At 44.4% G+C, this 57,099-nt stretch carries 57 protein-coding genes and 1 tRNA gene (1 of these 58 only partly in view); 24 read left to right on the top strand and 34 right to left on the bottom strand.

Annotated features, from left to right (window positions below):
* Window positions 1-334 precede the first annotated feature (334 nt).
* From ychF to lolB, 5 genes are all read right to left on the bottom strand, one after another.
* Window positions 335-1,426, bottom strand: a complete 1,092-nt coding sequence (gene ychF / locus ACED28_RS14310; protein ID WP_029223110.1) for a redox-regulated ATPase YchF — start codon at window positions 1,424-1,426, stop codon at window positions 335-337.
* Between the two features lie 10 nt (window positions 1,427-1,436).
* Window positions 1,437-2,027 carry an aminoacyl-tRNA hydrolase gene (gene pth / locus ACED28_RS14315; RefSeq protein WP_371710126.1) on the bottom strand — a complete coding sequence of 197 codons (591 nt, stop codon included), beginning with the start codon at window positions 2,025-2,027 and terminating at the stop codon, window positions 1,437-1,439.
* Between the two features lie 190 nt (window positions 2,028-2,217).
* Window positions 2,218-3,162, bottom strand: a complete 945-nt coding sequence (locus ACED28_RS14320) for a ribose-phosphate pyrophosphokinase (RefSeq protein WP_017106306.1) — start codon at window positions 3,160-3,162, stop codon at window positions 2,218-2,220.
* A 27-nt stretch (window positions 3,163-3,189) separates the two neighbouring features.
* Window positions 3,190-4,065: a 4-(cytidine 5'-diphospho)-2-C-methyl-D-erythritol kinase gene (ispE, locus tag ACED28_RS14325; protein WP_135444909.1), complete on the bottom strand. Its 876-nt coding sequence runs from the start codon at window positions 4,063-4,065 to the stop codon at window positions 3,190-3,192.
* Window positions 4,062-4,709: a lipoprotein insertase outer membrane protein LolB gene (gene lolB / locus ACED28_RS14330; protein ID WP_102327917.1), complete on the bottom strand. Its 648-nt coding sequence runs from the start codon at window positions 4,707-4,709 to the stop codon at window positions 4,062-4,064. The genes ispE and lolB overlap by 4 nt, the downstream gene beginning before the upstream one ends.
* Before the next feature lie 160 nt (window positions 4,710-4,869).
* On the opposite strand from lolB, the gene hemA reads away from it, so the two are divergent.
* From hemA to ybaK, 8 genes are all read left to right on the top strand, one after another.
* A complete protein-coding gene (gene hemA, locus ACED28_RS14335; RefSeq protein WP_009848729.1) occupies window positions 4,870-6,129 on the top strand; it encodes a glutamyl-tRNA reductase in 1,260 nt (419 codons plus the stop codon).
* A gap of 28 nt (window positions 6,130-6,157) precedes the next feature.
* Window positions 6,158-7,246: a peptide chain release factor 1 gene (gene prfA / locus ACED28_RS14340; RefSeq protein WP_009848728.1), complete on the top strand. Its 1,089-nt coding sequence runs from the start codon at window positions 6,158-6,160 to the stop codon at window positions 7,244-7,246.
* A 5-nt stretch (window positions 7,247-7,251) separates the two neighbouring features.
* Window positions 7,252-8,124, top strand: a complete 873-nt coding sequence (gene prmC, locus ACED28_RS14345; RefSeq protein WP_135444905.1) for a peptide chain release factor N(5)-glutamine methyltransferase — start codon at window positions 7,252-7,254, stop codon at window positions 8,122-8,124.
* Window positions 8,125-8,314: 190 nt separating this feature from the next.
* Window positions 8,315-8,698 carry a SirB2 family protein gene (locus ACED28_RS14350; protein WP_371710127.1) on the top strand — a complete coding sequence of 128 codons (384 nt, stop codon included), beginning with the start codon at window positions 8,315-8,317 and terminating at the stop codon, window positions 8,696-8,698.
* A gap of 27 nt (window positions 8,699-8,725) precedes the next feature.
* The gene (locus ACED28_RS14355; protein ID WP_009848725.1) at window positions 8,726-9,535 is read left to right on the top strand and encodes a SirB1 family protein; all 810 of its coding nucleotides are present in this window, start codon (window positions 8,726-8,728) and stop codon (window positions 9,533-9,535) included.
* Between the two features lie 22 nt (window positions 9,536-9,557).
* Complete coding sequence (kdsA, locus tag ACED28_RS14360; protein WP_083784152.1) at window positions 9,558-10,412, top strand: 3-deoxy-8-phosphooctulonate synthase; 855 nt, start codon at window positions 9,558-9,560, stop codon at window positions 10,410-10,412.
* Between the two features lie 549 nt (window positions 10,413-10,961).
* Window positions 10,962-12,623, top strand: a complete 1,662-nt coding sequence (gene ushA / locus ACED28_RS14365) for a bifunctional UDP-sugar hydrolase/5'-nucleotidase UshA (RefSeq protein ID WP_371710128.1) — start codon at window positions 10,962-10,964, stop codon at window positions 12,621-12,623.
* A 118-nt stretch (window positions 12,624-12,741) separates the two neighbouring features.
* Complete coding sequence (ybaK, locus tag ACED28_RS14370) at window positions 12,742-13,215, top strand: Cys-tRNA(Pro) deacylase (RefSeq protein WP_017103969.1); 474 nt, start codon at window positions 12,742-12,744, stop codon at window positions 13,213-13,215.
* Window positions 13,216-13,321: 106 nt separating this feature from the next.
* Here ybaK and rluF read toward each other — a convergent pair whose 3' ends face one another.
* The 3 genes from rluF to ACED28_RS14385 all read right to left on the bottom strand — a co-directional run bounded on the left by rluF (window position 13,322) and on the right by ACED28_RS14385 (window position 15,528).
* Window positions 13,322-14,461 carry a 23S rRNA pseudouridine(2604) synthase RluF gene (gene rluF, locus ACED28_RS14375; RefSeq protein WP_009848721.1) on the bottom strand — a complete coding sequence of 380 codons (1,140 nt, stop codon included), beginning with the start codon at window positions 14,459-14,461 and terminating at the stop codon, window positions 13,322-13,324.
* A 177-nt stretch (window positions 14,462-14,638) separates the two neighbouring features.
* Complete coding sequence (gene smrA / locus ACED28_RS14380; RefSeq protein WP_009848720.1) at window positions 14,639-15,220, bottom strand: DNA endonuclease SmrA; 582 nt, start codon at window positions 15,218-15,220, stop codon at window positions 14,639-14,641.
* 167 nt (window positions 15,221-15,387) lie between these two features.
* Window positions 15,388-15,528 carry a DUF3149 domain-containing protein gene (locus ACED28_RS14385; protein ID WP_004736246.1) on the bottom strand — a complete coding sequence of 47 codons (141 nt, stop codon included), beginning with the start codon at window positions 15,526-15,528 and terminating at the stop codon, window positions 15,388-15,390.
* 255 nt (window positions 15,529-15,783) lie between these two features.
* On the opposite strand from ACED28_RS14385, the gene ACED28_RS14390 reads away from it, so the two are divergent.
* Window positions 15,784-15,860: transfer RNA gene (locus tag ACED28_RS14390), tRNA-Pro, on the top strand.
* A gap of 402 nt (window positions 15,861-16,262) precedes the next feature.
* Here ACED28_RS14390 and ACED28_RS14395 read toward each other — a convergent pair.
* Together ACED28_RS14395 and ACED28_RS14400 are read right to left on the bottom strand one after the other, a co-directional pair.
* Window positions 16,263-16,685, bottom strand: a complete 423-nt coding sequence (locus ACED28_RS14395) for a hypothetical protein (RefSeq protein ID WP_371702713.1) — start codon at window positions 16,683-16,685, stop codon at window positions 16,263-16,265.
* A gap of 121 nt (window positions 16,686-16,806) precedes the next feature.
* On the bottom strand, window positions 16,807-17,694 hold the full coding sequence (locus ACED28_RS14400; protein ID WP_371702711.1) for a TraB/GumN family protein: 888 nt from the start codon (window positions 17,692-17,694) through the stop codon (window positions 16,807-16,809).
* A gap of 404 nt (window positions 17,695-18,098) precedes the next feature.
* On the opposite strand from ACED28_RS14400, the gene ACED28_RS14405 reads away from it, so the two are divergent.
* On the top strand, window positions 18,099-20,753 hold the full coding sequence (locus ACED28_RS14405; RefSeq protein WP_371710129.1) for a beta-N-acetylhexosaminidase: 2,655 nt from the start codon (window positions 18,099-18,101) through the stop codon (window positions 20,751-20,753).
* A 536-nt stretch (window positions 20,754-21,289) separates the two neighbouring features.
* The gene (locus ACED28_RS14410) at window positions 21,290-22,003 is read left to right on the top strand and encodes an oligogalacturonate-specific porin KdgM family protein (protein WP_009848608.1); all 714 of its coding nucleotides are present in this window, start codon (window positions 21,290-21,292) and stop codon (window positions 22,001-22,003) included.
* Between the two features lie 249 nt (window positions 22,004-22,252).
* On the opposite strand, the gene ACED28_RS14415 is transcribed toward ACED28_RS14410, so the two are convergent.
* Entirely contained in the window at window positions 22,253-22,693 is a 441-nt protein-coding gene (locus tag ACED28_RS14415) for a DUF411 domain-containing protein (RefSeq protein WP_029223113.1), read from the bottom strand.
* Window positions 22,683-25,457 carry a copper-translocating P-type ATPase gene (locus tag ACED28_RS14420; RefSeq protein ID WP_371710130.1) on the bottom strand — a complete coding sequence of 925 codons (2,775 nt, stop codon included), beginning with the start codon at window positions 25,455-25,457 and terminating at the stop codon, window positions 22,683-22,685. The genes ACED28_RS14415 and ACED28_RS14420 overlap by 11 nt, the downstream gene beginning before the upstream one ends.
* 318 nt (window positions 25,458-25,775) lie before the next feature.
* Between ACED28_RS14420 and gltX the strand changes: the two genes are divergently transcribed.
* Complete coding sequence (gene gltX / locus ACED28_RS14425; RefSeq protein ID WP_009848605.1) at window positions 25,776-27,203, top strand: glutamate--tRNA ligase; 1,428 nt, start codon at window positions 25,776-25,778, stop codon at window positions 27,201-27,203.
* Between the two features lie 83 nt (window positions 27,204-27,286).
* Here gltX and ACED28_RS14430 read toward each other — a convergent pair whose 3' ends face one another.
* The 17 genes from ACED28_RS14430 to ACED28_RS14510 all read right to left on the bottom strand — a co-directional run bounded on the left by ACED28_RS14430 (window position 27,287) and on the right by ACED28_RS14510 (window position 43,026).
* Entirely contained in the window at window positions 27,287-28,510 is a 1,224-nt protein-coding gene (locus tag ACED28_RS14430; protein ID WP_371710131.1) for a beta-ketoacyl-ACP synthase, read from the bottom strand.
* Window positions 28,507-29,232: a 3-ketoacyl-ACP reductase FabG2 gene (locus ACED28_RS14435; protein ID WP_371710132.1), complete on the bottom strand. Its 726-nt coding sequence runs from the start codon at window positions 29,230-29,232 to the stop codon at window positions 28,507-28,509. The genes ACED28_RS14430 and ACED28_RS14435 overlap by 4 nt, the downstream gene beginning before the upstream one ends.
* Window positions 29,229-29,693: a hotdog family protein gene (locus tag ACED28_RS14440; RefSeq protein ID WP_371710133.1), complete on the bottom strand. Its 465-nt coding sequence runs from the start codon at window positions 29,691-29,693 to the stop codon at window positions 29,229-29,231. The genes ACED28_RS14435 and ACED28_RS14440 overlap by 4 nt, the downstream gene beginning before the upstream one ends.
* Window positions 29,686-30,885: a beta-ketoacyl-[acyl-carrier-protein] synthase family protein gene (locus ACED28_RS14445; RefSeq protein ID WP_371710134.1), complete on the bottom strand. Its 1,200-nt coding sequence runs from the start codon at window positions 30,883-30,885 to the stop codon at window positions 29,686-29,688. Before ACED28_RS14445 ends, ACED28_RS14440 begins: the two co-directional genes overlap by 8 nt.
* A 5-nt stretch (window positions 30,886-30,890) precedes the next feature.
* Window positions 30,891-31,514 carry a DUF3261 domain-containing protein gene (locus tag ACED28_RS14450; protein ID WP_371710135.1) on the bottom strand — a complete coding sequence of 208 codons (624 nt, stop codon included), beginning with the start codon at window positions 31,512-31,514 and terminating at the stop codon, window positions 30,891-30,893.
* Window positions 31,511-33,883 carry an MMPL family transporter gene (locus ACED28_RS14455; RefSeq protein ID WP_371710136.1) on the bottom strand — a complete coding sequence of 791 codons (2,373 nt, stop codon included), beginning with the start codon at window positions 33,881-33,883 and terminating at the stop codon, window positions 31,511-31,513. Before ACED28_RS14455 ends, ACED28_RS14450 begins: the two co-directional genes overlap by 4 nt.
* Window positions 33,855-34,553 carry an outer membrane lipoprotein carrier protein LolA gene (locus tag ACED28_RS14460; protein ID WP_371710137.1) on the bottom strand — a complete coding sequence of 233 codons (699 nt, stop codon included), beginning with the start codon at window positions 34,551-34,553 and terminating at the stop codon, window positions 33,855-33,857. Before ACED28_RS14460 ends, ACED28_RS14455 begins: the two co-directional genes overlap by 29 nt.
* Window positions 34,540-35,070, bottom strand: a complete 531-nt coding sequence (locus ACED28_RS14465; RefSeq protein ID WP_371710138.1) for an acyl-CoA thioesterase — start codon at window positions 35,068-35,070, stop codon at window positions 34,540-34,542. Before ACED28_RS14465 ends, ACED28_RS14460 begins: the two co-directional genes overlap by 14 nt.
* 39 nt (window positions 35,071-35,109) lie before the next feature.
* Window positions 35,110-36,657: a histidine ammonia-lyase gene (gene hutH, locus ACED28_RS14470; RefSeq protein ID WP_065678578.1), complete on the bottom strand. Its 1,548-nt coding sequence runs from the start codon at window positions 36,655-36,657 to the stop codon at window positions 35,110-35,112.
* The gene (locus tag ACED28_RS14475) at window positions 36,635-38,455 is read right to left on the bottom strand and encodes a glycosyltransferase (RefSeq protein ID WP_371710139.1); all 1,821 of its coding nucleotides are present in this window, start codon (window positions 38,453-38,455) and stop codon (window positions 36,635-36,637) included. The genes hutH and ACED28_RS14475 overlap by 23 nt, the downstream gene beginning before the upstream one ends.
* The gene (locus ACED28_RS14480) at window positions 38,448-38,810 is read right to left on the bottom strand and encodes a 3-hydroxyacyl-ACP dehydratase (RefSeq protein WP_065678580.1); all 363 of its coding nucleotides are present in this window, start codon (window positions 38,808-38,810) and stop codon (window positions 38,448-38,450) included. Before ACED28_RS14480 ends, ACED28_RS14475 begins: the two co-directional genes overlap by 8 nt.
* Before the next feature lie 88 nt (window positions 38,811-38,898).
* The gene (locus ACED28_RS14485; protein WP_371710140.1) at window positions 38,899-40,281 is read right to left on the bottom strand and encodes an AMP-binding protein; all 1,383 of its coding nucleotides are present in this window, start codon (window positions 40,279-40,281) and stop codon (window positions 38,899-38,901) included.
* A gap of 6 nt (window positions 40,282-40,287) precedes the next feature.
* Window positions 40,288-40,845, bottom strand: coding sequence for a septation protein IspZ (locus ACED28_RS14490; RefSeq protein ID WP_012603416.1), 558 nt, complete (start codon window positions 40,843-40,845; stop codon window positions 40,288-40,290).
* Window positions 40,845-41,102: an acyl carrier protein gene (locus tag ACED28_RS14495; protein ID WP_009848591.1), complete on the bottom strand. Its 258-nt coding sequence runs from the start codon at window positions 41,100-41,102 to the stop codon at window positions 40,845-40,847. Before ACED28_RS14495 ends, ACED28_RS14490 begins: the two co-directional genes overlap by 1 nt.
* Before the next feature lie 10 nt (window positions 41,103-41,112).
* Window positions 41,113-41,373 (bottom strand): phosphopantetheine-binding protein, encoded by a 261-nt coding sequence (locus ACED28_RS14500; RefSeq protein ID WP_009848590.1) that lies wholly within the window; start codon window positions 41,371-41,373, stop codon window positions 41,113-41,115.
* A 106-nt stretch (window positions 41,374-41,479) separates the two neighbouring features.
* On the bottom strand, window positions 41,480-42,250 hold the full coding sequence (locus ACED28_RS14505) for a 1-acyl-sn-glycerol-3-phosphate acyltransferase (RefSeq protein ID WP_012603417.1): 771 nt from the start codon (window positions 42,248-42,250) through the stop codon (window positions 41,480-41,482).
* Complete coding sequence (locus ACED28_RS14510) at window positions 42,247-43,026, bottom strand: beta-ketoacyl synthase chain length factor (RefSeq protein WP_371707866.1); 780 nt, start codon at window positions 43,024-43,026, stop codon at window positions 42,247-42,249. The genes ACED28_RS14505 and ACED28_RS14510 overlap by 4 nt, the downstream gene beginning before the upstream one ends.
* Before the next feature lie 71 nt (window positions 43,027-43,097).
* Here ACED28_RS14510 and ACED28_RS14515 point away from each other — a divergent pair, with 71 nt between their 5' ends.
* Genes ACED28_RS14515 through ACED28_RS14525 form a run of 3 tightly spaced genes read left to right on the top strand, consistent with a single transcriptional unit; the run spans window position 43,098 to window position 45,856 of the window.
* On the top strand, window positions 43,098-43,487 hold the full coding sequence (locus ACED28_RS14515) for a hypothetical protein (RefSeq protein ID WP_017103990.1): 390 nt from the start codon (window positions 43,098-43,100) through the stop codon (window positions 43,485-43,487).
* 29 nt (window positions 43,488-43,516) lie between these two features.
* Window positions 43,517-44,590, top strand: coding sequence for a methyltransferase (locus tag ACED28_RS14520; RefSeq protein WP_009848586.1), 1,074 nt, complete (start codon window positions 43,517-43,519; stop codon window positions 44,588-44,590).
* Window positions 44,591-44,614: 24 nt separating this feature from the next.
* Entirely contained in the window at window positions 44,615-45,856 is a 1,242-nt protein-coding gene (locus tag ACED28_RS14525; RefSeq protein ID WP_371710141.1) for an NAD(P)/FAD-dependent oxidoreductase, read from the top strand.
* Between the two features lie 170 nt (window positions 45,857-46,026).
* Here ACED28_RS14525 and ACED28_RS14530 read toward each other — a convergent pair whose 3' ends face one another.
* Both ACED28_RS14530 and ACED28_RS14535 read right to left on the bottom strand, forming a co-directional pair.
* Window positions 46,027-46,533 (bottom strand): hypothetical protein, encoded by a 507-nt coding sequence (locus ACED28_RS14530; protein ID WP_009848584.1) that lies wholly within the window; start codon window positions 46,531-46,533, stop codon window positions 46,027-46,029.
* 139 nt (window positions 46,534-46,672) lie between these two features.
* Window positions 46,673-47,806, bottom strand: coding sequence for a flagellar assembly protein FlgT (locus ACED28_RS14535; protein WP_017099160.1), 1,134 nt, complete (start codon window positions 47,804-47,806; stop codon window positions 46,673-46,675).
* A gap of 192 nt (window positions 47,807-47,998) precedes the next feature.
* Between ACED28_RS14535 and ACED28_RS14540 the strand changes: the two genes are divergently transcribed.
* Window positions 47,999-48,634 (top strand): FlgO family outer membrane protein, encoded by a 636-nt coding sequence (locus ACED28_RS14540; protein WP_012603422.1) that lies wholly within the window; start codon window positions 47,999-48,001, stop codon window positions 48,632-48,634.
* Window positions 48,635-48,643: 9 nt separating this feature from the next.
* Window positions 48,644-49,075, top strand: coding sequence for a flagellar assembly lipoprotein FlgP (gene flgP, locus ACED28_RS14545; RefSeq protein ID WP_012603423.1), 432 nt, complete (start codon window positions 48,644-48,646; stop codon window positions 49,073-49,075).
* Window positions 49,076-49,359: 284 nt separating this feature from the next.
* Here flgP and ACED28_RS14550 read toward each other — a convergent pair whose 3' ends face one another.
* The 3 genes from ACED28_RS14550 to flgA form a co-directional block, all read right to left on the bottom strand.
* Window positions 49,360-49,785: a flagella synthesis protein FlgN gene (locus tag ACED28_RS14550; protein WP_086048932.1), complete on the bottom strand. Its 426-nt coding sequence runs from the start codon at window positions 49,783-49,785 to the stop codon at window positions 49,360-49,362.
* 65 nt (window positions 49,786-49,850) lie between these two features.
* Window positions 49,851-50,168: a flagellar biosynthesis anti-sigma factor FlgM gene (gene flgM / locus ACED28_RS14555; RefSeq protein WP_029223115.1), complete on the bottom strand. Its 318-nt coding sequence runs from the start codon at window positions 50,166-50,168 to the stop codon at window positions 49,851-49,853.
* 177 nt (window positions 50,169-50,345) lie between these two features.
* A complete protein-coding gene (flgA, locus tag ACED28_RS14560; RefSeq protein ID WP_371707868.1) occupies window positions 50,346-51,092 on the bottom strand; it encodes a flagellar basal body P-ring formation chaperone FlgA in 747 nt (248 codons plus the stop codon).
* A gap of 76 nt (window positions 51,093-51,168) precedes the next feature.
* Between flgA and ACED28_RS14565 the strand changes: the two genes are divergently transcribed.
* The 7 genes from ACED28_RS14565 to flgF all read left to right on the top strand — a co-directional run.
* Window positions 51,169-52,095 carry a chemotaxis protein CheV gene (locus ACED28_RS14565; protein WP_009848577.1) on the top strand — a complete coding sequence of 309 codons (927 nt, stop codon included), beginning with the start codon at window positions 51,169-51,171 and terminating at the stop codon, window positions 52,093-52,095.
* 11 nt (window positions 52,096-52,106) lie between these two features.
* The gene (locus ACED28_RS14570) at window positions 52,107-52,934 is read left to right on the top strand and encodes a protein-glutamate O-methyltransferase (protein ID WP_009848576.1); all 828 of its coding nucleotides are present in this window, start codon (window positions 52,107-52,109) and stop codon (window positions 52,932-52,934) included.
* 255 nt (window positions 52,935-53,189) lie between these two features.
* Window positions 53,190-53,585 carry a flagellar basal body rod protein FlgB gene (flgB, locus tag ACED28_RS14575; protein ID WP_009848575.1) on the top strand — a complete coding sequence of 132 codons (396 nt, stop codon included), beginning with the start codon at window positions 53,190-53,192 and terminating at the stop codon, window positions 53,583-53,585.
* 4 nt (window positions 53,586-53,589) lie between these two features.
* Window positions 53,590-54,003: a flagellar basal body rod protein FlgC gene (gene flgC / locus ACED28_RS14580; protein ID WP_009848574.1), complete on the top strand. Its 414-nt coding sequence runs from the start codon at window positions 53,590-53,592 to the stop codon at window positions 54,001-54,003.
* A gap of 17 nt (window positions 54,004-54,020) precedes the next feature.
* Window positions 54,021-54,731 (top strand): flagellar hook assembly protein FlgD, encoded by a 711-nt coding sequence (gene flgD / locus ACED28_RS14585; RefSeq protein ID WP_009848573.1) that lies wholly within the window; start codon window positions 54,021-54,023, stop codon window positions 54,729-54,731.
* A 45-nt stretch (window positions 54,732-54,776) separates the two neighbouring features.
* A complete protein-coding gene (gene flgE / locus ACED28_RS14590; protein WP_017100669.1) occupies window positions 54,777-56,081 on the top strand; it encodes a flagellar hook protein FlgE in 1,305 nt (434 codons plus the stop codon).
* Window positions 56,082-56,351: 270 nt separating this feature from the next.
* Window positions 56,352-57,099, top strand: the 5' portion of a protein-coding gene (flgF, locus tag ACED28_RS14595; RefSeq protein WP_371710142.1) for a flagellar basal-body rod protein FlgF. 2 nt of this gene lie beyond the right edge of the window; the window shows 748 of its 750 coding nt (coding positions 1-748); it begins with the start codon at window positions 56,352-56,354; only part of the stop codon is in view: it crosses the right edge, with 1 base visible at window position 57,099.

Consider the following 57,099-nt stretch of genomic DNA (forward strand, 5'->3'; position numbering starts at 1 on the left):
CTGCGACCCCATCATTATGAGTGATGTGCTCTAACCAACTGAGCTAAGTAGCCATTTCCAAATTGTTGCTCATTTCGAGACGTTGCCGCTTCGTTGTGAACGGGGCGCATTATGCGGAGTTGAGTGAAACCCGTCAACTTTTTTTTTGAATAAATCACGAATAAACATCTGTTCGGTTTCTTTTTAGTCAAAGAGGCGTATTTGTCAGCAAGAAATAGGTTCAAATGCCGATATATATAGGAAGTTAAGTTTTGGATAAGAAGCTCTTTAGCAAAGAGCGAAAACGAAAAAGGCCAGTGAATTCACTGGCCTTTTATTAGATGTTTATCGGTAATTAAACGTTGAAACGGAAGTGAACAACATCACCGTCTTTAACGATGTATTCTTTGCCTTCAAGACGCCATTTACCTGCATCTTTTGCTCCGCTTTCACCGCCAAATTCGATGAAATGTTCGTAACCAACTACTTCTGCACGGATGAACCCTTTTTCGAAGTCGGTGTGGATCTTGCCTGCAGCTTGTGGCGCAGTCGCACCGACAGGGATCGTCCAAGCGCGAACTTCTTTAACACCTGCAGTGAAGTAAGTCTGAAGAGTAAGCAGTTCGTAACCAGAGCGGATCACTCGGTTAAGGCCTGGTTCTTCGATACCCATGTCTGCAAGGAACTCTTCACGATCTTCATCGTCAAGTTCAGAAAGCTCAGATTCGATTGCAGCACAAACAGCAACAACAACGTTGTTCTCTTTTTCTGCGTACTCACGAACTGCGTCTAGGTAAGGGTTGTTTTCAAAACCATCTTCAGCAACGTTTGCGATGTACATTGTTGGCTTAAGCGTTAGGAAGTTAAGGTAGTCGATCGCCGCTACTTCTTCTTTAGCAAGTTCAACAGTACGAGCCATACCACCTTCTGTCAGGATAGGTAGTAGCTTTTCAAGAACCGTAGTTTCGAATTTAGCGTCTTTATCGCCGCCTTTTGCTTTTTTAGCATTGCGGAATATTGCACGTTCACAGCTATCTAGATCGGCAAGAGCAAGCTCAAGGTTGATCACTTCGATATCTTCGATAGGTGATACTTTGCCTGAAACGTGAACGATGTTTTCGTTTTCAAAGCAGCGTACAACGTGACCGATAGCATCAGTTTCGCGGATGTTAGCTAGGAACTTGTTACCTAGACCTTCGCCTTTAGATGCGCCAGCAACTAGGCCTGCGATATCTACGAATTCCATTGTCGTTGGAAGGATCTTCTGTGGATTAACAATTTTTGCTAATGCATCTAAGCGTAGATCTGGAACCGGAACGATACCTGTGTTTGGTTCGATCGTACAAAATGGAAAGTTTGCTGCTTCGATGCCTGCTTTAGTCAGTGCGTTAAACAGAGTTGACTTACCAACGTTTGGTAGACCAACGATGCCACATTTAAAACCCATGATATAAACCTTATTCTGCTTTGAACGTATGTAAGCGATTTTGTGCTTTTGGTAGGCCATCTTTCAATAAGATGTCTAGGCTACGAACCGATTCGTCAACGACAGCCTCGATACACTCTTGCTCTTTCGCAGGAGCTTTGCCTAATACATAACCTGCAACTTTATCTTTGTGTCCTGGATGGCCAATGCCTAATCTAAGACGATAGAATTCTTTATTGTTACCCTGCTTGCTGATGATGTCTTTCAGACCATTATGTCCACCATGACCACCACCTTTTTTAAACTTACCAATACCTGAAGGGAGGTCTAACTCATCGTGAGCGACCATGATCTCTTCTGGTTTAATTTGGTAGAACTTTGCCAGTGCTGCAACTGCTTTGCCGGATAAGTTCATAAAAGTCGTTGGGATCAGCAAACGAAGATCTTCACCATGAACCATGATACGACCCGTTAGGCCAAAGAACTTTGGTTCGTTCTTCAGTGTCACGTTGTGTACACGTGCTAATTCTTCAACTACCCAAGCACCCGCATTGTGGCGAGTTTTGGCGTATTCTGGACCTGGATTAGCCAGTCCAACGAGAAGTTTTATTTGTTGGCTCAAGGTATGGATCTCTCTTGGGATTTCAAAAAGCGCCGTATGATATCACAGTTTATGAAAAAGGTGCGAGCTAGCTGATAGCAACTCAATGTTTCAAACTGTGGTCGTTAGATATAAAAAAAGCACTTCATCGAATGAAGTGCTTAATATCTTTTTCAGATTGTTCTGCTAAAGCAAAGCTATAGAGCTTTGATTAGTTGAACATCGCAGAGATAGACTCTTCGTTGCTGATACGACGAATCGCTTCAGCAAGCATGCGAGAAAGGCTTAGTTCAGTTACTTTACCTGTCGCGGCCATTTCCGGAGAAAGCTTGATTGAATCGGTAACAATAACTTGGTCTAGAACTGAATTGCGGATATTGTCTGCAGCAGTACCTGAGAATACAGCGTGAGTTGCGTAAGCGAATACACGCTTAGCACCGCGCTCTTTAAGCGCTTCAGCTGCTTTACATAGTGTGCCACCAGTATCGATCATGTCATCAACGATAACACAGTCACGACCTTCAACATCACCGATTAGGTTCATTACTTCAGAAACGTTAGCACGTGGACGACGCTTATCAACGATAGCGATGTCAACATCACCTAGCGCTTTAGCTGTAGCACGAGCACGTACAACACCACCAAGGTCTGGAGAAACCACAACTGGGTTTTCTAGGCCACGGTTAGCCATGTCTTCTAGAAGAACTGGAGTGCCGAAAATGTTATCAACAGGTACATCGAAGAAGCCTTGGATTTGCTCCGCGTGTAGGTCGATAGTAAGAACGCGGTCAACGCCAACGTTAGAAAGGAAATCTGCAACAACTTTTGCAGTAATAGGCACACGAGCAGAACGTACACGACGATCTTGACGGGCATAACCGAAGTAAGGGATTACAGCAGTAATACGGCCAGCAGAAGCACGGCGCATTGCGTCAATCATTACCACCAACTCCATAAGGTTGTCATTGGTTGGTGCACAAGTTGATTGAATCAGGAATACATCGCTACCACGAACGTTTTCATTGATTTGAACAGCGACTTCGCCATCAGAAAAACGGTCTACAGTAGCATCGCCAAGAGAGATGTATAGACGATCAGCAATACGTTGGGCTAGTTCAGGTGTTGCGTTACCAGCAAATAGCTTCATATCAGGCACGGTGGAAACCTCGGGTTGCGTCCAGTTTTAAATAGATTGTGGGTGGGCTGATTGGTATTCAGCCAAAGTTTCTTTCAAAGGCGAAATGTTTCGTCCTTTCGCGACAAACGCGGAAACTGTGTCAGGTAGTTGCTCTAGCACCAGTTCGGCTTCTTTTTTGCTGCTAAATTCAGCAAAAACGCACGAACCTGTACCAGTCAATCTCGACGGCGCGTATTGTAGCAGCCATGAAAGTTGCTTATCAACCTCTGGGTACAGCATTCGCACAATTTTTTCGCAATCGTTTACGTATTCTTGCTCTAGAAGCGTTGATAGTGCTCGCTTCGGCGTATTTCGAGTTAATTCTGAATGTGTGAATATGTCTACAGTTGCTATGCTCACTTGAGGTTTAACAACGAGATACCATTTCTCATCCGGATTAGCGGGTTGTAATTGTTCACCAACACCTTCAGCAAAGGCGGCGTGGCCTCGAACGAAGACCGGAACGTCTGCACCAAGCTTTAAGCCAATCTCAGCTAACTGGTCATCAGACAGGTTGAGTTGCCATAAATGGTTGAGCGCGACCAACACGGTTGCGGCATTTGAAGAGCCTCCGCCAATGCCACCTCCCATAGGAAGCACTTTCTTTAACTGAATATCCGTACCGAAAGTTGTCGATGTATATTGTTGAAGGGCAGTTGCGGCTTTCCAAATCAGGTTATCTTCTGTCGCAACGCCTGGAATTTCAGGTGTGATTGTTATCGAGCTTGTTTCTCGGTTTGCGGTAACCGTAAGTTCATCGCCAAAGTCGACAAACTGAAATAGGGTCTGAAGTTCGTGATAGCCATTATCGCGTCGGCCAGTGATATAGAGAAATAAATTCAGCTTAGCTGGCGAAGGCCAGTGCGTTGGCGTTGTTATCATTTTTTCAGTGTCCACTTCGAAACTACAATGTTGATTTTGTTCTCGTCTTGCTTGAATGACAATCGAGTAGGGAGGGGAATTGTCTCTACCTTTGCGTTGTCTTCATCTGATAGTTGTTTACTCGGCATCTCTGTATTGCGATAGTTAGCAAAATTCAGGGTCCACAATTGACTGCTGACTTGTTTAGACAGAGATTCAAGCGTGTTAGTGCTGTTGAGTTGGTAGCTGTCTGCTTGGTCGGGAATGCCAAGGAACCATTGTGGTAGGTGATCAATGGGGATCTGCAATCCAGTAAGTTGCTCTACCAATACAGATGCACTTGCATGGGTGAATACTTGATCATCGTAAGTCACGACTTTTGCACCCAAACTGTCGATTGTAAGGTTCAAAGCGGTTTGACCAAGGAAAGTGGTCAGTCTTAATTGGCTTTGATTTGGGGAGTGCTTCCATATGAAGTTTAGGCTTTGGCGTTGCTCTGGAGAAATGTAAGCGAGCTTGCCTGAAGCTTGATAGTTTTCTATCTGTAAAAGCCTGTTTTGGTGACTTTGCCACTCAACGCTGGTCGGTTGTTCTGGGATAGACGAGCAACCCACCATAATGATGGTCAAAAAAATAAGAGACGTGATTTTTCGAAGCTTGCTCATATTTGCTCACAACTTGTTCAAATTTATCTAAAAAACGTCTCAATTATAGCATTGAATTCACGAACTCAGGAAAACAAATCCCGCTTGCTCTTTAAATAGAGCCATGCATCAAGTAAAATTCGCCCCTTGTTTCCATTCCCTGATCGAGAACTTCTGATACATGTCTTTGCTTGCCGTAGGTATCAATCACAATACAGCGTCGGTTGAATTGCGAGAAAAAGTCGCTTTTGGTCCAGATAAATTATCTGAGGCACTTAAGCAACTTAACGCAAATGCACACGTAAATGGAAGTGTCATACTTTCTACCTGTAATCGAACTGAAGTGTATTGTGACGTCAAAGGCGTGGCAAAAAACAAGTTGATCGATTGGCTGTCTGTATTTCATCAAGTTAGCCCTGAAGAATTAAAACCGAGTATCTACATCCATGAAGAACAAGCCGCGATTAAGCACTTAATGCGCGTTGCCTGTGGTTTGGACTCTCTGGTGTTGGGTGAACCACAGATTTTAGGTCAGGTGAAGCAAGCTTATACAGATTCCCGAGATAACAAATCTGTTGATGCTTCAATGGAAAAACTGTTTCAGAAATCATTTTCTGTCGCTAAGCGTGTTCGAACTGAAACCGAAATTGGTGGCAGTGCGGTTTCAGTTGCTTACGCAGCTTGCACATTAGCCAAACACATCTTTGAGTCGATTGCTGAATCAACGGTGTTATTGGTAGGTGCGGGTGAGACGATTGAATTGGTGGCAAAACACCTTTCAGCGAATGGTTGCACCAAGATGATTGTGGCCAACCGAACTCGTGAGCGTGCTTTAGGGCTAGCAGAAGAGTTTGGTGCTGAAGTGATTAGCCTCAATGAAATCCCCGATCACCTGCATCGAGCGGATATCGTGATCAGCTCAACCGCTAGTCCACTGCCTATTATTGGGAAGGGCATGGTTGAGACCGCACTTAAGACAAGAAAACATCAACCGATGTTGTTGGTTGATATTGCAGTGCCTCGAGACGTTGAGTCTCAGGTAGGCGATCTGAATGATGCTTACCTGTATTCCGTTGATGATCTGCAGTCGATTGTTGATGGCAACATTGAACAACGTAAAGTGGAAGCTATCCAAGCGGAAGCTATTGTTAGTGAAGAAAGTGCGGCCTTCATGAGTTGGATGCGCTCACTGCAAGCGGTAGACAGTATTCGTGACTATCGAAAATCGGCCAATGAAATCCGAGAAGAATTATTAAGTAAGAGTTTACAATCACTTGCCGCTGGCGGTGACCCTGAAAAAGTTTTACTTGAGCTAAGTAACAAGCTCACAAACAAATTGATCCATGCTCCAACGCGTGCACTCCAAAGTGCAGCAGAGCAAGGAGAACCTGCAAAATTAACGGTCATTAGACAGAGTTTGGGCTTAGAAAACCCTCAATAATATTCGACCTCCAACAGAATAAGACATTATGAAAGCCTCGATTCTAATAAAGCTTGAAACACTTGTTGAACGCTATGAAGAAGTTCAACATCTACTTGGTGATCCCGATGTACTTGGGAATCAAGACAAATTCCGTGCCTTGTCAAAAGAGTATTCTCAATTAGAAGAGGTGACGGGGTGCTTTAAATCATACCAGCAAGCTCAAGAAGATTTAGAAGCTGCTGAAGAGATGGCAAATGAAGACGACGCAGAAATGCGTGAAATGGCTCAAGAAGAAATCAAAGATGCGAAAGCGAATATTGAACGTCTGACTGATGAGCTGCAAATTCTTCTGATTCCAAAAGATCCAAACGATGAGCGTAACTGTTTCTTAGAGATTCGTGCCGGCGCAGGTGGTGATGAAGCGGGTATCTTTGCGGGTAACCTTTTCCGTATGTACTCTAAGTTTGCCGAGAAAAAAGGCTGGCGCGTCGAAGTGATGAGCAGCAATGTTTCAGAGCAGGGCGGCTTTAAAGAGATGATCGCTAAAATCAGTGGCGATGCTGTTTACGGCACAATGAAGTTTGAGTCTGGTGGTCACCGTGTACAACGTGTACCTGAGACGGAATCTCAAGGTCGTGTTCATACATCAGCATGTACCGTTGCGGTTATGCCTGAGATCCCAGAAGCGGATCTTCCAGAGATCAAAGCTGGCGATCTTAAGATTGATACTTTCCGTGCATCTGGCGCGGGTGGTCAGCACGTTAACACCACGGATTCAGCAATCCGTATTACTCACTTACCAACAGGTACAGTTGTAGAGTGTCAAGACGAGCGTTCTCAGCATAAAAACAAAGCGAAAGCGATGGCTGTTCTTGCGGCTCGTATCGTTCAAGCTGAAGAAGAGCGTCGTGCTGCCGCGATTTCAGATACACGTCGTAACCTATTAGGTTCTGGTGACCGTAGTGACCGTATTCGTACGTACAACTACCCTCAAGGCCGTGTTTCTGATCACCGCATTAACTTAACTATCTACCGCCTGAACGAAGTTCTAGAGGGTGATATGCAAAGCCTGCTTGATCCTGTTCTACAAGAGCACCAAGCCGATCAACTAGCAGCACTTGCTGAGCACAACTAATTACTATGCAGTCAGCATATACGGTTGAAAGTGCTTTAAAGTCAGCAATCGTACAGCTTCAAGAGGGCGATAACACGTCGCCCTCGATTGATGCTGCGGTACTGCTTTGTCACGCCTTAGATAAACCTAGATCTTACCTACTGACTTGGCCTGAGAAGCATCTCACTTCAGAACAAGAATCCGAATTCCATATCCTTCTAAAACGTCGCTTAATCGGTGAGCCTGTGGCTTATATTGTTGGTGAACGTGAGTTTTGGTCGCTACCGTTAAAAGTCTCTCCTTCTACTTTAATCCCGCGTCCAGATACGGAACGTTTGGTTGAAGTGGCGTTAGACAAAACGTATGGCAAGCAAGGTGCGATTCTCGATTTAGGAACTGGTACAGGTGCGATTGCTTTGGCATTGGCGTCTGAGATGCCGAACCGACCAGTGACGGGAATTGATCTTCGTCCGGAAGCGCAACAACTTGCGACAGAAAACGCTCAGCGATTAAATATCACTAACGCCACTTTTTTACATGGCAGTTGGTTTGAGCCTTTGAACCTGGCTAACTCTGAAAAAGAAGCGGTGAAGTTCTCGTTGATTGTCTCTAACCCACCTTACATTGAGAAGAATGACCCTCATTTATCTCAAGGTGATGTGCGTTTTGAACCGATCACAGCGTTAGTGGCTGAAGATAAAGGTTTAGCTGATATTCGATACATCTCTGAAAACGCACGAAGCTTTTTAGAAAACGAAGGTTGGTTAGCGTTTGAACACGGTTACGACCAAGGTTTAGCTGTACGTGAGATTATGCAGGCGCTCGGATATCTCGATGTTGTGACAGAGAAAGATTACGGTGGTAATGACCGAGTGACATTGGGTCGTTACTGTTCATAGGCTGCTGTTAATCATCTTGTGAGCAATAGATGATTAACTTGCTAAATTGATACCTTTAACTCGAAAATACACTTAGCTCGATAATGCATTTAACGCAGAAATACAGAGATTTTACGCAGAACTACAGAGCATTAACGGGTATTGTGTGGCTCGTGTTAACGAAAGACATATAAAAATATAAAGGAATACCATGTACGAAGGTCTAAAACATTTTCACCTATTAACGATTGCTATAAGCGCACTGCTTCTTTCGATTCGTTTCGTTCTTATGATGGCTAACTCACCGAAGCTTAAGCATCCTTTCTTACAGCGTTTCCCTCATATCAATGACTCATTGCTGTTGCTTTCGGGTATTGGTTTGATTTTTATCACTGGCTTTATTCCATTTACACCAGCAGCACCCTGGTTAACCGAAAAACTAACCTGTGTTATGGCTTACATCGCATTGGGTTTCTTTGCGCTTAAGCTAGGTAAAAACAAGCTACTGAGAGTGTTCTCTTTCTTTGGTGCGCTTGGCTGGTTAGCGATGGCAGGTAAAATTGCAATGACGAAGACACCAACATTTTTCGGTTAATTATCTCCTTATTTCGGTTAACTACCTATGTACGAATTTTTTGATGAAGACTTTGACCAGCTAGAGTTAGCTGAAGGTGCATTGATCTTAAATAAAGCGATTAACCCAGAAACTCAAGACAGTTGGGCAGAACAAGAGTTGGCGAGATTGTTGAAAGACGCCGAGTTTGCTTTGGTTAACGAAACGGATGAACAGCAGAAATTTGAATCCTTTATTCGACTATTCTTTTATGAGTGGGGTTTTGCTGGGGATAAAGATGCGTATTTTTCTTCGGAAAACGCATTTATCGATAAAGTACTTGAGAGAAAAAAAGGCATTCCAGTGAGTCTTGGTGCGATCTTTCTGTATCTAGGTCGCAAGTTAGGCTTCCCTGTTGAAGGCGTATCTTTCCCAACTCAATTCTTACTTAAAGTGAGTTGGTTCGGGCAAGCTGCTGTATACATTAACCCGTACAACGGCGAGTACGTTGGCGTGCAAACTTTACGAGCATGGCTTATTGGGCATGATGGCCCACTAGCTAAGGTAAAAGCTGAACACTTAGAAGTTGCTGACCACCCAACGATTATTGGTAAGTGGCTAGCGTTACTTAAGAGTGCATTGCTGCGAGAAGAGCGTTATACGCTTGCATTGAAGTGTACTGACCTTGCGTTAACGTTTGTGCCGGATGATCCGTATGAAATCCGCGACCGCGGCTTTATTTATCAGCAGCTAGACTGTCATCAAGTCGCTGCTACGGATTATCAATATTTTATCGACCAATGCCCAGATGACCCTGCATCTGAGCTACTAAAATCTCAAGTGAACGTCATGAACGAAAAGACAGTGGTTGTTCACTAATTAATAATTATTTAGAGAGAATATGATGGAACAGAAAACAGTTCACATTGGCAATATGCCAATTGCTAATGACAAGCCATTTACGCTATTTGCAGGTATGAACGTTCTTGAATCTCGCGATCTCGCTATGCAGATCTGTGAGCACTACGTGAAAGTAACAGAGAAGCTGGGTATCCCTTATGTATTTAAGGCGTCTTTCGACAAAGCAAACCGTAGCTCAGTTCACTCATACCGTGGTCCTGGCATGGAAGAAGGTCTTAAAATTTTCCAAGAGCTGAAAGATACTTTTGGCGTGAAGATCATTACTGATATTCACACAGAAGCACAAGCTCAGCCTGTTGCTGATGTGGTTGATGTAATCCAACTTCCGGCGTTCCTAGCTCGTCAAACCGACCTTGTTGAAGCGATGGCTAAGACTGGCGCGGTAATCAACGTGAAGAAACCTCAATTCATGAGCCCAGATCAAGTGGGTAACATCGTTGATAAGTTTGCTGAATGCGGCAACGACAACATCATTCTTTGTGAACGTGGTTCTTGCATGGGGTATGACAACTTAGTTGTTGATATGCTTGGCTTCGGTGTAATGAAAAAATCATCAAACGGCAGCCCAATCATCTTTGACGTGACTCACGCGCTTCAAATGCGTGATCCATCAGGTGCTGCATCTGGCGGTCGTCGTGAGCAAACGGTTGAACTAGCTAAAGCGGGCATTGCGACGGGTATTGCTGGTCTATTTCTTGAGGCTCACCCGAACCCGGATCAAGCACGCTGTGATGGCCCATCGGCGCTACCGCTAGATAAACTAGAACCGTTCTTGAAGCAGATGAAAGCACTTGATGACCTTATCAAAGGCTTCGAGCACATCGAAATTAAATAGTTTTATCTGATGTTAAGTCACTAGTATTAACTAGAGAATGTTAACTCGTTATTTGATTGCAATAGACAAACGCCCAACTCTTAGAGTTGGGCGTTTTTTAATGGAACATCCGTTGAGTTCACCGAAGCCTCGGCCTATTTGGGCTATGACTAAGCTGTCTGAATGGCTGTTCACGAACTTGTTTTTCAGTGCGTCAATCTACGATAGGCGATTAAATTCTTGTTAACAGAGCCTCTGATTCCCTAAGAAAGGGGTATAGGTGTGTGAGGTCTGTCCTGTTTGTAGTGAATTACTGACATTCATCACACTTTATAAGTAAACGATTGCCTGTGATGCAGGGGAAGTTTGAGTGTAATCTCATAATTTTGTTACACTTAACTGTTGATCTATGCGTGACCAATTCGACATAAATATGAAATCGTCGTGTTACATTTAGAATGTTAATTTAAGATTAGTCATGTTGAAGTCTTATTGTTCGAACTCCAGACAAGGAGTCGCAATGGATTATAGAAAGCAGTGGATTCCCCTAAAAAGTTCAAAGGTATGACAATGAAGCAACGCCTTATTCTAAAAACAGCACTAAGTGCTGCAATCCTAGCTACTTTGGCAGGATGTGCGTCTCAATCAGCTCATGATTGGAACCAAGACGAAACTTATAAGCTAACTATCCTGCATACGAACGACAACCATGGTCGTTTTTGGCAGAACAAATACGGCGAATACGGCATGTCTGCACGTAAAACGCTTGTTGACCAACTTCGTGCAGAAGTTGAAGCAGAAGGCGGTAGCGTGTTGCTTCTATCTGGCGGTGACATCAACACTGGTGTACCAGAGTCAGACCTTCAGGATGCAGAACCTGATTTTAAAGGTATGAATAAAATTGGTTACGATGCAATGGCATTAGGTAACCACGAGTTCGATAACTCACTAGACGTACTGCAAAAACAGATCGACTGGGCAAACTTCCCAATGCTATCTGCAAACATCTACGACAAAGCGACAGGCGAGCGTAAATTCCAAGCTTACGAGATGTTTGAAAAGCAAGATATCAAGATTGCTGTTATCGGTCTAACGACTGAAGATACTGCGAAAATTGGTAACCCAGAATTTATTGCTGGTATCGATTTCCGTGACCCTAAAGAAGAAGCGAAGAAACTGATCGCTGAACTTAAAGAAACAGAAAAACCCGATCTTATCTTCGCTGTGACTCACATGGGTCACTACGAAAATGGTCAGCGTGGTGTTAATGCTCCGGGTGATGTAGCACTAGCTCGTTACCTAAATGAAGGCGATCTAGATATGATCGTTGGTGGTCACTCTCAAGAGCCTGTATGTATGGAAGGCCCTAACGTTGCGAAGCAAAACTTCAAGCCGGGTGATGAGTGTAAACCAGACGTTCAAAACGGTACTTACATCGTTCAAGCTCACGAGTGGGGCAAGTACGTAGGCCGTGCTGATTACGAATTCCGTAACGGCGAACTAGAGATGGTGAGCTACGACTTGGTTCCCGTTAACCTTAAGAAGAAAGTTAAGATTGACGGCAAGAAGCAACGAGTTCTTATTCAAGATGAAATCGCACAAGATCCAGAGCTGCTTGAATTCCTACGTCCTTTCCAAGAACAGGGCCAAGCTCAGTTAGAAGTTCAAATCGCTGAGACAAATGGCAAGCTTGAAGGTGACCGTAACGTAGTTCGCTTCCAACAAACTAATCTGGGTCGTTTGATTGCTACTTCTCACATGGAGCGTGCAAAAGCAGACTTCGCTGTGATGAACTCTGGTGGCGTTCGTGACTCAATTGAAGCCGGCGATGTGACTTATAAAGATGTACTAACAGTACAGCCTTTTGCAAACATCCTGACTTACACTGATATGACAGGTAAAGAAGTTCTAGATTACCTAAACGTAGTGGCGACTAAACCTGTTGATTCAGGTGCTTATGCACAGTTTGCAGGTATTTCTATGACTGTTGCTGACGGTGAAGTATCGAATGTCTTCATCGGTGGCAAGCAGCTTCGTTTAGACGAAACATACCGCTTTACGGTACCAAGCTTTAACGCTGCTGGCGGTGACGGTTACCCTAAACTGTCTGATCACCCAGGCTTTGTGAACACAGGTTTTGTTGACGCTGAAGTACTAAAAGAGTACCTAGAAGCAAACAGCCCTGTTGATGTGAACAAGTACGCGCCTTCAGGTCAAATGGTTTACAAGTAATTGAATCCAGTTAATTGAATCATTAGGTGCTAAATTAGATTGACTCTAGCACCATGATAAATTTAACTAAAGCGACGCCTCGGCGTCGCTTTTTGTTTATCTATCGTTTGGATTTGTTATGACCCCTGCAATCAATCTCGCCAAGAAAAAGAAAATCGCTCACAGTGTGCATCAGTATCATCATGATACAAATAACACGAATTATGGATTAGAGGCTGTCGAAGCGCTTGGTCAAGATCCCAAACGTGTATTCAAAACGCTTTTGTTCAGCTTGAATGGTGTGGCGAAAGATTTGGCGGTTGCCGTTATTCCCGTCGATAAGAAGCTAAATCTAAAGTTTGCAGCAAAAGCGGCGAAAGGTAAAAAAGCAGAGATGGCTGATCCAGATATTGCTCAGAAAACGACAGGTTATGTGGTGGGAGGAATCAGTCCTCTTGGTCAGAAAAAAGCATTGCCTACCTTTGTTCATTTCAGTGCTACCGATTTTGAAACGATATGTGTGAGTGCAGGGAAGAGAGGGTTAGAGATCGAGCTAGATCCGAAAGACTTAGTACTACTTACGCGTGGTCAGTTTGCTGAACTATGCCTGTAGCTTGTGCTTTCCATAACGATAAACGTACATGATCATAAATAAAACGCCCGCTAGACTAATCTAGCGGGCGTTTCTTTATCGACAGTCCCGTTTGAAAGGGTTCTGACTACTTTTTCAAACCTAAAGTACCACCAACACGTTTCGTTACAGGCTTGTTCGGTCTGTTTGAATCTGGACTGCGGTTTGTCGGTTTACCGCTTCTACGTTCGTTATTGTCGCGATCTGTGCGATTGCGATCCGAACGGTTTTTATCTGAATTAGAACGCTCTGAACGAGAGTTTGATTTCCAGTTCTCGGTATTGCCACCGCCACCGCTTTCACCGTTCGATGAGTTACGGCCACGCTTTGAGTTAGGCGCATGACGGAATTCATCCGCATTGTTACCGCGATAAGTGCGAGTACGGTTCTCGTTTTGATTACGGCGCGCTGTTGAAGTTTGGTTCTCTTCACGGCTATCAAAAAGTTTCGCGTCAGTCGCTTTACGAATGCGTTGACCCTTCGCGTTCATTTTTGACGCATCTTCAGTACTTACTGAGCCTTCACACATCGCCAAGATTTCAGTAATCTCTTCGTCGCTCAGGTAGCGCCATTTTCCGTTAGGAATGCCGTCTAATGAGATGTTCATAATACGAACACGGCGAAGCTTAAATACTTCATATCCGAGAGCTTCACACATACGGCGAATCTGACGGTTAAGGCCTTGCGTTAATGTGATGCGAAACGAGAACTTGGTCTCTTTCTCTACCTTACATGGCAAGGTAACAGTATCGAGAATATGAACGCCAGCGCCCATTTGCTTCAAGAACTCAGTCGTAATAGGTTTATCTACACGAACCACGTATTCTTTTTCGTGGTTGTTACCTGCACGTAGGATTTTGTTTACGATATCGCCATCGTTGGTCAAGAAGATAAGACCATCAGAAGGCTTATCTAGACGACCAATAGGGAATATACGCTTGTGGTGACCTATAAAGTCGACGATGTTGCCTGGAATATCACGCTCAGTAGTACAGGTGATACCTGTTGGTTTATTAAGAGCAATGTAGATCGGCTTTTCTCTTGAACGAACAGGTTTATTGTCGATCTCAACATCATCACCAGGCAAGACTTTAGTGCCCATTTCAGGGATCTTACCGTTAATAGTAACTCGGCCAGCATCAATGAGTTTGTCGGCTTCGCGGCGTGAGCAAAAACCAGTTTCACTGATGTATTTATTAAGGCGTTTAGCTTGGGATTCTTGTGACATGATATTCTCTTAGCGTTTCACAACGGAAATATAGATAAACAAAAAGCAACCTCTGAATAGTTGCTTTGAGTTGGGATTCGTTAACTGAGGACAATTTTAGCACTTGGTGTGAGTCTAGGCACGAAATATCGCTCTTGATGCAAGACCGCTATTAGCTTACTTATCTATCTCAACTTATCAACTGCTGCGCTTTTGATGGCGCTCTCTGTTCTCTAGCTTTTTGTCATTACTCTTTCTGAGCATGACATAGACCGCACCTGTACCACCGTGAAATTGCTGAGCTGAATGAACACATTGAACATCGTTAATTTGTGTTAGCCAATTTGCCACGTAGCTTTTCATCATTGCTGGTGGATTCGAACGCTCACCTTTACCGTGGACAATGATAACGGTGCGAACATCCATTCTTAAACACTGGCGTAAAAATGAGAGTACTTCGTTACGAGCGTCTTTCAGTGTTTTCCTGTGAAGGTCGAGTTTGGCTTGAATTGGATACTTGCCCAAGCGCAGCTTTTTGTATACGCCTTCTTGTACGCCATCTTTTTTATAAGCAATGACATCGTCAGGTTTGATCATTGGAGAGTAGTCTAATGATAAGTAGTCTTTCTCGTCGTCAGACAGCCACATAGCGGCTTCACGCTTAGCAAGGTGAGATTCTGTGACTCGGTGTACTTTCTGGTGTTCGGCGGTGTCATGGTCGATACGTTTAACATCGCCCATCATTTCTTGGAATAGATCTAAGTCGTCATCATGAGACATAGTGTGTATCTCAAGTTGGATAAGGATAGGGTAAGTATACCTAAGTTGAGGCCGGGTTTAAAAATGAAAAAACCGGAGAAGACAATAAGTCTGCTCCGGTGCAAAGCGTTTTTACATCCACCCAAAGAAAATGATACTTAAAAGTAGATGACTTAGGCTGAGCGATTCTAGTGAGGAGATTTTTCAGTCATAACTTTGTAGATGAAGAAGCCTCCATAGAACATCATGAGACCCAGAGCCCCGAATATTACTATCATTGAAGATAGCCCCACCGCATTACCAAATAGGAGTTCTAGCCAAAAGTCCATGTGTATACCTCAAAGTTATATGACACGAGTTAGTGTATTAACTGGTGTTATCAATTCACTGATCTGGATCAATCCTGTTTCATAAGTTAAATACTTGTTGGTAACTGTGTGTTTTTCGTCACATTGGCATTTCACTTGTACGTCTTTTGTTCGAACGATTCGATATTGTAAAAAAGAGTGAAAAAAGCCCTTGCGGATAAACTCAGAATCCGTATTATACGCTTCATCGACAGGCAATCAGCCAGTTAGATATCTCGGTGAATAGCGCAGCTTGGTAGCGCATCTGGTTTGGGACCAGAGGGTCGGGGGTTCGAATCCCTCTTCACCGACCACATTAAAGAAAGCCGTAGCAGAAATGCTACGGCTTTTTTGCATTTTAACCCTTTGGTTTCTATTTGGTTTGAAAACCAAGCGGGGGTTCGCCCGATGTTCAAAATAAGCTCTTCACTGGCCACATTAAGAAAGCCTGCTCAATGAGCAGGCTTTCGTCGTTTTAGATCATAGGAAATAGGATCAGAACCAAGGTGGGGTTCGCCTGATATTCAAAATAAGCTCTTCACCGATCACATTAAGAAAGCCGTAGCACTCTCGTAATAGAGGGGGCTACGGCTTTTTTGCATTTTGGTATATGTGTCATTCCCTAGAGCGACGAAGGAGTGAGTCGGAAATCTCTTGTTGTTCTAAACATCCCGCATAGAGAAAGGATTGACTCAATAAGCCAGCCGAAAATCTGTTTACTTCACATCACACGTGATGTTCTTGATTGGCGTCTCTGAAGTAGCAAAGCAAACATACGCTTCAACAGGGTTATTTCGACCAATTCGAATGTAACCCGCCTGTATTTCATCTTCGTTAAACGTCACCGAGTGAGAGTTACTCGTTTGGCCATCGTAAAAGCTCGCTTCAAATTTTCTATTCATTTGGCTCGCGATACGGTTGCGTGTCGTCGATGTAATGAACGTAATATTGGCACAGCGCATCGGTGGCTTCTCAGTGATCAGAAACTGGCCGCTTTCTTTATCTAACACACCGCCTTTTGTATCCGGTTGAATGTCTATCGCCTGAAACTGTTCGATGGTACAAGTTTCTTTAGCCGTCACTACCGTAGGCGTGAGGATCGCTAGGGCTAAAGGTAAAGCAAAGAGTACTAGTTTCATGAGAACAACACCGTATATAAAAAGAGCGAAAGATAATAACACCGTTATGGTGCGATTAAGTGTAATGATTCAGTTATTAAGTAATGGTTATATTATGAGAAGGTCATGGTATCGAATTTAGTTAGTTGTCGTCACTAGTCTCAAATTGACACCGGGCCTGTTGGCTTTGTGATTGTTGAGTGACATTGAAACCTTTCTCTTCTAACAACTGCAATAAGTTACCTTCTCCTATTAGGTGCAAGGCGCCAACCACAATTAAGTAGCTCTCTTTCGAGTCAAGTTTCCAATCATTGGCGGATAGTTTGTTTGCCCAGTCTATATTGCGATCGGTTAAAAATGCTTTCTCTAGTTCAGGTGACATCTCAGACAGCTCTGCGAAAGCTTCTAGCTTCGCTAAATCACCCGCTTTCCAGCTTTCGATTAAGCAATGAACCACACGATCAGTTTGGTCAAACTCTTCAAGGCTACTGACTAACCACTCCTTACCGTCGTCCTTTTGTTTTGTCATCAGGTCTATTTGGAATTGAAGCGGCTCTAAGCTGATAACGGGAACATCTTGGATAGTCGCTTTGTAAGCTAGCGTCGCATCAACGCCGCCGGCGGAGCCATAACCGAGTTTTTTTAACTGCTGCATCTGTATAGAAAGAGATGTCGCCCAAGGCGGTGAGCTAAGCAGTTGTTGCGTCGGCATGTCCAATGATTTTGAGATGTCGGTTAATAATCGCAGCTGTTCTTCATTGAGTACATCGGCTGTAGTGAGTTTGTTTCGGGGATATACAACGTCATCAGACTTTCTGATATCCGTTTCGATAACTAAGCCATCACTGTTTTTTAGCGCGTCGGTGATGGCCGAAGGAAGTGGGTACATACTCTCGTCTCCCACGTGCACAGAACCTAAGATAGTAAGCGTCAGATCATCCGTTTTGGCTTGCCAATAAAGAGGTTCGGCCACAGCTTGTCTGGCTGAAAATGCGAGAACGAATAAAGTTACGTACCAAAATGTGCGCAAGGAAAGCTCCTATTAAAAGATATGAACTCGTTAAAATTGATTTTGACGGCGTTTTTTAACGGTTTTTTTTGAGAACGATGTCACGTTGTTTGTACGAAAAGTATAACAACACGAACAAACTCTTAAACCTTTCTCTCTATCAACAACACGATTTTATGAAATCCGTTAAAAAGATTGTGATTCATTTCTCAATTTTTACGTCAAAATAAAAATGACGGAAGTGCCGTGGATTGTAACTTTATGATTTTAATATAATTAATTTTATCAGTGTTTTTTAGATTTGAAGCTGATCACTTTATTAACCTGATTTAATTCACGGCAAAAAATAAGCCCATATAGTTTATCTAACTTTCGAAGCGCTCCACTTTGCTTCTGACTCAATTTTAAATTTATGGGTGAATACGATGTTGAAGAGAAACTTACTATCTGTAGCGGTACTGGCTGGTTTGACGGGTTGTGCTGTAACGCAAGCACCTGAGCAACAGGTGGTTAATGCACTGGCTGATAACCTTGATGTGCAATATGAAATTCTAACCAATCACGGTGCGAATGAAGGCATGGCTTGTCAGGACCTAGGTGCTGAGTGGGCGTCATGTAATAAAGTGAACATGACTCTGACCAATGACGGTGAAGCGATTGATTCGAAAGATTGGACTATCTACTTCCATAGTATTCGCCTTATTTTAGATGTTGATAACGAACAATTTAAAATCACTCGTGTAACGGGTGACCTACACAAACTAGAACCTACAGATAAGTTCGATGGTTTTGCCGCTGGTGAAGAAGTGATTCTTCCGTTAACGAGTGAGTACTGGCAACTGTTTGAAACTGACTTTATGCCGGGTGCATTCGTAACTGCGCCAAACGCAGAACCTAAGATGATTGCTTCATTGAATACTGAAGATGTCGCGTCGTTCGTAACCGGTTTGGAAGGAAACCACCTTAAGCGTACACCTGATGATAACAATGTCATGGCGACTGCGGTTACGCGTTTCGAAAAGAATGCGGATCTAGCAACGCAAGACGTTTCAACAACGCTTTTACCAACCCCAATGTCGGTAGAAGCGGGGGAAGGTTCAGTGAGTATTGCTGGTGGTATCGCCCTACCTAAAGAGGCATTCGATGCTGAGCAGTTCGCTGCAATTGAAGAACGTGCAGATGTGGTAAACGTAGATGTGAGTGGCGACCTACCTGTTAGTGTTGCCGTTGTTCCTACTCAGTTTACGGGTGATTTAGCAAAATCTGGCGCTTATGAACTAAGCATCTCGGAAGAGGGGATTGCGATTAAAGCGTTTGATAAAACAGGTGCTTTCTACGCAGTTCAGTCTATTTTTGGCCTAATAGACAGTCAGAACGCTGAATCACTACCACAACTGTCGATCAAAGATGCACCACGCTTTGATTACCGTGGTGTGATGGTGGATGTTGCTCGAAACTTTCACTCAAAAGATGCCATCCTAGCGACGCTAGATCAAATGGCTGCATACAAGATGAATAAACTTCACCTTCACTTAACTGATGATGAAGGTTGGCGTTTAGAAATCCCAGGTTTACCAGAGCTAACGGATGTAGGGTCTAATCGTTGTTTTGATTTGGAAGAGCAAAGCTGTTTACTGCCTCAGCTAGGTTCAGGTCCAACAACAGACAACTTTGGCTCTGGTTTCTTTAGTAAAGCGGATTACGTCGAGATCTTAAGCTACGCAAAAGCGCGCAGCATCGAAGTAATTCCAGAAATTGATATGCCAGCACACGCTCGTTCTGCTGTGGTATCAATGGAAGCGCGTTACACTCGCCTAATGGCGGAAGGCAAAGAAGCTGAAGCAAGTGAATATCGCTTGATGGATCCACAAGATACTTCAAACGTGACGACTATTCAGTTCTACGATAAGCACAGCTTCATCAACCCATGTATGGAATCATCGACTCGCTTTGTTGATAAAGTGATTACTGAAATTGCAGCAATGCACAATGAAGCGGGTATGCCGCTAACGACTTGGCACTTTGGTGGTGATGAAGCGAAAAACATCAAGCTAGGCGCAGGCTTTCAAGATGTTGATGCTCAAGACAAAGTGGCATGGAAAGGTAACATTGAGCTAGACAAGCAAGACAAGCCATTCCAACAGTCTCCACAATGTCAGTCTTTGATTGCTGATGGTTCAGTGAGTGATTTTGGTCACCTGCCTGGCTACTTTGCAAAAGAAGTATCAAAAATTGTTGCAGACAAAGGCATTCCTCACTTCCAAGCTTGGCAAGATGGCTTGAAGTATGTGGAAGAGGGTGAATCTGGCTTCGCTACTGAAACTACTCGCGTTAACTTCTGGGACGTTCTTTACTGGGGCGGCACTTCATCAGTGTACGACTGGTCAGCGAAAGGTTATGACGTGATTGTCTCTAACCCAGATTACGTATACATGGATATGCCATACGAAGTTGACGCAGCAGAGCGCGGTTACTACTGGGCAACGCGTGCAACGGATACTCGTAAGATGTTTGGCTTCGCACCAGAAAACATGCCACAAAACGCGGAAACCTCATTAGACCGTGACGGCAATGGCTTCACTGGTAAAGGCGAGATTGAAGCAAAACCTTTCTACGGCTTGTCTGCACAGCTTTGGTCTGAAACAGTACGTACCGACGAGCAGTATGAATACATGGTGTTCCCTCGCGTACTTGCAGCAGCAGAGCGCGCATGGCACAGAGCTGATTGGGAAAACGACTACAAAGTGGGCGTTGAATACTCTCAAGATACCGACCTAGTAAATAAGCAGTCTTTAAACAACGACTTTAATCGCTTCGCGAATATTGTTGGTCAACGTGAACTGGCTAAGCTTGAGAAAGCGGGTATTGATTACCGACTACCAGTTCCGGGGGCAAAAGTTATTGATGGCAAGCTAGCGATGAACGTTCAATTCCCTGGCGTAGAGCTTCAATACTCAGCGGATGGTGAAAACTGGTTAACGTACGATGAGCAACAACGTCCTTCGGTTTCAGGCGAAACTTACATCCGCTCTATCTCTGAAAGTGGCGAGAAAGTAAGTCGAGTGACTTCGGTGAAATAATCGATAAGCAACATTAATAGATGAGCTCCCTAACTATTATCTTACTCAGATAAAAGTGGGAGCTTTTTTTTCGTCCAAACTAAGTTCGGTACATTCGTTAAACTGAAACATATAGAAATAACCTTTGTTTATAACGTCAACAATGCACATAAGGTGAGCTTCATCGCAAAAGTGACGCACTTCTCATTCTTCTCTTCAAAAAATAAGTCCGCCATAAAAAACTATAAATCAGGTGTGATTGAAACAACTGAATCTAATTTTATGCCGTGAAATAACGTGATCTTGATCCGTTTTGATTATTGGGTTTCTTTTTTTATCTATTTTTATGTTTTTAAGTTGTTGATTTATTTAGGTTAAATAACTTTCCTTTTTTTGATGGTGAGAGAGATCACTCTGCTTGCCTTTTTATTTTGAAACGTAAATTAAATCGAGCAAGATAGATTTCATGCCAGGGAGGCTACCAATTACTCAAGCGGCGAAGGTGAATGATATACCGAAGATATGTCGCTGAAAAATTTAAACTAAGGCAGTTTACTATGAAAAAAATTATCGCTCTAAGTGCACTTTCTCTTGCTTTCGCTTCTAGTGCTTTCGCTGGTTCTTCTTACGTTACAGGTAATATCCAATTTCACGACGATGGCCGTATCCACGGTTCTGATATGACTTCGACTCTAGAAGCTGGCCACACGTTTGACAACTCTCTAGGCGGTTTAACTGTTTACACTGAGTTTGATGGCATCCAACTTGGCGACCTTGAAGGTCTAACTGCTGCTGAAACTGGTGGCGACGCAACAACTGGTCAAGCAAATGCATTCATCACTGTTGGTGGTGAGCAAGCTTTCAATATCACTGACAACCTATGGGTTGCAGCGGGTTACCAACATGTCTTCTCTGCTGGCGAGAGCATTCAGTTCCGTCCACTGGTTAAAATTGGTTACAACTTCGACAACGGTATCTCTATTAGTAACCGTACTCGTGCACACATCGATGACACTTCTGCAGATGCTGACACTGATTACCGCATGGATAACCGCATTGCTTACTCTGTAAACGAAGACCTAGCGCTTAGCTACAACAACGTATACATGATTGATGCTGAAGCTATGGATCACGAGCTTCGTGCAACATGGACTCGTCAAGGTGTTCAACCTTACTTCGAATTCCGTAGCCAAGCTAACGGAGTTGATTTCGCGAACGGCGCGTCTAAAACAAACAACGCATTCGTATTCGGTGCATCTTACGGCTTCTAAGCTGACTCACTTGGCTGCTTAATCGATTAGATTATTAGCCAAGTGAGTTTCTTCGCTAATTAGCTTTTTTGTTAAATAGAGTTTTTGCTAACTAGCGACGAAAACATAGTGGTACTAACAGCCCGGTTGGTGCCGCGACAAGATTTGCTTTACTGTCCAAAAGCAAAGAGCCTAGTAAGTAAACCAGAGTCTTGGGTTTACTTAATGCTAGGCTCTATTTTTATTGCTGTTCGTAGGTCTAATTACGCTCTATTTTCCGTTGTAATGACGGTATTCAAACACCTGACCTTTCTCGTTAAACGCATACACAGAATACTCGTCTTTCTTATCGCCATACTCCATGCCCGGAGAGCCCATTGGCATGCCTGGAACCGCCAAGCCAATCGCATTGCGTGGTGGGTTCTCTAAAAAGGCTTTCACGTCCTCTGCAGGAATGTGCCCCTCAAATACGTAACCGTCGATCTCTGCCGTATGGCAAGAAGCCAGTTCTGGCGTTACTCCTAACTTCTGCTTGATTGGGTTCATGTCATCATGGAGTTTCTCTGTGACATCGAAACCTGCGTCTTGCATGTGTTCTGTCCATTCTGTGCAGCAGCCACAATATGGAGACTTATGGTTTAGTACATTAGTAGCGAGAGCTTGTCCTGAAATTGCAGCGAGTGCAGTAAGAGTCATAACTTTACGAATCATGGTGAACCTCATGAATATGGTTTTTGTTGATATTATAATGAGTGGGTTTGAACAATCTTAATCTGTTGGCATTGCTGACTACGGTGATTGATGACATCGCCATCGCAGCGCCTGCAACGACAGGGCTAAGTAAAAACCCGAAGAATGGGTAGAGCACACCAGCCGCAATTGGAATACCTAACGAGTTATAGATGAAGGCACCAAACAGGTTTTGCTTCATATTTCTCACGGTCGCCTGGGAGAGCTCGATCGCATTACTCACAGACAGTGGCGACGAGTTCAGCAGCGTCATTTGCGCACTTTCAATCGCCACATCACTACCACTGCCCATTGCGATTCCTATATCCGCTTGAGCAAGAGCTGGTGCATCGTTAATACCGTCTCCTACCATGGCAACGCTCTTATATTGTTGAAGCTGAACAATATGCTGAGCTTTCTGCTCTGGTAGTACTTCCGAGATAACCTCGTCGATACCGACGTTTTTACCTATTGCTTGAGCCACAGAGTCGTTGTCGCCCGTTAATAGTACGGTGTGAATTCCGGCGGATTTTAGTTGAGCAATGGCTTGTTTGCTATCTATTTTTAACGAGTCTGAAATGCCCAATATGCCTTCCAGCTTTTGATCGATTACAACGAAGATGGGTGTCCATGCTTGTGTACGACAAAGCTCGATGAAATCCGCGCCAATGTCTGTATTGACACCGAGTTGGGTGAGGAACTTAAGCGAGCCAACTTGCACGTTCTTGCCGTTAATTATTGCCTGTACCCCAAGCCCTCGTTGGTTTTCAAATTCGCTGTGGGGTAGTGCTGAAACTTGTAAGCTCTCAGCATATTGGCAAACGGCTTTCGCTAATGGGTGTTCTGACCCTACCTCTACCGAATAGGCGTAAGCCAGCAGTTCTTGTTCTGTTAAGTCGCCATAAAAGGCCTGCTGAACGGTTGGTTTACCTTGGGTTAGGGTGCCTGTTTTATCAAATACGACAGCATCAATTTTGCTTGCAGATTGCAACACATCTGCATCCTTGATCAGAACACCAAACTCAGCGGCTTTGCCAACGCCAACAGTAATAGAGAGCGGTGTCGCTAAGCCCAATGCGCATGGGCAGGCGATGATTAGCACTGTTGTTGATACCACTAGCATGTAACTTGCACTCGGTTGTGGTCCAACAAAAAACCAAACTAGGGCGGCAATGGCTGCGATCGCGACCACAACTGGTACGAAAACGGCAGAGATAGAGTCGGCAAGCTTCGCAATCTCAGGCTTGCTGCTTTGTGCTTGGCGAACCATCTGAATGATTCGAGCCAACATGGTACTTGAGCCAATCCCCGTAGCTTCAATGATTAAGCTGCCATCACCATTAATGGTACCTGCTGAAACGCCATCATTAATTGATTTAACGTTGGGAAGCGGTTCGCCAGTCAGCATCGATTCATCGATATAAGATTCGCCAGATACCACGACACCATCGACAGGGACTTTTTCTCCCGGTTTCACTCGTACGTGCATACCGACTTGAATAGCCTCGACGGCGATGGTTTGCTCTTTACCATCGACGATAACCACAGCCTTTTGTGGTTGTAAATTAATCAGTGCCTGCAAAGATTTGGTGGTGCGTGCCTTGGCTTTGGCTTCAATGTAGTGACCCAAAGAAATAAGGCCAACAATCATTGCGCTCGCTTCAAAATAGACATGGCGTGATGGTTCTGGGAACCATGATGGAATCAGCACAACCAACATTGAATAGAACCACGCAGCGCCTGTACCCAAAGCAACTAACGTGTCCATAGTAGCGCGCTTGTGCATCAGTGATTGCCAAGCGTTCGTGAAGAAGCTGCGTCCTGAAGTGGCTAGCAGTACCAAACAGACGACACCGACCAATCCCCAAGCCAATTGGTCGTTAAATGTAGCAATGGTCATGCTGCCACCGAACAGACCCCACGCCATCAGTGGAGCACCGATCAGCAGCGCGCTTACTGAGTTCTTTAGGAAAGCTTTTTGGGTACGAAGTTGTTGTTCTTGCTGTTTTTGTTGTTGAGTTGCCGCGTCATCAACGAACTCGGCACCGTAACCTGCGTTTTTCACCGATTCTATTAGCGCGCTCTCGATGACGTCACGTGTTTCAGATGTGAAGACCAAGGCTGTCTGTTCAGCGAGGTTGATCTGAGCTTGGTCGACGAACTCATTCTTTTTCAGCGCTTTCTCTACCGAAGAAACACAACTCGCACACGTCATTCCCTCAAGAACAAGGTGATAGGTATATTGGCTAGCAGCAGGTTTATCTTGTGTCTGCTCCACTGGCGCTGTTTTTTTATCGTCTTCTGAATTAGATAAAGGCTCATTAACCTCAGAGTAGGGAGCCGCGTGATAACCCACACTTTCGATTAGCTCAATAAGCTCGGATTCTGAAAGCAGAGTAACCAAGGACAATTCATGTTTGCTGACTTCTAGGTCTGAGATTTGCTCGGTCTGCTCAAGCGCTTGTGTCATCTTGTTCACGCACTTACCGCAGCTAAGACCGGATAACGAAAGGTGCAGTTTATTGCCCATGCTATAACCAAGCGTCGCTAACTGTTGGTTGAGTTGAACGTAATTAAAAGGAGTAGAAATATCGATGTGGGTCGGCGATATATCATTGATCGTCGTGTTGTCGAATTCGCCAAACAGTGTGCGAACTTTCTTCGCACAACCCATGCAATTTAGGCCGTTGAGCATAGCTGTGTAATGGTTCATATCGATACTCCAATTCTCATCTACGCCTAACATAAACCTTCCCGTAAGGGTAAGGTCAAACATAAATTCAAGAATTTGATATTTGCTGGAATATTGAGTGATGGAATAGATGAGGTTTATCGCGAGCGTGGCGAGAATTTGCCGTTTTAGAGCATTTGACATGTGCTTGAGCTATTGGTTTGCTCCTTCTACGATAGCTTTCGTACAAGATCAGCGCATTAATCATTCACTACTGATTGTAGATTTAAGCGGTGGTGATAAAATAGCGCCCAAAATTTAGTGATATTTTTCTGTTGCAGGCTTTGTAATGGCAATCACTAAAAGAATCACCTACATAATCAAGGTATTTAAATGACGGTTAAAACTCGTTTTGCTCCTAGCCCAACTGGCTATCTTCACGTTGGTGGTGCACGTACTGCACTTTACTCTTGGCTATTCGCTAAGAATCAAGGTGGTGAATTCGTTCTGCGTATCGAAGACACGGACCTTGAGCGTAACTCTCAAGAAGCGGTTGATGCAATTCTAGAAGGCATGCAATGGATGGGTATGGAATGGGATGAAGGTCCTTACTACCAATCTAAGCGTTTTGACCGTTACAACGAAATGGTTGATAAGCTACTTGCTGAAGACAAAGCTTTCAAATGCTATGCGTCTAAAGAGCTGCTTGACGAAATTCGTGCAGAGCAAGAAGAAAACAAAGAGATGGCTCGTTACGATGCGAACCACCCTAAAATTGTTGCAGCAAACGAAGCAGCAAAAGAAGGTGATGCATGCGTTATCCGTTTCCGTAACCCTAAAGAAGGCAGCGTAGTATTTGATGACCAAATTCGTGGTCGCATTGAAATTTCTAACAGCCAACTTGATGACCTAATCATTCGTCGTACAGACGGTGCACCAACATACAACTTCGTTGTTGTAGTGGATGACTGGGACATGGGTATTACACACGTTGTACGTGGTGAAGACCACATCAACAACACACCTCGTCAAATCAACATCTATGAAGCACTAGGCGCGCCAGTTCCAACTTTCGCTCACTGTGCAATGATTCTTGGTGATGACGGTGCGAAACTTTCTAAGCGTCACGGTGCTGTTTCTGTAATGCAATACCGCGACGAAGGTTACCTACCAAATGCACTAAACAACTACCTAGTTCGTTTAGGTTGGTCTCACGGTGACCAAGAGATCTTCTCTCAAGAAGAGATGATTGAATTCTTCAGCCTGAACGCTATCAGCAAGTCTGCTTCTGCATTCAACACTGATAAGCTACTTTGGTTGAACAACCACTACATCAAGACTTCTGAGCCTGAGTACGTTGCTAAATACCTGCAATGGCACCTAGATGCACAAAAGATCGATACAACAAATGGCCCGGCTATCACTGAAGTGATCACGCTAGTTGGCGAGCGTTGTAATACGCTTATCGAACTTGCTGAACAGTCTCGTTACTTCTACGAAGATTTCTCTGAGTTTGAAGCTGGCGCAGCGAAGAAGCACCTACGTGGTGTTGCTAAAGGACCACTAGAGCTTGCTCTTGCTAAGGTTGAAGCGCTTGAGGATTTCACTACTGCAAACATCAAAGATGGTGTGATTGCAGCAGTATGTGAAGAGCTAGAGGTAGGCATGGGTAAAATCGGTATGCCACTTCGCGTAGCAGTAACAGGTGGCGGCCAGTCTCCTTCTGTTGATGCAGTGATGGAGCTTGTTGGTAAAGAGCGCGTAATCGCTCGCATTAAGATGGCTCTTGAGTTCATCGCTGAGCGTGAAGCTAACGCTTAATTGAGCATTAGCTAGATTGAAAAAAGGGTCAGTAACTTGGTTACTGACCCTTTTTATTTGTCTTGAGTTTTATCTAGCTAAGCTCAGATTTTCTTGAAGATGATTGAAGTGTTGATTCCGCCAAAGGCAAAGTTATTACTCATTACATACTCAACATTCAATTCGCGACCAGAACCTGTAATGTAATCGAGTTTACCGCAGCGTTCGTCGATGTTTTCAAGGTTCAATGTTGGGCTGAACCAACCGGAATGCATCATTTCTAGGCTCAACCAAGCCTCAATGGCACCACACGCTCCAAGCGTATGACCAAAGTAGCTTTTCAATGAACTGATTGGCACTTCACCAAAAATGTTCGCGGTCGCATTACTTTCTGCAATATCGCCTTTATCTGTTGCCGTTCCGTGCGCCGAAACGTAACCAATTTTTTCAGCAGGAAGCTGTGCATCTTTCAGCGCTTTCTCCATACAGATTTGCATGGTTTCCATTTGAGGTTGGGTCACATGGGCAGCATCGCAGTTGCTGGCAAAACCGATGATTTCCGCGTAGATCTTTGCACCGCGAGCAACCGCATGTTCATACTCTTCAAGAACAAGCGTACCAGCACCTTCACCGATAACCAGGCCATCGCGCTCACTGTCGTAAGGGCTAGGGGATTTTTCTGGCGTGTCGTTTTTTAAACTGGTAGCAAAAAGGGTATCGAAAACGGCAGATTCGGTTGGGCATAGCTCTTCACCACCACCGGCAACCATCACGGTTTGGTAACCGTGTTTGATTGCTTCATAGGCGTAGCCAATCGCTTGGCTACCTGAAGTACAGGCACTGCTGGTGGGAATCACACGTCCACGTAAGCCAAAGAATAGCCCGACGTTGACCGCTGCGGTGTGTGGCATCATCTGAACGTAAGTCGTTGCGGTGATAGCTCGTGTCGATTTCTCGTTAAGCATCACGCCAAATGCACCAACCGCATCAGTACTGCCAGTTGAAGAACCATAGGCAATGCCTGTTTCGCCATTAGTCAAAATGTCGTGGCCAATCAGCCCTGCTTGCTCTAGTGCATTTTCGGTTGCCACTGTTGCTAGGCGAGACACGCGGCCCATGCCACGAACCTGTTTGCGCTTATAGTGCTTAGGTAGTTGGAAGTCATCAATAGGTGCGGCAAGCTTAGTGTTGAGGCCATCGTACTGCTCAAAGCTAGGCATATACTGGGTCGCATTTTCACATGCTTTTAGTTTTGGCTCGATGTGCTGCCAATCGTTGCCAAAAGCGGTAACGCCTGACATGCCAGTTACAACAACGCGGCGGGTCATACTAAGCCTCCATTAACTGAAATCACTTGGCGAGTTACGTAGCCGGCAATATCCGACATTAGGTAGCTGACTAGGCCTGCTACTTCTTCTGGTTCACCCATGCGGCGCAGTGGCACTTGTGGAAGCGCATGATCTTTCACGTGCTCATCCACCATGCCAGTATCTATTAAACCCGGAGCGACACAGTTTACTGTGATTTTACGTTTCGCGAGCTCTAAAGCCAGAGACTTAGTAGCGCCAATCACGCCCGCTTTTGCTGCGGCATAGTTGGTTTGACCGCGGTTACCCATGATGCCGGATACAGAAGCCAGAGTAACGATTCGACCGCCTTTGCGTTTTTGAACCATTGGCATCACGCACGGGTGAAGTACGTTGTAGAAGCTGTCGAGGTTGGTATGGATAACACCATCCCACTCTTCTTCAGTCATAGCTGGGAATGCCGTGTCACGAGTAATACCGGCATTATTCACCACACCATAGTAAGCGCCGTGTTCGGCAATATCTGACTCAAGCGTTTCGCGACATTCGCTGCGATTGCTGATATCAAATTGGATCAGACGTCCTGCAGCACCGAGCTCAGTGATCGACTTTAATGTGTCTTCAGCACCTTGCTTGTCACCCATGTAATGAACGGCGATTTCAAAACCGTCTTTCGCGAGTTGAATAGCGATCGCTTTACCAATGCCTTTACTGGCACCAGTGACTAAAACCTGACGGCTCATGATGGGCTCCTAGTTTTCATTTCTTGTAATTTTTGTTCGGTCGGCACGTAGACGTTGAGTTGGCATTGAGCCACTAACTCGCCTTGGTCTTCGACTCGGGCGGTAAACACGGCCATGCCACTGTCTTCCATGAGTTGTTCAGCATAGATATCAAGGGTTTGACCTTGAGTAAATTCATCACACAGTGACTTGTAGCGACGAGAACCGAGTAAGAAGCCGATTGGAGGAGTAGTGCCGTTTTTCATCGCATGGTATCCAGACCAAGCTGCAACAGACTGCGCCATAAACTCGATGCCAACATAAGCTGGGACCGTTTGAGATTCGGCGTCAAAGAATAGGTTGTGCGCGCCAATATCGACCTGGCAGTGAATCGACAATGCCTCAACGTTGATAGCTCGATCGATTAATATCATCGGATCATCGTGTGGGAGAAGTTGGTCTACAGAAGGGATATCAGTCATTTATTACACCAAAAATCAGGCTAATGTTGTTGCCACCAAAAGCGAACGAGTTGCTTAAGATGTTCTTTACTTTAAGTTTCTGGGAACAGTTTACCAAATCAATCTCAATATCTTCAGCTTTATACTGACATTTTTGTAAGGGGAGTGGTAAGTCATATTTTAGAATATGCCACGCAATTGCAGCCTCTATCGCACTTGCCGCTCCAAGAGTATGTCCTGTTAGAGGTTTGGTTGAACTGACGGGAACCTTGTTTGCAAAAATACGATGGATGGCTTTGCTTTCCATTGAGTCATTGAGTGGGGTTGCGGTGCCATGGGCATTAATATAACCGATGTCTTCTGCTCGTAACTGTGCAGAATCTAAAGCCTTTTTCATTGCTTGCTCTGCGCCATTCCCTTCAGGGTGGGGCGCTGAAATATGGTGTGCGTCGGAGCTGTCGCCATAGCCTAATAGGGCTATATTCGAAGTGCTTTGAGTTGTATTGGTAGCGGTTGGTTTTGTCTTGCTAAGCAACATAAATGCCGCTGCTTCTCCGATGTTGATGCCATCACGAGAGGCGCTAAAGGGCTTACAATGTGTGGTTGATAGCGCTTCAAGACCATGAAAGCCATTGAGCGTCAGTTTACATAGTGTATCGACACCTCCAACCAACACAGCATCAGCCATTCCTGAATCTAACAAACGTTGGGCAGTAACAAATACACGGCCACTTGATGAGCAAGCAGTCGATATCGCATAGCTTGGCCCGGTTAATGCACAATGTTGGCTAACAAACTCAGAGGTGTTGCTTAGCTCTTGTTTTGAATAGTGGAAATCTTCGGGGAAAGAGTCATGTTCTAGTTTGTGTTTAAACGCCGTTTCACCATCAGAAATTCCCGAGGTGCTTGTGCCGATAACTACAGCAATCCTATCGGCACCAAATTGTGATTTTGCTTGCTCGATAGAGTCTTTGATTTGATTAACAGCCGATAACGCCAGTTGATTGTTGCGAGTGGCGTATTCCGCTTGTTCTGATGGGATTTCTGGTAATTCGCCAGCCACCTTACCAACGACCGTCGGCTTACCGTCGTTTAGCATGTCGCTCACTTCAACCATGTTTGATTCATGCTCGCCTTTGAGGCAGCCATGAATGTCAGCAACGCTTGAGCCTAATGCGGAGTGGAAACCACAGTCTTGGATATAAATAGGCATGATGTTTAGCTCTTACTTGGGTTATCGACAATCGTTGAGTTCAACGTTTGTATCGTGATGGTGTAGCCTTGAATCAAATGCTTGAAAACAATGTTGCCTGCGGTTTTGTGTGTTCCGGGCTCTGCTTGGTAATCAATTTTAATGATTGGCTGTTGGTTTTCATCAAATACGGAGCGGCTGTTTTCGGTATCGATCAAATACCAACCGATGTCTTCTAAAGGTTGAGCCCATGCTTCAACTGGCCATAGAGTCAGCATCAAATTAAATAGTACTTGCTCGGGTAGCGGCAGGGTAGCGCCAAGACCAGATAGAACTTGAGTATCAATCGTTTGGTTTTGGTATTGCAGCGATAGAATGCGAGTACCCCAAGAGGAGAAACCCGCCAACACGACTTTGTCTGATGTGACTTCGACTTGAACAGGAAGTTGCTGCGTATCATCTTGCCATGTTGCGCTGATCAGCTGGCTTGCCGTAAATGAGTATCCCAGTTCATCAGGCAGCGGCAAGGCGAGCTCTGTGTCTTTGTCGATTGCGACACTTGCGCCTGTAGGCTGTTGAGACACCATCGAACAAGCGCTAAGTAGTAAGCCCAATCCAACGGCGAGCGCTATCTTGATTGTTTTGTTCATCTAAAAGCCTCTCGAGAGTTTGATTTTTCCTCTGCTTGTTGGTTGTTGATTGCAAGTGGCGAAAGCAACCACGCGACGAAAATACCAGTTAGGACGGTAACACCGAAACTATGAATGGCATGAGTTTGACTCAACGATAATAAGCCAAACGAGAGTAACGTCGTGAGGCCTGACAAAGTAATCGCCAATAAGGTGCTTAGTGATTTCTTCTGCTCAGCAAAGAACAGGGTATAGTCGATACCAATCCCTAGAATCAGAATCAGTCCAAGCAGGTTAAACAGATTCAGTGTCGAGCCTAAAATTCCCGTGACCGCTAAACCAGCGACTCCGGCAATTAATGAAGGCAACAGCATTAATAGGCTTTGCTTCACACCATAACGCCAACCCAACACCATGCCAATAGCCGCTAATGCTATCAATAACAACTCGGTGATCTTGACTCTATATTCCGCAAAGAGAGCAGAGATTTCATCGGCTTTATTAAGGTATTTAACACCTTGTTGCTGAGCAAAGCTTGAATCGAGCCATTGAGAGAACTGTTCTGAATCTGTGACGTCTTTGATCAAAATGACCGACGCGGCTTGCCCATCGATCGGTTTTAACCAAAGTGGTCGAACAGGTTCTGACACTGGTGATTCTAAAAATACAGATACCGTGATTGCCTCGAACTTAGGAAGATCTGGAAAGCTAGGCCAACCAAGAGTGTTCTGTAAGATATGGCTTTGCTGGCTATAAAGTTGTTTAACCAATTGATAGTTATCATGCTGTTGTTGTTTGCTTAACAACTGTTGATTGATGCTGCGATATCCAGAGATACCTTGGCTATCGACCAAAGAATCTAAGCTTGTGGTGATTTCTGCCAGTTTTTTGAGTAGCTTTTGGTCGCTCTTGGCAGTCACCAGAAGCATATTTTGACCACTGCCTAATCCTGATATCTCAGTAATGGCTTGTTCTTGCAGTTTGAGTTGATTAGGCATCGCTTGAAGTTGACGAATATCGTCGTCGTAGCGAATTTGACTGAGTGATATCAGGCTCAAGACAGTCACAGCTAACGGTAAGCCAATTTTAAATTTTTGGTTGCTCCAGAGGCTTAACCAAGTATGCCAAAGCTTCGACAGAGGAAGAGGGCGTTCTTGGCTTGGTTTTGCCGCTAAAACCGGATACCAACACACCACACTGGCGTAAGCTGCGATCAGTCCAATCGACGAAAAAAGAGCAAGTTGCTGTAACCCCGGGAAAGGCGCCACCAACAAGCCTAGGTAGCCAATCAAGCTGGTGATCAGACCCAAGGTGATCGCAACGATAATATGTTTCAACCCTTTGTCGCTTTGCCATTGATTACCAGCCGCCAAGCGATCAGTCAGGTAGTGAAAGGAGTAGTCGATGGATACGCCAATTAAGCTGGCACCGAACACCAAACTAAACAGGTGAACCTTGCCGAAGATAGCGACGGTGCTTGCCAGCGCAACCAATAATCCAGTACTGATGGAAAGTAAGGATAAGGCAAGTGGGAGGGCGCTACGAAATGTTAGCCACACCAATAAAATTACACCTGCCAATGAGCCCAAACCAATGGTACTGATTTCTGATTTCGCGCTTTCGGTACCGTAATTGGCGTAGAACACCACACCGGTATGCTCTACTTTGACACCAAACTGCTTTTCGACCTCACGCTCAATTGAATCAAGATCGGGAAGTTGCTCTTGAATCGCTAAACTATAAGGCGAACCCGCCAGAGTCGCCGTCACCAAAATATGAGTTTGCTCATTAGACTGGGCTGTGAGGTATCCCTCTTTCACAACAAAGTTACTTGATTGAACGCCAACAGCACTGATGTAGTCGCGAAATAACAAGAATGGATCCATCGACAGTTCGGCTGCAGTGACGCCTGAGAAAGGATTGTACAGAGATTGGATGACATATTGAGCTCGTGAATCAGGCGAGTGGGTCAGCGTCTCTTTTTGTTGTTGAGTCAGCAGTTGAGCTCGGTGACGAAAGTAGAAATCGCTCCACTGGCTTTGGGTGCTGGCGCTGATTTTACCTTGAACTTGCTTAAACAGAGTTGGCTGACTTGAAAAGGCTCTTTGGTTGAGGGATTTTTCAAAAGCGTCGGTCGCCATCATTGCTTGGTCGATGTCGAGGGCGCTGATGATAAACACCACTTGCTCGCTCATCGAGCTGGATATCTGCTGAAAGGCTTGCTCTACCATTGGGTCTTGCTGGTTTTCTGGTAGTAACTTTAGGATGTTGCTTTCAATCGGTACCGACGAAGAAAAAGCGAATTGTTTTATTAACAATCCGCTAAATAGCATGACGACAACAAGCCAAACAAGGGCCAGACTAGAGTTGGAATTGTTGCGCTTCAGCATCTGATAATACTTCCGGTAGATGGCTTAATTGGCTAAATTCGATCACCGTGCTGTCTCCACGAATCTCTCTCAACTCAATACGTTCAATATCATTTTTACCTTGCAGCGTAATGGCTTCAAACACCGCGTTCATCGGAGCACTTTTCGGCTTTAGAGTGAGTGTCCATCGTGTGCCTTGTGAACTTGCGTTTGCACTTTCATCAGTGTTTGTAGTGGTTGCAGGCTCAAAGTCGAGTGAGAATTGTTCTTGGAGTTTTTGCGTATCCCCGTGGAACACCGATAAGAATATATGGCTGAAATAAAACGCCATTGGGTTTTCTTTGTCGGTGATGATTTTAGCGGGTTGATCGGCAAACCTTTGGCTCAGTTTGTTATCGGTTAGCACCAAGCTAACAGGAAAGGGGGTAGTTTGTGTCCAAAGCAAACCATTCGACTTGTCTAACAGGAAAGTACCTTGTGATGTTAGAGGCTGGGCGAACATTTCCATGTTGCGCGTTTGGGTGAACTCACCACGCACTATGTTGTTTGCGCTTAATACTGTTTGCAGATCTGAAATAGAACCAACCGTAGCTGTACTTTCATTAGCAATAACAAAACTACTCGCCATCATTGAGGCAAGCCCGAGCAGTGCGATACTGATTTTCTTACGCCCACGCTTAAACAGACTCATGTTTCACCTGCTGCTGTGTGTTAGGTACTTGAGGTTGCTCTGATTGGTGGTCGTTTGATTGCTGCTCAGTTGATTGGGGTAAGCAGCCCAATTGATGCCAATGTTCGACTTTATCTGTAAACACTTTCGGCGAAGCAAAACACATCTCTTGCTCTTCAATGGTAACCGCAACCTGCATTGTGTGAGCGCGTGTCATACGAGCACCTGTGTTGGCATCGTGAATTTCGTAGTCAACACGCAAGCGGTTTTCCCATTCAGTTAACTTAGCGGATACCTTGATCTGATGATTAAACGGTATCGCTTTGATGTACTTTACGCGCGTGTCGATGATCGGCCACATGTAGCCCGAATCCTTCATCTCATGGTAGTTGTACTCAATCTTATCCATCATGATGCGCCTAACTTCTTCAAAAAATCGGAAGTAGTTGCCGTGATAGATGACGCCCATTGGGTCGGCATCTTGAAATGAGGTGATAAGTGTCACCTCAGATTGTAATGGATGAAGGATTTCAGACATAAATCGCTCTCAACAATATTGCGTAAAGGGTTAGCTACTCTATGAGTAAAGTGACCAGTGTTGACTTTGAATACGAGCAATGAAGTGGCGTAGATCGCCTTCAAGTGGTCGATCTTCTACGATAAATTCAAACTCTTTGAGTACTTCGTCGCGAATGTGCTTGAGGTTCTCACTCATGTGGTGCTCATCAAGCTCATTGTGGCGTTTACGAAGTTCAAGCGCTTGTGTACCAGCCAGAAGTGACGCTGCTGCTACTTGTTCAGTCAGTTCAAGAACGCGTAAGCAGTCACGAGCCGCAATGGTGCCCATGCTGACTTTGTCTTGGTTGTGACACTCGGTTGAACGAGAGAACACGCTTGCTGGCATGGTGTGTTTCAATGCTTCTGCTGTCCAAGCTGAAACGCCAATCTGTACCGCTTTGAAACCGTGGTTGATTGGTTTACGTTCGCCTTCAGCACCCGTTAGGTTAAATGGTAAGCCGTTGTTGAACTTGTAATCCATCAACTGCGCCATTTGGCGATCAAGTAGATCTGCAAGGTTGGCTACTGCTGTTTTTAGCGTATCCATTGCCATTGCGATGTGGCCACCGTAGAAGTGTCCACCGTGCAGTACGCGCTCATTGTCGCCATCGATAATTGGGTTATCGTTAGCGCTGTTGAGCTCGTTCTCAATCATTTGGCGTAGCCAAGGCAGAGAGTCTTGAACCACACCAATCACATGTGGAGCACAACGCAGTGAGTAACGATCTTGTAGGCGATCACTGTTGCGTGGCGGACGATCCGCTTGTAAGTCATCACGTAGCCATGCAGCAACTTGCTGTTGACCCGGATGAGGCTTAACTGCAAACAGCGCTTCATCGAAATGGAAATCGTTGCCTTGCATACCTACAGACACCATTGCGGTGATCTTAGTCGATAGCTGAGCTAGGTATTCTGCACGTTTGTAGGCGATACAAGCCAAAGCCGTCATTACTGACGTGCCATTCATCAATGCCAAGCCTTCTTTTGGCTTAAGCTTGATAGGGTTAATCCCTAGCTCTTTGTAAACGTCACTAGTAGGGCGAACTTCACCTTTGTAGATGACATCGCGCTCACCAATCAGTGCAGCTGCCAGATAAGACAGCGGCGTTAAATCACCACTGGCACCAACCGATCCTTCTTGAGGAATGCGCGGCGAGATATCTTGGTTGATCAGAGTGACGATCTGGTTGAGCAAATCGTGAGTCACACCAGAGACACCTTGTGACAATGAACAAAGACGTGTCGCTAATACTGCACGAGATTGTTCGTGAGACAGTATTTCGCCTAAACCACAGCCATGAAAGCGCGTTAGATGCAGTGGTAATTCATCAACAAGGTTTGGCGGAATTGCAACGGTACATGAGTCACCGTAGCCCGTTGTCACACCATAGATCACGCCTTCTTCTTTCAATAGGCGTTCTAAAAAAGCGACACCGCGGTCGATCTTTGATGTGAACTCATTACTTGAGTTCATCGAGGCTTTTGCGCCTTGTGAAATAGCGACAACATCCTCAATCGTGAGGCGTTCGGCACCAAAGGTGATGCTATTTGGATTTTTTTTCGTCATGGTGCTTGCTCAATGTCCAAAAGTTAAAAAAGTTGTACCACTGAAGCGGTGCTTTCAGTGTGTAGTGCTGAAGTCGGTCTGCGTATTTCTGCACGACTTGCTGTAAAGATTGTTCGCGAGTCTTCCTTGGTAGCTCTATTTTGTCGCTGAAATGCTCAAAATAGACATTAAAATGCGGTTTGGTTTGTGAGTCATCTCGTAGGCCAAACAGTAAGAATACTGGCGCTTTGAGAACAGAGGCTAACATAAATGGTCCTTGAGGGAAGGGAGCTTCTTTACCCAAGAACTCTGCCCATACTGAGCGACTCTCTTTGCTGGTGGAGGTTCTATCGCCAACGATCACAATCCATTCACCTTGCTCCAATTTCTGTTGCAACAAGATGGCGGTATCAGGGCCCATCGATGTCACCTGGATCAGGTTTAAATCAGACTGTGGGTTTACCGCTTTCATCACCGAATTAAAGCGTTCGGCGTGTTCCGTGAAGACCAGCGCATTGATTTTGATGTGTGAGTGTCGACGTCCCAAAGCGCGGCACAACTCGATATTACCAAGGTGAGAACCTAGGATTAGCACACCTTGCTGGTTTTCCACCATACTTTCGAATTGCTCTTGACCATGAATAGTCAGGTTATCGACTGAAAAATCGCCTTTCCATGCGGCTAATTTGTCTAGCATGGTGTGACCAAACGAAAGCAGGTGGTTATAACTGGTTAATTCAGCGGGTAACTCAATATTCTGTTGCTCTGCGTATGTCTTAAGCTGGAATAGGTATTGCTCAGAAGCGTTTCGCGCGCGCTTGCCTGTCAAATGGTAGTAACGCATCACACCGCGCAAAATTAGGTTGAATACACCTCGGCCTAATAGTGAGTACACAGCTAACAACAGTTTGATACCGAGAACTGTGCCGCGCTCTTGAGTTCTGGACCAATGAGGCTGTTCAGTGCTATTTGGTGTCTGCTGCGCCTGATTGCTTTCTGAAAATTGTGTCGAACTTGTTAGGTGATCTTCAGAATCTGATTTGAAGTGACGAGCAATCAGCTTAGGGGCTCTTGGCAGCATGCCGAAGAACAGTCGAGTATGCATCCAACTGATTTTTACGTTGTCCCACAGCGCATCGAAATGAGAGACACCATCTTCAGGGTAGATGACTCGCGTCTCAATGAAGTCAATGTCGCAACCTTCCCAGTATAGGCGAACCAGAATCTCGATATCGAAGTCCATTCTCGAACCAACATCGTATTTGCTGAGCACTGCTTGTGTTTGGTTGATTGGATACGCTCTAAAGCCACACATGCTGTCTTTAATCGAGAGAGATAGAGTTTCTATCCACACCCAAATATGTGTCGCGTAGCGCCCGTAGAGCCTTGCCTTCGGTACGCTATCGTCATAGACAGGCTGACCTGAGATCAGGCGCTGGGGCTTAGCTTGTGACGCTTCGATTAATGCGGGTAGGGCGTCTAGGTCATGTTGACCGTCAGCATCAATCTGAATGGCATGACTAAAGCCGAGCTCCTGTGCTCGCTTGATGCCAGCCTTTACGGCACCGCCTTTGCCTTGGTTCTGCTCAAGCGTAACCAAGGCTACGTTTGAATTCTCTACTAAGGGAGCCAGAAACTGTTTCGTGGTGAGTTCACTGCCATCGTCAACGATGATTATCGTCAACTCAAAATGATGGAGTGACGACACCACTGCAGGCATGGTTTCACCGTGGTTAAAGCACGGGATTAGGAAGCAAGCTTTGTAGTTGCTTTCTTTTGTTACGTGTTGAGAAGCAGCCTCAGCAGGAGCGCTATTCACTTTTCTCTCCCAGCTTCATTTTTCCTGAAGAGTGGGTCTGTTCACCGTTGTTTGAGGTGTAGCTGAAGCTCAGCTTGTCTTTGTCAGCATCCCATTTGAGTGATAGCTGGATTGTGGCGTCAGGAAGGATAGGCTCTTGGAATTTGATGACCTCCATACCTTTAAAGTAACCAGGGACATTTAACTCTTGGACAGCATAGTGAAGTGCCCAGTCAATTTGTGTCACACCGGGAAGAATAGGGAAGCTCTTAAAGTGCCCCTTAAAATCGGTGATGTCTCCGGTAACATGGAGTGTCAGGGTCGATTCTTTCTCTACAGTGTCAACAGCAATGACGTTTGGTTTTCTCTTATCCATAGCGTGTGCTTAGAATCCTTGGGCTAAAATGGGTGTTGTGACAAAAATATAAAAAGACAGTCTCAGTGTAAAACACGATAAGCGATTTCTATGATTTTACGAGCTGCTCTATGTGAGAGGTTAACCGCTTGCCTTGGCTGTTGAGGGGGATCTCATCAACAACACGATACTTTCTTGGAGTAGCGATTGGCTCTAACCATTTTCTGAGTTCTGAACGTAACATTAACCAGAATTTACCTTTACTCATGGTTGCGAGAGTCGCTTGGCCTTCCTCTGATAATACCAAAACTGACGCCAAGATTAAGCGTTCAGGCTCTTCAAAGGGAATGACCACACACTCGCTTATCCAAGGTAGTTGCTCCAGTCGCTTTTCAACTTCAACCAGTGATACTCGTTTTTCTTCTATCTTGATCACTCGGTCGGTTCGGCCTTTCAATATAAATTGATTCTCTGAGACCATTTCGCACTCGTCTGCGGTTTGATACCAGTTGTTTTTGTCGATGTACGGCGACAATAACTTAATGCAATTCTCACTATTGAGATTGGCCTTAATACAGTCAAAAAGCTGCCAAGGTGTTTGAACGCTCTGTTGCTGACGAAACGCGATGCCGCCGGTTTCTGTGCTGCCAAACACCTCGATAGGTAAATGCCCGAGCAGACCTCGTGATTGATGAGCCGACTCGGTAGGTAAAGGGCCACCAGAAGAGAATACCCCCGCTAGATGCGTAGACTTTGTCTCGTGTTTTAATCGTTTGAGTAGCGCAGGGCTGCTGATCAGCACGCTCTGCTTGTTAGCGTGAGACAGGATCTGTTCCGGGTATTCGAGATTGTTTCGAGAAAATGGAACGCCAGAACAAAGCGGCCATAAGATTCGAAACAACAGACCATAGATATGTTGGTGTGAGACGGTGCTGTGGACTTGGTTGTCTTTAAGCAAGGCGCCCCAGTTTTTATCTAGCTGAGCGATTTCAATATCTAGGTGTTCTAAGGTCTTATGGATTGCTTTTGGTGTACCGCTTGAGCCTGAAGTAAACAAGGTCAATTGGATTGCTGCTAACTCAATGGCGGGAAGATTATCGGTTAGAGGTTCTCGTATTTCGGTGTCTAATAAGGTTTGGATATTGCGAACTTCATTTATTTCCACTGCACCAATCGCATCATCGACCAACAGACAGTCAAAATGCTCACTCAGCTCGGCAAGCGCACACGGTTGATAGTTACCTGGCAAGATGATGTGTTTGTTGCTGGCTGCGCACGCTAAAAAGGCCACTGAAAATAGGTAGCTGTCTTGGGTGCAAATCGCAACTCGTTGAAAAGGGGATGAAGATAAAAGCTGTACGAGTTGAGATAAGTCGTCGTTAAATGTTTGCCACGAAATCTCGCTATTGTCGTCAAAGCAGACAATAGAATCAGGCGATCTGTTCTGACTGAGAAGTTCAGACAAGGAAGTGTAAGAGACGGTTTGTGTCATAACAATTTAACTCTGACGAATGCGCTGTCTTACTACCCACTCTCCTGCAAAGAGCAACCCTGCAAATACATAGCTGAGTAAGCCATTGTATAGGGTCCATATTTCAAGAGGTTGGAAGCAGGTGTAAAGGGCGATAGAGCCATTGATAACAAAGAACAGACACCAAACTTTGGTGACTGTTCGTGTGTAATCAACGCCACTTTGTGGAAGTTCTGGCTCTTGGAGGCGAGCAAGCCGCTCGATAATCGTTTGCGGTTGCCATAGGCTCGAGGCGAACACAACCAGCATACAAACATTAACGATGACGGGGTAATAAGTTAGCCAGCCGTGCTGTTTGAAGGTTAACCCTAATGCCAGCAGAACAATCCCGGCACTTCCGCTGATCCAAGCTAGGTGTTTTAGCTCTTTGATTTTAGCCTGACCACCGGTGAAAATGCGGACAGCAAAAATAGCGGCTAAGACGATACCAACGGTTTGTAGGCCAAACTTGTTGAGTCCAAAGTAAACCGCTATTGGATAAGTGAAAAGTATGATTGCCGACAGTAAAGTCAGCAGAGGACGCATTATGCGTCCTTCAATAGTTCAACCACAGACTCGACAACGTCATTAACGGTGCGTACTGCTTTGAACTCTTCAGGCTTGATCTTCTTACCTGTAACGTTCTGTAAGTGAACGACCAAATCAACGGCATCAATGCTGTCGAGATCTAGGTCGAGATAAAGGTGTGCTTCTGGAGTGATATCTTCAGCATCAAGCTCAAACAGCTCGATAAGCGCATCTTTAACCTGGTTGAATACTTCTTGTTGGTTAGCTTGTGTCATAAAGATCTGTCTAGTTGTTTGTTTTAGATGAAATGTAGTTAGCTAGGTTTTCAACCGATGCAAAATGCTGGCGAGTGTTTGAATCGTCGGCATCGATAACAATGTTGTACTTTTTCTTGATAGCAAGGCCGAGCTCAAGGGCATCGATAGAATCTAATCCAAGTCCATCACCAAACAGTGGTGCTTCCGTTTCAATTTCATCAATGCTCATATCTTCAAGATTCAGTGCGTCGATAATCAGTTGTTTTAGTTCGTTGTGTAATGTTTCCACTTAGGCCTACTTAGTACTTTATCTAAATGCTACGTCAAGGGGGGCGATTCTACATTATGTGATGTATTTTCGAAACGCTGATATCACCAGTTGTTTTATTGATGAGCTAAATATTCTCTTCGGAAGGAAAAATAGTCTGTGCAAGGTGTTGATTGAGGCGCCTTGCTGCCGAAGTTAAGTTGTTTGAATTCTCAATAAAGGGTGCGACGTCTATTTTACCTTTCACTGCGATATGAAAAAAGGGTTTAGTGGCAGGAACTTGATACCATTTTTTCTCTTTTGTTAAGAATGTCGGAGAAACTGTAATATGAATCACGCGTAAGTCGGTTTGTGTTCGAGTGGCAATTTGTGCCGCACCACGTTGTAAGGATGGTTCAATTCCTGGCGTTGTGCGAGTTCCTTCAGGGAAAACTAACAATACATTTCCACGCGAAAAGCGTTCTTCACAGCGTTCTAAAAGATCGTCAGGGGTTTGGTTGGGTATGTATCCCGCTGCTTTGACAATCCTCTTCATAAACGGGTTTTCCCATATTGCCGCTTTAACAAGACAATCACATTGAGGAAGTTGAGAGGCGATCAGTACATAGTCAATCAAGCTAGGGTGATTGGCGACAATGATGCAGTTGCGATCTTCGCGGAGCAGTTCGGCGCCATCAATTTGGTAATCAATCGCGCCTGTGAACTTCATTATTTGGCAGAATGCATTGAATGAGAAACGGATTAATCGTTGTGCTTTGAGCTCTCTTTCTATGACGTTGCGAGTCGTTAGGGCGATCGAAGGTAAGATTAAGAAGCTTAAGACTAAGCCTCCCAAACCAAAGATGGTAAAGCAGAGCCCCGTCGCGAATACTCGCCAACATTGGCCTACTTTGCTCATTTCTGTGCACCTGCTTGGGCGTTATTGACCCAGGACCAGTTTTGGTGCTTACCAGCAATAGTCCAATGCTGTGTTCCCAATAGGATATGTTGTAGCGTTTGTAGGCCTTGTGGTAAATCAGCTGCTGAGCTGTCTCTAACTTTGGGGGGGCTAGCGATTGGTTTACTTGTTACTGCTCTCGAAACTGAGTAGTCACTGCCTGCAGTGACTACTAAACCTAGAGCGTAGTCAGCATAGTGCTGATTTTCGTATTCTCGATATACATCAGGCAGAGGTTGGTCGAAGTCAATGACGAGTACACGATGTGACGGATACTGATGTAGGTAAAGATAAGCTTCAATCAGGGCGTTGTGAAAGGTATCTTGCCCAGAAGCGATAGAGGTCAGTGGAATCGGTGCTTTTGCAGCAATCGTTGTTAGGCCTGCTGCGGTGTTGTGTACTGATTGGGAAAACGCCATTGGAGAGGCATCGTCACCTTCTAATATTGATTGAATCAAAGCAACAGTTCGGTGGAGCTCACCATGTCGACTGGCAAAAACCAGATAATCAATCGAGGTATCTTTTAATAGGGTTAATGCGGTTTGGACGGCCAGTTTGCTTTGCAGGCTCATTCGGCGGCGCATCATAGGAGGGATGGCTTTAAATTCAGTTGAGCCATTTTGTGGCCAATCTAAATGAGTGCTCCACGTTTGCCACTCGGCAACGGAATAGAGGCCTGGCGAATTTGCTGACCATTTTTCAATATTAAACGACATTAATTGGGATTGATTTGACATAGAGTATTGATTTACTTTGGGTCTAACTAATACTATGCATGCTTATAAATAAACACGGGTAAGGAGTTTAAATGAAATTACTAAAAATAGCCGTTTCAATGTTATTTATACTCGTTCTTGCAGGCTGTGGACGTGTCCAACCTGTAATGAATGTTGAGGATACTCCAGTTGCTTTGAATCTTCAAAGTAAACAGGTGAAATCAGCGATTTATGAGTCTGCTGAGAACCGAGGTTGGTTGGTTTCAGAAATTAAGCCAGGCCTAATCCGTGCTGAACTGTATGTCCGTTCACATCATGCTGTGGTTGATATTCCATATAATGATAAGTTTTACTCTATTCTTTACGTCGAATCAGAGAATTTGAAGTACGACGATGGTGAAATTCACCGTAATTACAACCGTTGGGTTAATAACTTGAACGTTGATATTAAACGCAAGCTTGCACAAATGGCTGCTATGTAGCTCTCTATTATTTTAAAGTTAGGTTTTTCGTGTCGGAATATAAATTAGATCCATTTAACGCATTAGAAGCAAAAACAGAAGCGCAAAAATTGTCTTTTGCTCCTATTGTTTTTCATACAGCTCGTACACTTCGTGATTTAGGTATTTTGAAAGCGTTAGATGACGCGGGCAATGATGGTTTACCCGCTGAAACTATTTCTCAAGCAACGGGTGTATCCGAATACGGTGTCAAAGTTCTGCTTGATATGGCGTTGAGTGCTCACATCGTTACTTGGGATAAGCCTCATTATAAAATGGCTAACCTAGGTTTTTATCTATTGCACGATGGCATGACCAACGCAAATATGGATTTCACGGCTGATGTCTGTTACGCCGCGATGATGCATTTAACTGAAGCGATTGAAGAAGGTACACCCGCGGGCTTGAAAGAGCTGGGTGACTGGGAAACGATTTACCAAGGTTTGTCTCAATTGCCAGAAAAAGCAAAAGAGAGTTGGTTTAAGTTTGATCATTTCTACTCAGATCGTTCGTTCCCTGTGTTACTTGAGAAAGTTTTCAGTAAGAAGCCTAAATCGCTGGTGGATATTGGCGGTAATACAGGTAAGTGGGCAATGCAATGTTGTAACTACGACTCTGATGTCGAGGTGACGATTGTCGATTTGCCGCAGCAATTAGAAATGGCAATGGCAAACGCAACACAGCACGGTCATCAAGACCGAGTGACTCCATTCCCCGCTAACATGCTTGATAAACAGCAAGCGCTGCCGACAGGTACGGATGTGTGGTGGATGAGTCAGTTCCTTGATTGCTTCTCGCCAATGGAAATTCTTAGCATATTAAAGCGTGTTCGCTCTCATATGTCAGAAGACGCGACTGTTTATATTCTTGAACTGTTTTGGGATGCACAGAAATACGATGCGGCTTCTTATAGCTTAAATGCGACGTCTCTCTACTTCACTTGCTTGGCCAACGGCAACAGCCGCTTTTACCGCAGTGAAGATTTCCTAGAGATAGTGGAAGAGGCTGGCTTTGATGTGGTGACTCGTACCGACGATATCGGTCTTGGGCATACGCTTCTGGAGCTGAAAGCTAGCGCGAAATAATCATGGTAAACATGGCTTAAATTAATGAAAAAACTGTCAACTCAAGTAGTGATCATCGGAGCTGGCCCATCAGGGTCTATTGCGGCGTCTTTGCTTCATAAAAAAGGCATCGATGTTCGAGTGATTGAAAAAAGCCTTTTCCCCCGTTTTTCTATTGGTGAAAGCCTGTTACCAGCGTGCATGGAAGTGATCGAACAAGCGGGCATGAGCGAAGCTGTGGCTAATGCTAACTTCCAATTTAAAGATGGCGCGGCTTTTCGTAAAAATGGTGTTTATACGGCGTTTAATTTTGAAGATAAGTTCTCTTCTGGGCCGGGAACGACGTTTCAGGTTCAACGAGGTACTTTTGATAAGGTAATGGCAGACTGTGCTGAAGCGCAGGGTGTTACCATTGATTACCAACATGAACTGATAGGCATTAATTTCGCTGAAGACCATACTATACTAGATGTACAAATACAGGGTGGAGAGCGTTATCAGTTAGAGGCTCAATACGTCCTGGATGGTAGTGGTTTTGGTCGAGTGTTACCCAAGATGCTCGATTTAGAAGAGCCATCACGACTTCCTCCGCGCAAAGCTATCTTCACACATGTTAATGATCATATCTCAGCAACGGATACTGATCTTGAATACGATCGCAGTAAAATTTTGGTCTCGGTACATCCAACCAATCCTGATGTTTGGTATTGGTTGATTCCCTTCAGTAACGGAGTCTCTTCATTCGGTGTGGTAGGGGAACCTAAATTCTTTGAATCATACCCAGAAGACAAGATTTCGGCGATTAAGCAGCTGGCAACAGAAGAGTCGGGCTTGGCCGAGATTTTGGCAAATGCGGAGTATCCAAATCCCGCAGGCGAAATTGGTGGCTATTCTGTCAACGTTAAACATCTTGCAACCGATAAGTATGCATTACTGGGTAATGCAGGGGAATTTCTTGACCCTGTATTTTCATCGGGAGTGACTATTGCGATGAAGTCGGCTCAGTTTGTGGTTGAGTGTGTGGAAAAACAACTCAATGGCGAGAAAGTCGACTGGGATCGTGAATACGCTGAACCATTGATGATTGGGGTAAATACTTTTAGAACGTATGTTGAAGGGTGGTACTCGGGGGCTCTTCAGGATGTGATTTTCTATCAAGAACCAAACCCGAAGATAAAGCAAATGGTATGTTCGATTTTGGCGGGCTACGCATGGGATCAAAGCAACCCCTATGTAAACGAGTCAAAACGTCGATTGAAGACGCTGGCAGAGATACGCCGAAGCTAGATGGTCTATTTAGTATGTAATAGCATGCTAAATGGTCACTATGGTTAGCCATAAATCAAAACAGCCGCAATGCGCGGCTGTTTTTGTATCTGATAATCAGCCTCTCAGCTCGAGTACCAACTCCAGTACGTCAGAATCCAAAGTTTCTAACGAAGTTATCGAGGTTGATACTACTTCAGATCAATGCTGTTCAATCGTCCCATAAAGATAAGCAGCTCAATCACATCTTTGTGAGCTTCAAGCAGTGCTCGTTTGGTTTGGCTGTAGGCTGCGAGTCGACCGTGTTTCCGTATAGAACATACTTTCGTTCTGTATTTGTAATCACCATTCTCAGAGAAAACACGCCATTTCGCTATGTAGCACTCGTCGCGATGTTCAGGGTCACTCTGCGTTGGATTAGGCTTAAATACAATTTTAGGCTCTAAACTATGAGGCAGACGTGTCATGAGATAGGGTTCTTTGAGGACCTTTGGCCAAAACTTGCCCCAAAGCTGTCTACCCAGCTCATCTCTTAATTTGATGGTTTTCTTGAGTGCTTTGTCTTCCCCCATACGAACAAAGCCAACTGAACGATGTAATACCGTATCGTCGGGTGTATGAATGTGGATCTTAAAAGCGGTCTTACCTTTCGAGATAAAGCGGTAACCGGTAGCACCAATTAGATTATTCTGGCTCATAGTTTGCTAAATGATGATTATGTTATTAATAAGGTTACGACAAATACCGCGAAACCGAAACTAATCCTCATGAAAAAAATAAAGCCTTAGTACTTTTGCTAAGGCTTTATTAGAAAACATGAGTTGATGGTGCTGCTAACTACATGATTTTCTGCATTACATCACCAATTTGAATGCTTCCCGCAAGGCTTGGTTGATCAATGGTGAGTTCAGCTTCGTTTTCATAAACGCGAGAAACCGTCAGGGTGATATCGCTTTGAGAGACCTTATTGCGTGGCAAGCCTCTTTGGTCGATAAATGAACCTGTGTGCCAAAGCTGAAGTTTGTCACCTTGTTCTACACCGTGTATTCGGCCTAAATCAATGGTCACCATATTCCCAAACACAGCAGCAACTTCAGGAAGCGTGATTTTACAAGATACTTCCGATTCTAAATCCAACATAATATTACGACTGACACGAAGCATCATGCTGCCATAGGTTGATGCCCAGAAACGAGCACTGCGTGTGTCGATTTCACTGGTCTTCGCAAATGGCCATTTTGCTACTTCACGATAGCTTCGGTTGTAAACCTGATGACCTGTTTTACCATCGAATACCTGCATTTCTAACGCAAATTGGCGATTGATAATGTCGTCTTTCAAAAGCTTCGATTCAATGGTTGCGGTTAAGTCGGTGATGTCACCACCTATGATGTACTGTGCCCCCGTATCTTGTGCGATCATTTTGATCACTTCCGGTCGACGCTTGTCTATGTCGTAATTTGTTGTACCAACAGAGACAAAACTGCGAGATTCTTGCGCCAGTTGTCGGTTAACGACATGGCCAAAATCATCACCAATGTTATAGATTCGGCCCATCACAGCTTGTTGTGGAGAGCTTACATCAATATTACCGACCAAAAACGTCTTCTTATATTGGCTTTCATGGCAAGCACTTGCCGAAGGGTAGATGTCTATCCTTGCAGTGACCATTATATTGCCACCGCGTTTCTTCTCTTTTTCTACTAAGATGTAGCGCACTTCATGATTGGTAAATTGAAATTCTTTCTTTTTTGCATCTAAGTAGGGGGTGAGGTTTGCAATACTGCCGATGTCAGCGCCAGAGAACTGTATGGCTTTGTAAACGGCATCCTCTAGGGCATGAACCCTTGCCGCATCCTCTGACGATACGATGGTTGCAGTACCGGTAACTTCATACCAAGAGGCATGAGTACTGAAGCTGATGGTTGTCAGTAAACTTATTGAAAATAAGTAATAAATTATTTTTTTCATCTATTCGTTACCAGTTGGGTATAAATATTGCTTAACAAATATCTATAAGCTTAAAGCTGACTCAAGTGCGTTTTTCATAATCTGAACCATTAATGAAAAGCAAAGATTGTTCCAACATTGTAATCCATTGAAAAGAGTCATGGCGAGAACATATTGGAACAGCAAGCACTAAATATATCTGGAGATAAGAGAATGAAAAAATGGCTCGTAGTAATGAGTGTCATGTTAATGACATCATGCGCTTATTCGCCAATCTATAACGGTAAATCTGAGTATTCAGGCAGTCCGTTTATGTTGATGGACAGCCCGCGTCATACCATGGATTTTTTCGTGGAAAGCATGACCGAAGATTTGATCTTGTCGAATACGAGTATTTCAGCCAGAACACCCATTGCCATTACCTCGTTTGTCGATCTGCAACACATGGACACAACCAGTTGGTTAGGAAACTCGGTATCAGAAGGTTTCATTCATCAGTTTCAGCGTCGAGGTTTTAAAGTGGTTGATTTTAAAACCACAGGCTCTATCCAAGTGACCCACCAGGGGGATTTTGCTATTAGCCGCGATTGGAAAGACTTAGCCCAAGAGCAAGACGTCCAGTATGTTTTGACTGGAACTATGCTTCGTCAAGAAGGCGGTGTTCTAGTGAATGCTCGTGTGGTCGGAATGCAAACTCGCATCGTTGTTGCTTCCGCACAAGGCTTTTTACCTGCAGACCGTATTGGTCGTGACTTAGATACTCTGAACAGTATTCGAACTCAAGATGGGGTTATTATTCGTTCTGATCCAACGATCAGTCAGCCTCATACTGTTATTCTTCGCCCTTAGGAGTTCGTGATGAAGAAGTTAATATTTGTTGTTGCCGCTTTATTGCTTGTCGGCTGCCAACCATTACAAAGCATGAGACCTAATGACTTTTTGGTTGCGGTTGGCTACGCGAGTGTCAGCGAGCAGAAAGGTCGTAATGACGAAGAGAAACGTATTCGAGCAATGAGAGCCTCTAAAATTGATGCGTATCGTGAACTTGCCGAGCAAGTGTATGGTATGCGCGTGAGTGGTCGAGCTGAGCTTGAAGATCAGCGTCTTGGTACTGAGAGAACTTCAGGCGCGGTTGATGGTGTTATCCGTGGTGCCGAAGTGGTGCGCAGTTACCCTGTTGGCGACAGCTATGTGACTGAACTGCGGTTAGATATCCAAAAAATGGAACAACTGCGTAATTATGGCGAAGTTCAGCCAGTGCCTGAGAAGAGACAACAAACGTTGTTCTAGTTTAAGGATCGTCTAGTTATAGGTTTCTCCTTTTATATTGGCTGCTATTCGCTTTCCAGATGGCGTAACGGCAACCAGTAACGGTTATGAATAAGAAAGCGGTAAGTATTAAAGTACTTGCCGCTTTTTTGTTTATCGGCTTGGGGAGTACATTCACAGGTTTAGTGGGAGATTTGACTGGTGTAACGAGAAGGGTAGGCTGAGATACAGATACAGATACAGATACAGATACAGATACAGATACAGATACAGATACAGATATGAGAAGGAGGTGGTTTACCTAACTAGGCTTTAACGTTGGTTCCTAGCGTAGAAATTGTATGCGTTTGGCCTCCGGCATTGTAGGTCATGCCAATTTTGCCGTGACTTTGCTGCATCATATTGCTGAGTTTTTTGAAGCTAAGGTGTGCTCGATTCAAGGCTTCGCCATTTACCAAGTTCGCTTGATGGCAGTCGTGCACTATGGATTTGATGGTTGTGACTAACTGAGCAAGTTCAGGGTTCTCGGTCAGTTCAGATATATTAGTATGGGCAGCGATTCGTTGATCGGTTGATCTTAGTTGTTCAACAAGAACCACTTTCTCTTTGGCTATTCGCTCAATATCGCTTGATTGTCGGCTTGTAATAGCGATTTTCTCTGAACTCAATAATTCAGATAAGGCTTTGGCATTTTGAAGTTGGAAATTAACTAAATCTGCTAGTGCCGCCATAATGTAACCTACTAATAACCTCGTGTACTTTAAGATAATAACTTTATTTTAAAGCTAATGTTTGCTTAAAGACCTTTTAATTCGTTTTCAAATTTCATCATGTTGTCGGCCAACTTTTCTGGATCAACAGTGTATGAACCATTTGCGATCGCTTCTTTTATTGCCGCGACTTTCACTGAATCGAAACTTGGTTGTGCTGCCATCTCTTGATGGAGTTGACCAATCGCCTTGCCTTGTTGGCTTAGTGAAACCGCATCTTTGCTTGCTGGTGATTTAGATGATGCATCAGATCTTGATGCCTCAGACTTAGAATCAGAGCGTACTGCTGAGCGGTTAGTGCTCGCTAGGGTTTGCCCTGAACGAATATTATCAATACCTGCCATAGTTAAGCCTTTTTCTTCAAAATGGGAACCTGTACAGTCAATATCGACCATGGGTGAGAATACTTTAGCAATTTTAAGCTCAATAGTCGAAAACGAACCAAACACCTCAACCGTTATAATTGGATGTTAGAGTTGAGAATAAAAGCGCTAACGATACCGACACTTTAAAGTGAAGTGTTAAAAGTAAACCGTGACTTCAGACATGCTGGTAACAATACCTTCGATTATACGCTGTGATTTGTCATTTTTCACCCTAACTTGATCACCCATTGAGCCATCGGTAAGTGCAGTACCTCTGGTGGTAATGGTCATGCCACCTTTTACTGCCTGTATGATAACCTTCTCATTTCGGCATACGACACAAATATCGCCTCTTTCGACAACATCACCGGGTCTTAGGTTCTTTTTTACCTTAGCACCGATGACTTGTTGTGGAGTGGTAAAGCCTTGGCGACGAAATTTGTTGAGAGAAATCATCGCAGTCGTGACGTCGTATTGACCGACAATTTCGCCTCTCGCCAGTGAGCGAGTCGTTGTGACAAGTGGTACTGACATTGAAAGGCGCACTGGCACGTAAACACGCCATTCATCAGGAACACAACGAACTAAAACAGTAATGCTGCTGCGAGTGTTGGTTGTTGTCGAGGCACTTGTCTCGAGGGGGATAGGACAATTTGTAGCTTTGATTCTAGAGTCTACATTAGCGGAATTAACAAAAAGTTCACCGCCTCGCGGTTGCTCCACCGAGTCAAGGATGTGTTGCTCAGCCGCTGATTGGATCATGTCAATTTGTTCCGGCGTTGCCGCGTGTGTAAAAAAACTAAACAATATTGTTAGAATGCCGATAAACTTAGCGACAGTTTTAAAAATAGTTCTACACATAGCTATGGGAAAAAGATATATGTTTGCTTTATGATATGTCATTTTATTTCTCTAGTGGTTCGTAGCCTGCAGTAGACTAACACTTTCTATCCAAAAAGTTTGATATGGAGATGAGCTCATGACGGGTATTCTTGATTCAGTGAATCAGCGTACGCAACTCGTCGGTCAAAACCGATTAGAATTACTAACCTTTCGCCTAATGGGGCGTCAGCGTTACGGTATTAATGTATTTAAAGTGAAAGAGGTTTTACAATGCCCTCGTCTGACTTTAATGCCAAATTTACATCATCTCGTAAAAGGTGTGGCTCATATTCGTGGTCAGACAGTTTCTGTCATTGATTTGAGCCTAGCGGTAGGCGGACGTCCTACATCTGATATCGATAAGTGCTTTGTGGTGATTGCTGAATTTAACCGTACTATCCAAGCATTCCTCGTAAGCTCTGTAGATAGAATTGTTAATATGCACTGGGAAGCTATTCTTCCACCACCAGATGGTTCAGGTAAAGATAATTACCTAACAGCGGTAACCAACATCGATAATGAATTGGTTGAAATTCTGGATGTTGAAAAGATTCTTGCTGAGATCTCGCCTGTTGATGAAACCATGGATAGCAGAATCGCAGAGGAAATTGCAGAAGTTGAACAAGAGAAAGAATTGGTTCGCCGAATCTTGATTGCTGATGACTCGACGGTTGCTCGTAAGCAGGTTCAACGTGCTATAGAATCTATTGGTTTTGAGGTCATTGCTGTTAAAGATGGTAAAGAAGCCTATGAGACTCTGATGAAAATGGCATCGGAAGGCAGTATTTACGATCAAATTTCATTGGTGATTTCAGATATCGAAATGCCTGAAATGGATGGATACACGCTGACTGCTGAGATTCGTCGTCACGCAGAACTAAAAGATTTATACGTAATTTTGCACTCATCATTGAGTGGTGTATTTAACCAAGCCATGGTTGAGCGTGTAGGGGCTAACTCCTTCATCGCGAAATTCAATCCTGATGAGCTTGGTGGCGCGGTTAAAGCTGCGTTAACTAACTAAAAGAGACATTAATGACTGCTATAACAATAAGTGATCAAGAGTATCGCGATTTCAGCCGTTTCTTAGAATCTCAATGTGGCATTGTATTAGGTGACAGTAAGCAGTATTTAGTGCGCAGTCGTCTAAGCCCATTAGTAACGAAGTTTAATGTTGCTTCATTGTCTGATTTGCTAAGAGATGTAGTGACAGGTCGAAACCGTGAGTTGAGAGTGGCGGCAGTGGATGCTATGACGACTAACGAGACACTTTGGTTCCGAGATACTTATCCGTTTGCTGTACTAGCGGATAAACTTCTACCGGAAATAGCGGCAAATAAACGTCCTATCAAGATTTGGTCTGCGGCAAGCTCTTCAGGCCAAGAACCATACTCAATGGCTATGACGATACTTGAGACCCAAGCACGTAAGCCGGGTATGTTGCCAAATGTATCGATTACCGCTACTGATATTTCAGCAAGTATGTTGGATATGTGCCGCACCGGCGCTTATGACAACCTTGCCTTGGGCCGAGGACTTTCTCCTGAGCGCCGTCGCACTTTCTTTGAAGATGCTGGCGATGGTCGTATGAAAGTGAAAGACAACGTTAAGCGAATGGTAAACTTCCGTCCTCAGAACTTGATGGAGAGCTATGCACTGTTAGGCAAATTCGACATTATCTTTTGTCGTAACGTGTTGATTTATTTCTCTCCAGATATGAAGTCAAAAGTACTTAACCAGATGGCAAATAGCCTGAATCCTGGTGGTTACTTGTTATTGGGTGCGTCTGAATCGTTAACCGGCTTAACGGATCGTTTTGAAATGGTTCGCTGTAATCCAGGCATCATCTACAAATTAAAGTAATTAGTGTCACCACTTTAAGGTGCAATATTACTGTCCAAATTTAAAACCCAGCCAAGTGCTGGGTTTTCTTTTTCTAATTTAATCTATATCTTTAAGTCAGAGTGACATTCCAATTTACTCTATTTGTTGGCTTGTATATTGCAAGTTTACCCACGAGTAACCTGTAAAAGTAATGGTCGGCCACTTTGTTTTTAAAGTTGGTATATATATTGCTTAGGTTATTTCATAACAGTCAGTTCTTGAGTTGAGGTTTACATGGCTATTTCTTTTGACAATGCTTTAGGCATTCACCAGCACACAGTTGGTGTACGTGAGCGTAACGCTGAGGTGCTTTCCACCAATATCGCGCAAGCTAACACGCCTGGGTATAAAGCAAAGGGATTAGACTTTAATAAATCACTGCAGGCGGCAAGTTCTGGGGCAAGCATTGGTCTTAGCCGAACAGACGGTCGGCATATTTCTGCCTCAACAACGGTGAATGGGGAAACGAAGTATCGAATTCCTACGCAACCTGATACTGGAGATGGCAATACGGTTGATTTGGATTTGGAACGAAATCTTTTCATGCAAAACCAAATTAGGCATCAAGCCTCTCTCGACTTCTTAGGAAGTAAGTTCAAGAATTTAACTAAAGCGATAAAAGGGGAATAACTAGATGAGCTTATTTAATGTATTCAATGTGACTGGTTCTGCGATGAGTGCTGAATCTGTTCGTCTAAATACTACCTCAAGTAACCTTGCTAACGCAGACAGTGTAAGTAGCTCTGCTAAAGACACTTACAAGGCTCGCCACGCAGTGTTTGGCGCTGAGTTAAATCAGGCACGTAATAGTGGTCACACTGTGCCAGTAAAAGTATTAGGTATCGTAGAAAGCGATAAACCGCTGAATGCGGAGTACAACCCAGATCACCCGTTAGCGAACAACGAAGGCTACATCTATAAGCCTAACGTGAACGTTATGGAAGAAATGGCAAACATGATTTCAGCATCACGTGCGTATCAAACAAACGTACAGGTTGCTGACTCGAGTAAACAAATGCTGCTGCGTACGCTGCAGATGGGTCAATAAGGATAAGGAGGTAGCAAATGGCTGGAATCAACAATGTTGGTCAAAGCGGCTTGTCCTATGTTGACCAGCTGAAGAGTCTTCAAGATGGTGCTAAGAAGCCCGATGAAACGACAGGTAAGCAAGATCTTAAACAAGATGACTTCTTATCGTTGTTGACTAAGCAACTTGCACAACAAGACCCTTTTAAGCCGGTTAGCAATGACCAGATGATTGCGCAAATGGCTTCATTTGCGACCGTAGATGGCATTGGCAAAATGAATACACAGTTTGAAAGCTTGAATTCATCAATGACCTCTAACCAAGCACTGCAGGCATCTTCTTTGGTTGGCCGCGATGTATTGGTTCCTGGAGCGGCAGGTGTGAAACAAGGTGATGGCGGTATGGCGTCAATGGTTAAGCTTCCTCAGGCAATGGACAATGTAATGGTCCGTGTTGAGAATGAAGTTGGCCAATTGGTTCGCACTTTTGATATCGGCTCAAAACCATCGGGTGACACGCGTGTTGAGTGGGACGGAAAAGACGAAGACGGTAATCCATTGCCGGCCGGTAAATACAACGTGAAAGCGTCGGGTTTATTGGAAGGTGAGAACACAGAGTTCCAAGTGTCGAGTTATGCGAACGTGAACAGTGTGCTTCTTGGTAAAGGCGATGGCAACGTACTACTCAATCTGGCTGGTTTTACATCGCCAGTACGACTTGCTGAAGTACTAGAAGTTGGTAAAGCGTAGCTCTTTTTAGAGTGATTATGCTAGCTAGATTAGGAGAATATTGGAATGTCATATGTATCTTTAAGCGGTCTATCCGCTGCACAGTTAGACCTGAATACAACCAGTAACAACATTGCGAACGCAAACACATTTGGCTTTAAAGAGTCTCGTGCGGAGTTCGGGGATGTTTACTCAAGCTCGTTGTTCACTAACGCAAAAACGACGCCAGGAGGCGGTGCGCAAGCTAGCCAAGTGGCACAACAGTTCCATGAAGGTTCAAGTATCTATACGAATAACCCAATGGACTTGCGTGTAAGTGGTACAGGTTTCTTTGCAGTATCGAAAGACCGTATGGTGCCAGAGATCAATGAACTAACGCGTAATGGTGCATTTCACCTAAACAAAGACAACTACATGGTTACGGCCAATGATGAGTTTCTTTTAGGTTATGATGTCGATCCAAACTCGGGTGAAGTTCTTTCTTATGCACCAAAGCCTCTCGACATTCCAGCTGAGTTTGGTAAGCCTAAACAGACAGAAAACATTGAAGTAGGGGTTAACCTTCCTGCGAACGGTGATCTTAAAGACCCGGCAACATTTGATTTCAAAGATCCAGATACCTATAACCGTGCAACGTCTTCGACGGTCTACGATTCTATGGGACAGTCTTACAAGTTAACGACTTACTACCTAAAAGATCAGACTCAACCGAATACTTGGCAAACGTACTACACCATGTCAGATGAAACGGGCGAGAAGCCGGTAAACATTACTGGTGGCGACGCGACGAATTCAGCAGGTCATGTTGGTCACACCATGAAATTCAACAATGACGGTACCTTAGCAAGCCTTAACAGTGGTCAGCCAATTCTATCTGATCCAATCGGCGCTGGTGAGAACGCAGTTGATTTGAACGGTGCAGATCCGACACAGGTACTTAACTTTGGTCTGGATTCTTCAACTCAGTTTGCCGCTCCATTCGAACTGTCTAGGTTTGATGAAGATGGCGCGACAACTGGTTTCTTAACGAAAATCGATTTTGATGAGTACGGCAGTGTTCTAGGCAGTTACTCAAACGGTGAAAATGTGATACTAGGCCGCGTAGGTTTAGTTCGTGTACCTAATGAGCATGGTCTAGATAAGAAAGGCGGCACTCAATGGGATTCTACTAAGGCTTCAGGTGATAAAATCTGGGGTGAATCAAATAAAGGTTCATTTGGTAGTATCAACAATGGCTCACTAGAGCAGTCGAATATCGATATGACTCAAGAATTGGTTGATTTGATTTCTGCTCAACGTAACTTCCAAGCGAACTCTCGTTCTCTAGAAGTACACAACCAACTACAACAGAATATTCTTCAGATTCGTTAATCGTTTCGAGCGTTTGAATCATCTGCGAATACCCAATTCAATGTTATTGAATTGGGTATTGTTGGTGAATTACGTATGGCTGCTTGCTTGTCTATTTGCCGCCCCTATTGCCGCCCGGTAATGCCTCTGGCAACAATTCTTCCTCAATGATCCTTTGCGATCAGTCTTTTTTGTTGTTTTTTCATTTAAGTTTTTGATAAATAACAGTTAAAAATATTGGCATAGTGTTTGCTTTATTAGTTCCAGAAAATGATTTTTTGGAGCAAAATTATGGATCGCGCACTGTTTCTTGCCATGAGTGGCGCTAAGCAAAATATGCAGGCTTTGCAGCTGCGTTCAAACAACCTCGCCAACGTAAGTACAACGGGTTTCCGTGCTGATTTAGCACAGGCACGTTCAATGCAAGCGTATGGCGAAGGCATGCCTACTCGTGTTTTCAGCATGACAGAGCGTCCGGGTCATAATTTCGCTCAGGGTAGTGTGGTTACTACTGGCCGAGATCTCGATGTCACCATTCAAGGTGATGGTTGGATTTCAGTAATGGACAATACTGGCCGTGAAGGTTTAACCCGTAACGGTAACCTAAGGGTTGACCAAAACGGTTTGCTTACCAACGCAAGTGGCCATTTAGTGCTTGGTGAAAACGACGCACCAATCACGCTCCCAATCCCAATCAGTAAAGTAGAAATTGGTACAGATGGTACGATTTCGGTGATTCCTCAAGGCGCTCCAGCTGAAGAATTAGCCGTAGTTGATCGTATCAAGCTTGTGCGTCCAGATAACCAAAGCTTGTTTAAAGATACGAATGGCCTCTTCCGTTCGAAAAAACCAGATCAGGCATACGAAGCAGATGCAGCGGTAACGTTGCTTAAAGGTGCTATCGAAGGCAGTAACGTAAATGCCGTAGGTGAAATGACCAGCTTAATTGACTTACAACGTCAGTTTGAAATGCAGGTCAAGATGATGAGCACAGCAGAGGAAATGGACAAGTCGTCTGATTCACTGCTTCGTATGAGCT

The organism is Vibrio sp. 1F253 (genome assembly GCF_041439295.1).
GTDB lineage: Bacteria > Pseudomonadota > Gammaproteobacteria > Enterobacterales > Vibrionaceae > Vibrio > Vibrio tasmaniensis_A.

Excerpts from the sequence above, each read along its gene's own strand:
- ychF (WP_029223110.1), bottom strand. The coding sequence starts at position 1,426 with ATGGGTTTTAAATGTGGCATCGTTGGTCTACCAAACGTTGGTAAGTCA.
- ispE (WP_135444909.1), bottom strand. The coding sequence starts at position 4,065 with ATGATAACAACGCCAACGCACTGGCCTTCGCCAGCTAAGCTGAATTTA.
- lolB (WP_102327917.1), bottom strand. The coding sequence starts at position 4,709 with ATGAGCAAGCTTCGAAAAATCACGTCTCTTATTTTTTTGACCATCATT.
- hemA (WP_009848729.1), top strand. The coding sequence starts at position 4,870 with ATGTCTTTGCTTGCCGTAGGTATCAATCACAATACAGCGTCGGTTGAA.
- prfA (WP_009848728.1), top strand. The coding sequence starts at position 6,158 with ATGAAAGCCTCGATTCTAATAAAGCTTGAAACACTTGTTGAACGCTAT.
- prmC (WP_135444905.1), top strand. The coding sequence starts at position 7,252 with ATGCAGTCAGCATATACGGTTGAAAGTGCTTTAAAGTCAGCAATCGTA.
- ACED28_RS14350 (WP_371710127.1), top strand. The coding sequence starts at position 8,315 with ATGTACGAAGGTCTAAAACATTTTCACCTATTAACGATTGCTATAAGC.
- ACED28_RS14355 (WP_009848725.1), top strand. The coding sequence starts at position 8,726 with ATGTACGAATTTTTTGATGAAGACTTTGACCAGCTAGAGTTAGCTGAA.
- kdsA (WP_083784152.1), top strand. The coding sequence starts at position 9,558 with ATGATGGAACAGAAAACAGTTCACATTGGCAATATGCCAATTGCTAAT.
- ushA (WP_371710128.1), top strand. The coding sequence starts at position 10,962 with ATGAAGCAACGCCTTATTCTAAAAACAGCACTAAGTGCTGCAATCCTA.
- ybaK (WP_017103969.1), top strand. The coding sequence starts at position 12,742 with ATGACCCCTGCAATCAATCTCGCCAAGAAAAAGAAAATCGCTCACAGT.
- rluF (WP_009848721.1), bottom strand. The coding sequence starts at position 14,461 with ATGTCACAAGAATCCCAAGCTAAACGCCTTAATAAATACATCAGTGAA.
- smrA (WP_009848720.1), bottom strand. The coding sequence starts at position 15,220 with ATGTCTCATGATGACGACTTAGATCTATTCCAAGAAATGATGGGCGAT.
- ACED28_RS14385 (WP_004736246.1), bottom strand. The coding sequence starts at position 15,528 with ATGGACTTTTGGCTAGAACTCCTATTTGGTAATGCGGTGGGGCTATCT.
- ACED28_RS14395 (WP_371702713.1), bottom strand. The coding sequence starts at position 16,685 with ATGAAACTAGTACTCTTTGCTTTACCTTTAGCCCTAGCGATCCTCACG.
- ACED28_RS14405 (WP_371710129.1), top strand. The coding sequence starts at position 18,099 with ATGTTGAAGAGAAACTTACTATCTGTAGCGGTACTGGCTGGTTTGACG.
- ACED28_RS14410 (WP_009848608.1), top strand. The coding sequence starts at position 21,290 with ATGAAAAAAATTATCGCTCTAAGTGCACTTTCTCTTGCTTTCGCTTCT.
- ACED28_RS14415 (WP_029223113.1), bottom strand. The coding sequence starts at position 22,693 with ATGATTCGTAAAGTTATGACTCTTACTGCACTCGCTGCAATTTCAGGA.
- ACED28_RS14420 (WP_371710130.1), bottom strand. The coding sequence starts at position 25,457 with ATGTTAGGCGTAGATGAGAATTGGAGTATCGATATGAACCATTACACA.
- gltX (WP_009848605.1), top strand. The coding sequence starts at position 25,776 with ATGACGGTTAAAACTCGTTTTGCTCCTAGCCCAACTGGCTATCTTCAC.
- ACED28_RS14430 (WP_371710131.1), bottom strand. The coding sequence starts at position 28,510 with ATGACCCGCCGCGTTGTTGTAACTGGCATGTCAGGCGTTACCGCTTTT.
- ACED28_RS14435 (WP_371710132.1), bottom strand. The coding sequence starts at position 29,232 with ATGAGCCGTCAGGTTTTAGTCACTGGTGCCAGTAAAGGCATTGGTAAA.
- ACED28_RS14440 (WP_371710133.1), bottom strand. The coding sequence starts at position 29,693 with ATGACTGATATCCCTTCTGTAGACCAACTTCTCCCACACGATGATCCG.
- ACED28_RS14445 (WP_371710134.1), bottom strand. The coding sequence starts at position 30,885 with ATGCCTATTTATATCCAAGACTGTGGTTTCCACTCCGCATTAGGCTCA.
- ACED28_RS14450 (WP_371710135.1), bottom strand. The coding sequence starts at position 31,514 with ATGAACAAAACAATCAAGATAGCGCTCGCCGTTGGATTGGGCTTACTA.
- ACED28_RS14455 (WP_371710136.1), bottom strand. The coding sequence starts at position 33,883 with ATGCTGAAGCGCAACAATTCCAACTCTAGTCTGGCCCTTGTTTGGCTT.
- ACED28_RS14460 (WP_371710137.1), bottom strand. The coding sequence starts at position 34,553 with ATGAGTCTGTTTAAGCGTGGGCGTAAGAAAATCAGTATCGCACTGCTC.
- ACED28_RS14465 (WP_371710138.1), bottom strand. The coding sequence starts at position 35,070 with ATGTCTGAAATCCTTCATCCATTACAATCTGAGGTGACACTTATCACC.
- hutH (WP_065678578.1), bottom strand. The coding sequence starts at position 36,657 with ATGACGAAAAAAAATCCAAATAGCATCACCTTTGGTGCCGAACGCCTC.
- ACED28_RS14480 (WP_065678580.1), bottom strand. The coding sequence starts at position 38,810 with ATGGATAAGAGAAAACCAAACGTCATTGCTGTTGACACTGTAGAGAAA.
- ACED28_RS14485 (WP_371710140.1), bottom strand. The coding sequence starts at position 40,281 with ATGACACAAACCGTCTCTTACACTTCCTTGTCTGAACTTCTCAGTCAG.
- ACED28_RS14490 (WP_012603416.1), bottom strand. The coding sequence starts at position 40,845 with ATGCGTCCTCTGCTGACTTTACTGTCGGCAATCATACTTTTCACTTAT.
- ACED28_RS14495 (WP_009848591.1), bottom strand. The coding sequence starts at position 41,102 with ATGACACAAGCTAACCAACAAGAAGTATTCAACCAGGTTAAAGATGCG.
- ACED28_RS14505 (WP_012603417.1), bottom strand. The coding sequence starts at position 42,250 with ATGAGCAAAGTAGGCCAATGTTGGCGAGTATTCGCGACGGGGCTCTGC.
- ACED28_RS14510 (WP_371707866.1), bottom strand. The coding sequence starts at position 43,026 with ATGTCAAATCAATCCCAATTAATGTCGTTTAATATTGAAAAATGGTCA.
- ACED28_RS14515 (WP_017103990.1), top strand. The coding sequence starts at position 43,098 with ATGAAATTACTAAAAATAGCCGTTTCAATGTTATTTATACTCGTTCTT.
- ACED28_RS14525 (WP_371710141.1), top strand. The coding sequence starts at position 44,615 with ATGAAAAAACTGTCAACTCAAGTAGTGATCATCGGAGCTGGCCCATCA.
- ACED28_RS14530 (WP_009848584.1), bottom strand. The coding sequence starts at position 46,533 with ATGAGCCAGAATAATCTAATTGGTGCTACCGGTTACCGCTTTATCTCG.
- ACED28_RS14535 (WP_017099160.1), bottom strand. The coding sequence starts at position 47,806 with ATGAAAAAAATAATTTATTACTTATTTTCAATAAGTTTACTGACAACC.
- ACED28_RS14540 (WP_012603422.1), top strand. The coding sequence starts at position 47,999 with ATGAAAAAATGGCTCGTAGTAATGAGTGTCATGTTAATGACATCATGC.
- flgP (WP_012603423.1), top strand. The coding sequence starts at position 48,644 with ATGAAGAAGTTAATATTTGTTGTTGCCGCTTTATTGCTTGTCGGCTGC.
- ACED28_RS14550 (WP_086048932.1), bottom strand. The coding sequence starts at position 49,785 with ATGGCGGCACTAGCAGATTTAGTTAATTTCCAACTTCAAAATGCCAAA.
- flgM (WP_029223115.1), bottom strand. The coding sequence starts at position 50,168 with ATGGCAGGTATTGATAATATTCGTTCAGGGCAAACCCTAGCGAGCACT.
- flgA (WP_371707868.1), bottom strand. The coding sequence starts at position 51,092 with ATGACATATCATAAAGCAAACATATATCTTTTTCCCATAGCTATGTGT.
- ACED28_RS14565 (WP_009848577.1), top strand. The coding sequence starts at position 51,169 with ATGACGGGTATTCTTGATTCAGTGAATCAGCGTACGCAACTCGTCGGT.
- ACED28_RS14570 (WP_009848576.1), top strand. The coding sequence starts at position 52,107 with ATGACTGCTATAACAATAAGTGATCAAGAGTATCGCGATTTCAGCCGT.
- flgB (WP_009848575.1), top strand. The coding sequence starts at position 53,190 with ATGGCTATTTCTTTTGACAATGCTTTAGGCATTCACCAGCACACAGTT.
- flgC (WP_009848574.1), top strand. The coding sequence starts at position 53,590 with ATGAGCTTATTTAATGTATTCAATGTGACTGGTTCTGCGATGAGTGCT.
- flgD (WP_009848573.1), top strand. The coding sequence starts at position 54,021 with ATGGCTGGAATCAACAATGTTGGTCAAAGCGGCTTGTCCTATGTTGAC.
- flgE (WP_017100669.1), top strand. The coding sequence starts at position 54,777 with ATGTCATATGTATCTTTAAGCGGTCTATCCGCTGCACAGTTAGACCTG.